56 protein-coding genes and 1 riboswitch (1 of these 57 running past the window's edge) are annotated in these 57,671 nt (G+C 41.4%); of the genes, 25 read left to right on the top strand and 31 right to left on the bottom strand.

Features of this window, described 5'->3' with window-relative positions:
- The 6 genes from ACSLUK_RS17660 to ACSLUK_RS17635 all read right to left on the bottom strand — a co-directional run.
- Positions 1–168 carry the beginning of an SDR family oxidoreductase gene (locus tag ACSLUK_RS17660; protein WP_448550115.1) on the bottom strand. 594 nt of this gene lie to the left of the window's left edge, so the window shows 168 of its 762 coding nt (coding positions 1–168); its start codon is at positions 166–168; its stop codon lies off the left edge, out of view.
- Positions 169–183: 15 nt separating this feature from the next.
- Positions 184–1,080, bottom strand: a complete 897-nt coding sequence (gene mmsB / locus ACSLUK_RS17655; protein WP_448550114.1) for a 3-hydroxyisobutyrate dehydrogenase — start codon at positions 1,078–1,080, stop codon at positions 184–186.
- Between the two features lie 19 nt (positions 1,081–1,099).
- Entirely contained in the window at positions 1,100–2,221 is a 1,122-nt protein-coding gene (locus ACSLUK_RS17650) for an enoyl-CoA hydratase/isomerase family protein (RefSeq protein ID WP_448550113.1), read from the bottom strand.
- Positions 2,222–2,244: 23 nt separating this feature from the next.
- Complete coding sequence (locus ACSLUK_RS17645; RefSeq protein ID WP_448550112.1) at positions 2,245–3,021, bottom strand: enoyl-CoA hydratase; 777 nt, start codon at positions 3,019–3,021, stop codon at positions 2,245–2,247.
- A gap of 9 nt (positions 3,022–3,030) precedes the next feature.
- The gene (locus ACSLUK_RS17640; protein WP_448550111.1) at positions 3,031–4,188 is read right to left on the bottom strand and encodes an acyl-CoA dehydrogenase family protein; all 1,158 of its coding nucleotides are present in this window, start codon (positions 4,186–4,188) and stop codon (positions 3,031–3,033) included.
- A gap of 82 nt (positions 4,189–4,270) precedes the next feature.
- Entirely contained in the window at positions 4,271–5,455 is a 1,185-nt protein-coding gene (locus ACSLUK_RS17635; RefSeq protein WP_448550110.1) for an acetyl-CoA C-acyltransferase, read from the bottom strand.
- Positions 5,456–5,813: 358 nt separating this feature from the next.
- Here ACSLUK_RS17635 and ACSLUK_RS17630 point away from each other — a divergent pair, with 358 nt between their 5' ends.
- The 11 genes from ACSLUK_RS17630 to ACSLUK_RS17580 all read left to right on the top strand — a co-directional run bounded on the left by ACSLUK_RS17630 (position 5,814) and on the right by ACSLUK_RS17580 (position 16,820).
- A complete protein-coding gene (locus tag ACSLUK_RS17630) occupies positions 5,814–6,215 on the top strand; it encodes a MerR family transcriptional regulator (protein ID WP_448550109.1) in 402 nt (133 codons plus the stop codon).
- A gap of 33 nt (positions 6,216–6,248) precedes the next feature.
- Positions 6,249–7,418, top strand: coding sequence for an isovaleryl-CoA dehydrogenase (locus ACSLUK_RS17625; RefSeq protein WP_448550108.1), 1,170 nt, complete (start codon positions 6,249–6,251; stop codon positions 7,416–7,418).
- Positions 7,419–7,521: 103 nt separating this feature from the next.
- Positions 7,522–9,129: a carboxyl transferase domain-containing protein gene (locus ACSLUK_RS17620; RefSeq protein WP_448550107.1), complete on the top strand. Its 1,608-nt coding sequence runs from the start codon at positions 7,522–7,524 to the stop codon at positions 9,127–9,129.
- A 9-nt stretch (positions 9,130–9,138) separates the two neighbouring features.
- Positions 9,139–9,948 carry an enoyl-CoA hydratase/isomerase family protein gene (locus ACSLUK_RS17615; protein WP_448550106.1) on the top strand — a complete coding sequence of 270 codons (810 nt, stop codon included), beginning with the start codon at positions 9,139–9,141 and terminating at the stop codon, positions 9,946–9,948.
- Positions 9,949–9,957: 9 nt separating this feature from the next.
- Complete coding sequence (locus ACSLUK_RS17610) at positions 9,958–11,967, top strand: acetyl/propionyl/methylcrotonyl-CoA carboxylase subunit alpha (protein ID WP_448550105.1); 2,010 nt, start codon at positions 9,958–9,960, stop codon at positions 11,965–11,967.
- Entirely contained in the window at positions 11,968–12,873 is a 906-nt protein-coding gene (locus ACSLUK_RS17605; protein ID WP_448550104.1) for a hydroxymethylglutaryl-CoA lyase, read from the top strand. It abuts the gene before it with no gap.
- A 50-nt stretch (positions 12,874–12,923) separates the two neighbouring features.
- On the top strand, positions 12,924–13,622 hold the full coding sequence (locus tag ACSLUK_RS17600) for a CoA transferase subunit A (protein WP_448550103.1): 699 nt from the start codon (positions 12,924–12,926) through the stop codon (positions 13,620–13,622).
- 11 nt (positions 13,623–13,633) lie between these two features.
- Positions 13,634–14,290: a 3-oxoacid CoA-transferase subunit B gene (locus ACSLUK_RS17595; RefSeq protein WP_448550102.1), complete on the top strand. Its 657-nt coding sequence runs from the start codon at positions 13,634–13,636 to the stop codon at positions 14,288–14,290.
- Positions 14,291–14,541: 251 nt separating this feature from the next.
- Positions 14,542–14,638: riboswitch (cyclic di-GMP riboswitch) on the top strand.
- Positions 14,639–14,700: 62 nt separating this feature from the next.
- Positions 14,701–15,060: a DUF3718 domain-containing protein gene (locus ACSLUK_RS17590; RefSeq protein ID WP_448550101.1), complete on the top strand. Its 360-nt coding sequence runs from the start codon at positions 14,701–14,703 to the stop codon at positions 15,058–15,060.
- Positions 15,061–15,235: 175 nt separating this feature from the next.
- The gene (locus tag ACSLUK_RS17585; RefSeq protein ID WP_448550100.1) at positions 15,236–16,387 is read left to right on the top strand and encodes a patatin-like phospholipase family protein; all 1,152 of its coding nucleotides are present in this window, start codon (positions 15,236–15,238) and stop codon (positions 16,385–16,387) included.
- 85 nt (positions 16,388–16,472) lie between these two features.
- Positions 16,473–16,820: a DUF1428 domain-containing protein gene (locus ACSLUK_RS17580; RefSeq protein WP_448550099.1), complete on the top strand. Its 348-nt coding sequence runs from the start codon at positions 16,473–16,475 to the stop codon at positions 16,818–16,820.
- 81 nt (positions 16,821–16,901) lie between these two features.
- On the opposite strand, the gene ACSLUK_RS17575 is transcribed toward ACSLUK_RS17580, so the two are convergent.
- Both ACSLUK_RS17575 and ACSLUK_RS17570 read right to left on the bottom strand, forming a co-directional pair.
- Positions 16,902–17,360 carry a RidA family protein gene (locus tag ACSLUK_RS17575; RefSeq protein WP_448550098.1) on the bottom strand — a complete coding sequence of 153 codons (459 nt, stop codon included), beginning with the start codon at positions 17,358–17,360 and terminating at the stop codon, positions 16,902–16,904.
- A 107-nt stretch (positions 17,361–17,467) separates the two neighbouring features.
- On the bottom strand, positions 17,468–18,232 hold the full coding sequence (locus ACSLUK_RS17570; RefSeq protein WP_448550097.1) for a substrate-binding periplasmic protein: 765 nt from the start codon (positions 18,230–18,232) through the stop codon (positions 17,468–17,470).
- A 264-nt stretch (positions 18,233–18,496) separates the two neighbouring features.
- On the opposite strand from ACSLUK_RS17570, the gene ACSLUK_RS17565 reads away from it, so the two are divergent.
- Positions 18,497–19,162 carry a substrate-binding periplasmic protein gene (locus tag ACSLUK_RS17565; RefSeq protein ID WP_448550096.1) on the top strand — a complete coding sequence of 222 codons (666 nt, stop codon included), beginning with the start codon at positions 18,497–18,499 and terminating at the stop codon, positions 19,160–19,162.
- Positions 19,163–19,199: 37 nt separating this feature from the next.
- On the opposite strand, the gene ACSLUK_RS17560 is transcribed toward ACSLUK_RS17565, so the two are convergent.
- Together ACSLUK_RS17560 and ACSLUK_RS17555 are read right to left on the bottom strand one after the other, a co-directional pair.
- Positions 19,200–19,358 (bottom strand): hypothetical protein, encoded by a 159-nt coding sequence (locus ACSLUK_RS17560; RefSeq protein WP_448550095.1) that lies wholly within the window; start codon positions 19,356–19,358, stop codon positions 19,200–19,202.
- 308 nt (positions 19,359–19,666) lie between these two features.
- Positions 19,667–21,634 (bottom strand): monovalent cation:proton antiporter family protein, encoded by a 1,968-nt coding sequence (locus ACSLUK_RS17555; protein ID WP_448550094.1) that lies wholly within the window; start codon positions 21,632–21,634, stop codon positions 19,667–19,669.
- Positions 21,635–21,888: 254 nt separating this feature from the next.
- Here ACSLUK_RS17555 and ACSLUK_RS17550 point away from each other — a divergent pair, with 254 nt between their 5' ends.
- The gene (locus tag ACSLUK_RS17550; RefSeq protein ID WP_448550093.1) at positions 21,889–22,779 is read left to right on the top strand and encodes a GGDEF domain-containing protein; all 891 of its coding nucleotides are present in this window, start codon (positions 21,889–21,891) and stop codon (positions 22,777–22,779) included.
- A 17-nt stretch (positions 22,780–22,796) separates the two neighbouring features.
- Here ACSLUK_RS17550 and ACSLUK_RS17545 read toward each other — a convergent pair whose 3' ends face one another.
- From ACSLUK_RS17545 to rnm, 14 genes are all read right to left on the bottom strand, one after another.
- Positions 22,797–23,441 (bottom strand): hypothetical protein, encoded by a 645-nt coding sequence (locus ACSLUK_RS17545; RefSeq protein ID WP_448550092.1) that lies wholly within the window; start codon positions 23,439–23,441, stop codon positions 22,797–22,799.
- A 47-nt stretch (positions 23,442–23,488) separates the two neighbouring features.
- A complete protein-coding gene (locus tag ACSLUK_RS17540) occupies positions 23,489–24,796 on the bottom strand; it encodes a DEAD/DEAH box helicase (RefSeq protein WP_448550091.1) in 1,308 nt (435 codons plus the stop codon).
- 110 nt (positions 24,797–24,906) lie between these two features.
- A complete protein-coding gene (locus tag ACSLUK_RS17535) occupies positions 24,907–26,310 on the bottom strand; it encodes an alanine/glycine:cation symporter family protein (protein WP_448550118.1) in 1,404 nt (467 codons plus the stop codon).
- 191 nt (positions 26,311–26,501) lie between these two features.
- Positions 26,502–27,917, bottom strand: coding sequence for a Re/Si-specific NAD(P)(+) transhydrogenase subunit beta (pntB, locus tag ACSLUK_RS17530; protein WP_448550090.1), 1,416 nt, complete (start codon positions 27,915–27,917; stop codon positions 26,502–26,504).
- Positions 27,918–27,925: 8 nt separating this feature from the next.
- On the bottom strand, positions 27,926–29,476 hold the full coding sequence (locus ACSLUK_RS17525) for a Re/Si-specific NAD(P)(+) transhydrogenase subunit alpha (RefSeq protein WP_448550089.1): 1,551 nt from the start codon (positions 29,474–29,476) through the stop codon (positions 27,926–27,928).
- A 214-nt stretch (positions 29,477–29,690) separates the two neighbouring features.
- Positions 29,691–30,203 (bottom strand): YcgN family cysteine cluster protein, encoded by a 513-nt coding sequence (locus tag ACSLUK_RS17520; protein ID WP_448550088.1) that lies wholly within the window; start codon positions 30,201–30,203, stop codon positions 29,691–29,693.
- A 13-nt stretch (positions 30,204–30,216) separates the two neighbouring features.
- A complete protein-coding gene (locus ACSLUK_RS17515; RefSeq protein ID WP_448550087.1) occupies positions 30,217–31,263 on the bottom strand; it encodes a lytic murein transglycosylase in 1,047 nt (348 codons plus the stop codon).
- A gap of 12 nt (positions 31,264–31,275) precedes the next feature.
- The gene (locus ACSLUK_RS17510; protein ID WP_448550086.1) at positions 31,276–31,566 is read right to left on the bottom strand and encodes a YcgL domain-containing protein; all 291 of its coding nucleotides are present in this window, start codon (positions 31,564–31,566) and stop codon (positions 31,276–31,278) included.
- 163 nt (positions 31,567–31,729) lie between these two features.
- Positions 31,730–32,887: a ribonuclease D gene (gene rnd / locus ACSLUK_RS17505; protein ID WP_448550085.1), complete on the bottom strand. Its 1,158-nt coding sequence runs from the start codon at positions 32,885–32,887 to the stop codon at positions 31,730–31,732.
- Between the two features lie 27 nt (positions 32,888–32,914).
- The gene (gene rluB / locus ACSLUK_RS17500) at positions 32,915–33,778 is read right to left on the bottom strand and encodes a 23S rRNA pseudouridine(2605) synthase RluB (RefSeq protein ID WP_448550084.1); all 864 of its coding nucleotides are present in this window, start codon (positions 33,776–33,778) and stop codon (positions 32,915–32,917) included.
- A 29-nt stretch (positions 33,779–33,807) separates the two neighbouring features.
- Positions 33,808–34,404, bottom strand: a complete 597-nt coding sequence (gene scpB, locus ACSLUK_RS17495; RefSeq protein WP_448550083.1) for an SMC-Scp complex subunit ScpB — start codon at positions 34,402–34,404, stop codon at positions 33,808–33,810.
- Positions 34,404–35,249, bottom strand: a complete 846-nt coding sequence (locus tag ACSLUK_RS17490; protein ID WP_448550082.1) for a segregation and condensation protein A — start codon at positions 35,247–35,249, stop codon at positions 34,404–34,406. Before ACSLUK_RS17490 ends, scpB begins: the two co-directional genes overlap by 1 nt.
- Before the next feature lie 11 nt (positions 35,250–35,260).
- Positions 35,261–35,881: an L-threonylcarbamoyladenylate synthase gene (locus ACSLUK_RS17485; RefSeq protein WP_448550081.1), complete on the bottom strand. Its 621-nt coding sequence runs from the start codon at positions 35,879–35,881 to the stop codon at positions 35,261–35,263.
- Between the two features lie 23 nt (positions 35,882–35,904).
- On the bottom strand, positions 35,905–36,777 hold the full coding sequence (gene rnm / locus ACSLUK_RS17480; RefSeq protein ID WP_448550080.1) for an RNase RNM: 873 nt from the start codon (positions 36,775–36,777) through the stop codon (positions 35,905–35,907).
- Positions 36,778–37,110: 333 nt separating this feature from the next.
- Between rnm and aroF the strand changes: the two genes are divergently transcribed.
- The 8 genes from aroF to ACSLUK_RS17440 all read left to right on the top strand — a co-directional run bounded on the left by aroF (position 37,111) and on the right by ACSLUK_RS17440 (position 47,168).
- A complete protein-coding gene (aroF, locus tag ACSLUK_RS17475) occupies positions 37,111–38,124 on the top strand; it encodes a 3-deoxy-7-phosphoheptulonate synthase (protein WP_448550079.1) in 1,014 nt (337 codons plus the stop codon).
- Positions 38,121–39,755 (top strand): anthranilate synthase component 1, encoded by a 1,635-nt coding sequence (locus ACSLUK_RS17470; RefSeq protein ID WP_448550078.1) that lies wholly within the window; start codon positions 38,121–38,123, stop codon positions 39,753–39,755. The genes aroF and ACSLUK_RS17470 overlap by 4 nt, the downstream gene beginning before the upstream one ends.
- Positions 39,755–40,423: an aminodeoxychorismate/anthranilate synthase component II gene (locus tag ACSLUK_RS17465; RefSeq protein WP_448550077.1), complete on the top strand. Its 669-nt coding sequence runs from the start codon at positions 39,755–39,757 to the stop codon at positions 40,421–40,423. Before ACSLUK_RS17470 ends, ACSLUK_RS17465 begins: the two co-directional genes overlap by 1 nt.
- The gene (trpD, locus tag ACSLUK_RS17460; RefSeq protein ID WP_448550076.1) at positions 40,423–41,439 is read left to right on the top strand and encodes an anthranilate phosphoribosyltransferase; all 1,017 of its coding nucleotides are present in this window, start codon (positions 40,423–40,425) and stop codon (positions 41,437–41,439) included. The genes ACSLUK_RS17465 and trpD overlap by 1 nt, the downstream gene beginning before the upstream one ends.
- A 1-nt stretch (position 41,440) precedes the next feature.
- Positions 41,441–42,835: a bifunctional indole-3-glycerol-phosphate synthase TrpC/phosphoribosylanthranilate isomerase TrpF gene (gene trpCF / locus ACSLUK_RS17455; RefSeq protein ID WP_448550075.1), complete on the top strand. Its 1,395-nt coding sequence runs from the start codon at positions 41,441–41,443 to the stop codon at positions 42,833–42,835.
- Positions 42,836–42,846: 11 nt separating this feature from the next.
- A complete protein-coding gene (gene trpB, locus ACSLUK_RS17450) occupies positions 42,847–44,067 on the top strand; it encodes a tryptophan synthase subunit beta (protein ID WP_448550074.1) in 1,221 nt (406 codons plus the stop codon).
- Entirely contained in the window at positions 44,067–44,891 is an 825-nt protein-coding gene (gene trpA, locus ACSLUK_RS17445) for a tryptophan synthase subunit alpha (RefSeq protein WP_448550073.1), read from the top strand. The genes trpB and trpA overlap by 1 nt, the downstream gene beginning before the upstream one ends.
- A 345-nt stretch (positions 44,892–45,236) precedes the next feature.
- Positions 45,237–47,168 carry an alpha/beta hydrolase family protein gene (locus ACSLUK_RS17440; RefSeq protein ID WP_448550072.1) on the top strand — a complete coding sequence of 644 codons (1,932 nt, stop codon included), beginning with the start codon at positions 45,237–45,239 and terminating at the stop codon, positions 47,166–47,168.
- An 86-nt stretch (positions 47,169–47,254) separates the two neighbouring features.
- On the opposite strand, the gene glnS is transcribed toward ACSLUK_RS17440, so the two are convergent.
- The 4 genes from glnS to ACSLUK_RS17420 all read right to left on the bottom strand — a co-directional run bounded on the left by glnS (position 47,255) and on the right by ACSLUK_RS17420 (position 50,483).
- Positions 47,255–48,925: a glutamine--tRNA ligase gene (gene glnS / locus ACSLUK_RS17435; protein ID WP_448550071.1), complete on the bottom strand. Its 1,671-nt coding sequence runs from the start codon at positions 48,923–48,925 to the stop codon at positions 47,255–47,257.
- Between the two features lie 199 nt (positions 48,926–49,124).
- Positions 49,125–49,346 (bottom strand): hypothetical protein, encoded by a 222-nt coding sequence (locus ACSLUK_RS17430; RefSeq protein WP_448550070.1) that lies wholly within the window; start codon positions 49,344–49,346, stop codon positions 49,125–49,127.
- An 86-nt stretch (positions 49,347–49,432) separates the two neighbouring features.
- Positions 49,433–49,906, bottom strand: coding sequence for a GNAT family N-acetyltransferase (locus ACSLUK_RS17425; RefSeq protein WP_448550069.1), 474 nt, complete (start codon positions 49,904–49,906; stop codon positions 49,433–49,435).
- 22 nt (positions 49,907–49,928) lie between these two features.
- The gene (locus tag ACSLUK_RS17420) at positions 49,929–50,483 is read right to left on the bottom strand and encodes a hypothetical protein (protein ID WP_448550068.1); all 555 of its coding nucleotides are present in this window, start codon (positions 50,481–50,483) and stop codon (positions 49,929–49,931) included.
- A gap of 153 nt (positions 50,484–50,636) precedes the next feature.
- On the opposite strand from ACSLUK_RS17420, the gene ribA reads away from it, so the two are divergent.
- Together ribA and ACSLUK_RS17410 are read left to right on the top strand one after the other, a co-directional pair.
- The gene (gene ribA / locus ACSLUK_RS17415; protein ID WP_448550067.1) at positions 50,637–51,674 is read left to right on the top strand and encodes a GTP cyclohydrolase II; all 1,038 of its coding nucleotides are present in this window, start codon (positions 50,637–50,639) and stop codon (positions 51,672–51,674) included.
- Between the two features lie 682 nt (positions 51,675–52,356).
- On the top strand, positions 52,357–52,884 hold the full coding sequence (locus tag ACSLUK_RS17410; RefSeq protein ID WP_448550066.1) for a uracil-DNA glycosylase family protein: 528 nt from the start codon (positions 52,357–52,359) through the stop codon (positions 52,882–52,884).
- A gap of 20 nt (positions 52,885–52,904) precedes the next feature.
- On the opposite strand, the gene ACSLUK_RS17405 is transcribed toward ACSLUK_RS17410, so the two are convergent.
- Complete coding sequence (locus ACSLUK_RS17405; RefSeq protein WP_448550065.1) at positions 52,905–53,663, bottom strand: substrate-binding periplasmic protein; 759 nt, start codon at positions 53,661–53,663, stop codon at positions 52,905–52,907.
- Between the two features lie 152 nt (positions 53,664–53,815).
- On the opposite strand from ACSLUK_RS17405, the gene ACSLUK_RS17400 reads away from it, so the two are divergent.
- The gene (locus tag ACSLUK_RS17400) at positions 53,816–54,571 is read left to right on the top strand and encodes a substrate-binding periplasmic protein (protein ID WP_448550064.1); all 756 of its coding nucleotides are present in this window, start codon (positions 53,816–53,818) and stop codon (positions 54,569–54,571) included.
- A gap of 123 nt (positions 54,572–54,694) precedes the next feature.
- Positions 54,695–55,492, top strand: coding sequence for a hypothetical protein (locus ACSLUK_RS17395; protein ID WP_448550117.1), 798 nt, complete (start codon positions 54,695–54,697; stop codon positions 55,490–55,492).
- Positions 55,493–55,610: 118 nt separating this feature from the next.
- Here the strand turns inward: ACSLUK_RS17395 and ACSLUK_RS17390 are convergent, their stop codons facing one another.
- Positions 55,611–55,841: a glutaredoxin family protein gene (locus ACSLUK_RS17390; RefSeq protein WP_448550063.1), complete on the bottom strand. Its 231-nt coding sequence runs from the start codon at positions 55,839–55,841 to the stop codon at positions 55,611–55,613.
- A gap of 250 nt (positions 55,842–56,091) precedes the next feature.
- On the bottom strand, positions 56,092–57,165 hold the full coding sequence (locus ACSLUK_RS17385) for a tetratricopeptide repeat protein (RefSeq protein WP_448550062.1): 1,074 nt from the start codon (positions 57,163–57,165) through the stop codon (positions 56,092–56,094).
- Positions 57,166–57,671 lie beyond the last annotated feature (506 nt).

The following is a 57,671-nucleotide window of genomic DNA, read 5'->3' as shown; positions in this document are numbered from 1 at the left end:
CGCTACAGATCCGGCTTCCTCTACCATTGACACAGTTTCTTGCAATAGTTCTTCGTTTAAATCAACGAGTGCTAGTTTGGCGCCATGCCCTGCTAAATTAACCGCCATCGCACGACCCAAACCTTGGCCGCCGCCTGTAATAACGATTATTTTGTCTTGTAAATTCATATTAAAACCAATTAATTAAGATTTTTTGAAAAGGTTATAGATACTTGAAAAGTCTTTGGCACCATTGCCTGCAGTAGAATGCATCGCATATAAGCTTCTTGCTAACGCCCCCATAGGCGTAGAAGATCGACTTGCAATAGCGGTATCCATAGCTAAACCTAAGTCTTTTGCCATTAAGTCAACCATGAAGCCACCTTCATAGTTATTTGATGATGGTACATTTTCCATCACATTCGGACATGGGTTATACACATCAAGTGTCCAGTTACTACCAGAACTCTTACTCATGATATCCGAAAGCACTTTTGGATCTAAGCCATTATCAACACCTAATTGCAGTGCTTCTGAAGTTCCCACCATTAATACCGAAAGCAGCATGTTATTACACACCTTTGCAATTTGACCTGCGCCATGGTTACCGGCATGAAATATGTTTTTGCCCATACATTCAAGAATCGGCTTGGCACGTTCAAAACTATTACTTGAACCGCCAACCATAAAACTCAGTGTGCCAGCTTTCGCACCACCTACACCACCTGATACAGGTGCGTCGATAAAGTCGATACCTTTTTCAGCAAGCTGTGATGCAACTTTTTGTGAAGTCGCTGCATCGATAGTTGAAGAATCTATCACCAATGAGCCTTCTACTATATGCTCAATCAATCCTTCACTACTCTCAGTACCCAGATATACGCTTTCAACATGCTTCCCAGCAGGTAACATCGATACAATAAACTCTGCATTGTTTACGCATGCTACTGCTGTATCGGCTTTTCGTCCGCCATGCTCAACAACACCTGCCACAGCTTCAGGCGATAAATCAAATACACAAACATCGTGTCCCGCCTTAACCAGGTTAATAGCCATTGGGCCACCCATGTTACCCAATCCAATAAACGCTATAGTTGCCATATTGTATTCCTTCTTATTATTAGTTTAAGTTCTTAAGCGGATGGTTGTCTGCAGTCCATAACGATTCAAAGAACCAATCAATTTCCTTTTCGGGTACATCATTTACATTTGAGTACTTCCATTTTGGCTGATTGTCTTTGTCAATGAGCAACGCACGAATCCCTTCAACGAATTCCCCATATTGACCACATTTAACTGACAATCCTAGTTCTAATCTAAAACAATCAGCCAAAGTCATCGCTTTAGTAGAATGTAGTTGTTTGAATACAATTTGTGCACTCACTGCTGAGCCATTTTTTAAAGACGCTTGTGCGCGATTAAACCATTTGTCGTCTACTTCAACACTAAGAATGTTATCAACAGTTGCCGATAAATCATCAGCTTCTACAACATTGTCTATCATCGCTTGATGCCCTTTAACATTCGAATGCGGCATCTTTGCAATTGAAAGTACTTCCTGTTCCTTGATGGCCATGGACAGTTTTTCATGGTTCAGGGCGTTTGTGTCTCCCCAGTTAACGTCTAACAATTTATCAACGAGTAACTGTTTCATGCTGTTTTCAACAAAATAATCCGCCATCTTCGTGTATTTAGCGTCGGCAGCATTTATTGATGCACCCGTTAGTCCTAAGAAAAGACCACAATTGTTAGGCATACGATTCAAAAACCACGTACCACCAACATCCGGATACAAGCCAATACTAATTTCTGGCATGGCGATTCTGGAAGTTTCAGTGACCACTCGATGACTTGCGCCAACCATCATGCCTAAGCCACCGCCCATCACAATTCCGTTGCCCCAGACCAATAAAGGCTTATTATAGGTATGAATTAAGTAATCTAAGCGGTATTCTTCAGTGAAATACTTTTCTACTTCAGGTGAGTATTCATTTGGATATGCAGACATTGCCTTATATAAGTTAACAATGTCACCACCTGCACAAAACGCTTTCTCTCCTGCTCCTTGCAGAATAACCAACGCGACATTTGAATCTTGCTGCCATTCCAATAATTGCGGATATAGTAATTCAATCATTTGCCCACTCAGGGCATTAAGAGATTTTTCAGAATTGAGTGTCGCAACGCCAATTTGTTTGCCATTGCCACACATTAATTTATCAAACAACACTACATCTGACATGTTTGTGTTCCTTATTTTTCTTTCTATTTATTCGACCAAGTAGGCTTACGTTTTTCTAAAAATGCATTTACGCCTTCTTTTTGATCTTGTGTAGAGAACAATGAAACGAATGATTCTCTCTCTTCACTCAATGCTTGCGAAATTGGCATATGACGATTTTTTTGAATCAACTTCTTACATGCTGCAACTGCCACGGGACTTTGGTTAGCCACTTTAGCAGCTAATGCGATAGCTGCATCGAGCCCTTCACCTTTACCAACCACTTCTTCAACAAGGCCGATTTCTAGTGCTTTGTCAGCAGTTAAACGCTCACCGCATAAAATCATGCGTTTAGCCCAACCTTCACCAACCAACAATGCTAAATTTTGCGTACCACCAGCACAAGGAAGCAGACCAACAGTAGCTTCAGGTAACGCCATTTGTGCATGTTCTTCTGCAATGCGAATATCACAAGCAAGTGCCACTTCAAGGCCGCCGCCCATTGAGTAACCATTAATAGCAGCGATTGAAACACCTCTAAACTCTGATAGCGTTTCAAATGCCTGACCAAAAATGTTGGCCATATCCCTCGCAACTTCAACTTTGCCCTCAGCAAACAGTTTCAAGTCAGCGCCTGCAGAAAAGAACTTTTCGCCGTCGCCAGTTAAAACTAGCGCATATACATTGTCGTCGCCATTAAGTTTAATAACTAAGTCGCGTAGATCCGCTAAGCTTTGTGCTGTCCACGTATGTGCAGGTGGATTGTTAAAGGTAACAATCGCTGTATGACCCTGAATTTCTAATTTTAAGTAATCTGACATAATCGTTTCCTACAGTAATTGACCCGCGCCTTCAGTTAATAGCCTGCGAGCAATAATTACCCGCATAATCTCATTTGTTCCTTCAAGGATTTGATGAACACGTACATCGCGGAAATGGCGTTCTAATGGATATTCTTTGATATAACCATAGCCACCGTGAATTTGCAGTGCTGCATCACAAACTTTGAAGCCCACATCTGTCGCGAACTGTTTTGCCATCGCACAATAAGCTGTTTTTTCAGGATCATTTTTATCCAATTTGTATGCGGCTAATCGCACCATTTGTCTTGCAGCAACAAGCTCTGTAGCCATATCAGCTAACTTGAACTGTAACCCTTGGAATGCAGCAATTGGTTTTCCAAACTGCTGGCGATCTTGCATATACTCCATCGCAGTATTCAATGCTTGTTGCGCAGTACCTATTGAACAGGTTGCGATGTTAATACGGCCACCGTCTAGCCCTTTCATCGCAATTTTAAAACCTTCACCTTCTTCACCTAATAAATTAGCAACAGGTACTCTAACGTCTTCGAAGGTTATTAGGCGGGTTGGTTGCGCATTCCAGCCAAGTTTTTCTTCAGCTTTACCGTAGATAACGCCGTCACTGTCAGCAGGGATAGCAAGTGCGGAAATACCTTTGGCTCCAGCTTCACCTGTTCTCACCATAACGACCAGTACATCAGTTTCACCAGCGCCAGATATGAACATTTTGGAGCCATTAACGATATAATGGTCGCCATCTTTCTTTGCCGTGGTTCTAAGTGAAGCAGCATCAGAGCCAGCACCTGGTTCAGTTAAACAGTAAGAAGCAAGCTTTTCGCCCATAACCAAAGACGGACACCACTCGTCTTTAACTGAGTCAGTTCCCCAAGTCGCTATCATCCAAGTTGCCATGTTATGGATAGTCATCATGGCAGTAGTTGCTGTACAACCCATCGCTAACTGTTCGAAAATAATAGAAGAGTCCAGTCGACTTAATCCTAAACCGCCTGCTTCTTCAGGTGAATACAGGCCACAGAAGCCAAGCTCACCAGCTTTAGCAATAACATCTTTTGGGAATATATGTTCTTGATCCCATTTAGCAGCATGGGGAGCAAATTCTGCATCAGCAAATTGCTTAGCTGTTTCAGCAAACATTTGCTGATCTTCATTCAGATCAAAATTCATTAATTTTGTTCCTTAACAAACAAGAGGCTGACCCATTTAAAATTATTATTGCAGGACAGCCTTGATACCTATTGAAAATTTATTAAATTAGTTCGAGTGCCATGGCAGTTGCTTCACCACCGCCAATACATAACGAGGCGACACCTTTGCTTAAACCACGATTTTTAAGTGCATGAATCAAAGTAACGATGATACGAGCACCACTTGCACCAATTGGATGACCTAGCGCACAAGCACCACCGTTCACGTTTACCTTGTTGCTGTCTAGAGACATTTCCTTAATCGCTAGCATTGTAACCATAGCGAATGCTTCGTTGATTTCGAATAAATCTACGTCAGTAACATCCCAACCTGCTTTGTCTAATAACTTACTCATTGCCCCTACCGGCGCAACAGTAAAATCTTCAGGCTTTTGAGCGTGTGTTGCATGCGCCACGATTTTGCATAAAGGCGTTAAACCACGCTTTTCTGCTTCTGATTGCTTCATCATGACTAGTGCAGCTGCACCGTCTGAAATTGAGCTTGAATTAGCGGCTGTAATCGTGCCGTCTTTTTTGAATGCTGCGCGAAGTGAAGGGATTTTGTCTGGTCTTGCGTTACCTGGTTGCTCATCAGTATCTACAACTACATCACCACGACGCGTTTTTACTGTTACTGGTGCAACTTCATTTACAAAAGCACCTGCTTCGATTGCCGTATTAGCACGCTCTAATGAAGTTAGTGCAAATTTATCCATATCTTCACGAGTAAAACCACTTGCATCTGCAGTATCTTGCGCAAAACATCCCATAGCTTTGCCATCATAAGCATTTTCAAGGCCGTCCATCATCATGTGGTCAAGCACTTGCCCATGACCCATACGCATCCCTTGACGTCCTTTAGGAAGCATATAAGGCGCATTGGTCATGCTTTCCATACCACCAGCAACAGCAACATCAATTGTACCAACCGCTAGTGAATCATGCGCCATCATGGCTGCTTTCATACCTGAACCACATACTTTATTAATCGTGGTACATACTGTTGACAGTGCCAAATCAGCACCCAAGGAAGCCTGACGCGCTGGCGCTTGTTTTAAGCCTGCAGGTAGTACACAACCCATGATAACTTCGTCGATTTGATCTTTTTCAAGATTAGCAGCTTGGACCGCAGCAGCTATTGCTGTAGCACCTAGCGTTGGTGAAGGCACATCAGAGAGGCTTCCCATAAAACCGCCCATTGGCGTACGCATTGCTGAAACAATGACGATCGGATCGTTTGCTGACATAATTTTTCTCCTGAAATTTGATATATTTTTTACCAAGTAATATAAGCAGATTACCCCAAATTGACGTTTACGCCAACGTAAACCTTCTTAGAATATAAATCACCTTTGGCAGAATTGTACGTAATTATTGCCAAGCCTTAACGATTCTATATACCCATATAACTTATTTTACTGTTGCATTTACTTTTACTTAGATAATGGTGAATTGCATTAATTCAAGGAATTTTGTAAGTAGCAGTACATTCAAACAAGTTAAAAGTGGCACAAATACGAACTTTGTAAAGCGATAAACACAACACTTTACGTTTACGTAAACTTACGTTATTGTTAGGAGAGTATATAAAGATGCGAGTAGTAAATGAAATCAGAAAAAAACATCACTTTCTCTATCGGTGACTTGGCGAAAGAATTCGATATTACCACACGTAGTATTCGATTCTATGAAGATCAGGGGCTCATATTCCCTACTCGAAATGGGCAAACACGAATTTATAACCAAAGAGACAGAGTTCGACTAAAGTTAATTCTACGAGGTAAACGCTTAGGCTTTTCCCTTGCAGAAACTGGACGGCTGTTCGAGCTATACGATGCTGATAATTCAAGCGCAACTCAACTTGAAACAATCATGACTTTAGTGACGCAAAAACGTGAAGATTTGCAACAACAGATGGAAGACATCAAAGCCGTCATGATTGAACTCGACAACCTTGAAGAAAACTGTCGAGATATTTTAACGAATTTACAAAAACAGAACGACTAACAAGCGTTATACGAACATTTAATAGGACACATTATGATTTCGCGTTTTTCATCATTAAACTTTAATTTAGGCGAAACGGTCGACATGATCAGAGATCAGGTTAACGCTTTCGCCAGAGACGAAATTGCACCTCGCGCAGAACAAATCGATATTGATAACGAATTTCCAAATGATCTATGGCGCAAATTTGGCGACATGGGTCTACTTGGTATGACAGTACCAGAAGAGTTTGGTGGTAGCGGCTTAGGCTATATGGAACACGTGATAGCAATGGAAGAGATCAGCCGTGCATCAGCTTCTGTTGGACTAAGCTATGGCGCGCACTCAAACTTATGTGTCAACCAAATTGCTCGAAATGGTAATCAAGCACAAAAAGAAAAATACTTACCGAAGCTTTGTTCAGGTGAACACATTGGCGCATTGGCAATGAGTGAACCAAATGCTGGTTCTGATGTTGTTAGTATGAAGATTCGTGCTGACAAGAAAGGTGACAAATACGTACTTAACGGTAACAAAATGTGGATCACCAATGGTCCTGACGCTAATACCTATGTGATCTACGCTAAAACAGACATCAATGCAGGTTCAAAAGGTATTACCGCATTTATCGTTGAACGCGACTTCCCGGGCTTTAGCCGCCATCAAAAATTAGACAAGTTAGGCATGCGTGGTTCTAACACCTGTGAATTGGTATTTGAAGATTGTGAAGTACCAGAAGAAAACGTGCTTGGTGAAGTCGGTCGCGGTGTTGCCGTATTAATGAGCGGCTTAGACTATGAACGAGTAGTACTTTCAGGTGGCCCTCTAGGTATTATGACGGCTTGTATGGACAATGTTGTACCGTATATCCACGATCGTAAGCAATTTGGTCAATCCATTGGTGAATTCCAACTAATCCAAGGTAAAGTAGCAGACATGTATACGCAAATGAACGCAGCACGTTCGTATGTATACAATGTTGCTCAAGCATGTGATCGTAAAGAAACAACACGTAAAGATGCAGCCGGTGTCATTCTTTATAGCGCAGAGCTTGCGACTAAAATGGCACTAGATGCAATTCAAATCTTAGGTGGCAATGGTTACATCAACGAATTCCCAACAGGCCGTTTATTAAGAGATGCGAAATTATATGAAATTGGCGCAGGTACGTCTGAAATCAGACGTATGCTAATTGGTCGTGAATTATTTAACGAATCTAAATAATCAACAGAACCAATCTACTCGCCTGACAAGTCCACCTTGTCAGGCGTTTATATAATAAAGCAATTAGTTTTTGTGAAGCACACATAATTATTAAGGTACTCCCGTGGCGAAAATAGTTTCAAAAATAAATACTCGCAGCCCAGAGTTTATAGAAAATGCAGCACACATGCAGAAACAAGTCGATGATTTAAATGAAAAGTTATTGACTATCAAACAAGGCGGCGGTGAAAAGAGCCGAGAGCGTCATTTATCCAGAGGCAAGTTACTCCCTCGTGACCGTGTTAATGCCCTACTAGACCCTGGCTCACCGTTTTTAGAACTATCACAACTCGCTGCATACGATGTTTACCCTGACGATGTACCAGCCGCAGGTATTATTACCGGTATTGGCCGCGTTGGTGGACAAGAGTGTGTCATTGTAGCTAACGATGCCACAGTAAAAGGTGGTACTTATTATCCACTAACGGTTAAAAAACATTTGCGTGCACAAACCATCGCACAAGAAAATAACTTGCCATGTGTTTATTTGGTTGATTCTGGCGGCGCAAACTTGCCAAACCAAGACGACGTTTTTCCCGACAAAGAACATTTTGGTCGTATTTTCTTTAATCAGGCGAACATGTCGGCTCGAAATATACCGCAAATTGCGGTTGTAATGGGCTCATGTACCGCGGGTGGTGCATACGTACCAGCGATGGCTGATGAGTCAATCATTGTTAAAGAGCAAGGAACCATTTTCTTAGCCGGACCTCCTCTAGTTAAAGCAGCAACTGGCGAAGTGGTAAGTGCTGAAGATTTGGGTGGTGCAGATGTACATTGCCGCACATCTGGCGTTGCTGACCATTATGCACAAAATGATCACCACGCGCTTGAAATTGCACGAAACGCTGTAAAAAATCTAAACCGTGTAAAACCAATCTCTGTCAGTATTGAACCTGTTGAAGCCCCAGCGTATGACACCAGAGAGATTTACGGTGTTATTCCAAAAGACGCACGTCAACCATTTGATATACGTGAAGTAATTGCTCGTATTGTTGACGGCAGTGAATTTGATGAATTTAAGGCACTTTACGGTACCACTCTCGTGTGTGGTTTCGCACGCATCTTTGGCTACCCAGTTGGCATTGTCGCCAATAACGGCATACTTTTCGGTGAGTCTGCGCAAAAAGGTGCACATTTTATCGAACTATGTGCTCAACGAAAGATCCCACTGGTATTTTTACAAAACATTACTGGCTTTATGGTTGGTCAGCAATATGAGGCTGGTGGTATCGCCAAGCACGGCGCCAAAATGGTAACAGCTGTAGCTACTGCTAATGTACCTAAATTTACCGTATTGATTGGCGGCAGTTTTGGTGCCGGTAACTATGGTATGTGTGGTCGCGCATACGACCCACGCTTTTTATTCATGTGGCCTAACGCACGTATTTCAGTCATGGGCGGAGAACAGGCAGCCGGTGTATTAGCACAAGTTAAAACCGATCAAATGGCTAAGCGCGGTGAGTCATGGACCGCAGAAGAAGAGCAAGCCTTTAAACAACCAATCATCGATACTTATGAGCATCAGGGTCATCCATATTATGCGTCTGCAAGATTATGGGATGACGGCGTTATTGATCCTGCCGAAACACGAACTGTGTTAGGCATGGCGATTTCTGCGTCGCTAAATAAGCCAATTGAAGATACCAAATTCGGCATATTCAGAATGTAAGGATTAATGATGAGCGAAAAGACTAATTCTGTATTATTTGACGTCAACGAGCGTGGCGTAGCAACAGTTACACTAAACAAACCTGAAAAACATAATGCGTTTGACGATCAGGTTATCGCCGAGTTAACACATATCTTTCACGAAATAGCGGAACGCCACGACATTAAAGTTATGGTGCTGGCTTCAAACGGCAAAAGCTTTTCAGCAGGCGCGGATCTCGGTTGGATGAAGCGAATGGCTGAATACAGCTACGAAGAAAATTTAAAAGATGCTAATGGTTTAGCACACATGTTAAAAGCCCTTAATTTTCTTCCTCAACCCACCATTGCTAAAGTTCAAGGTGCTGCTTTTGGTGGTGCTGTAGGTCTAGCGGCATGCTGCGACATAGTTATTGCGTCAAACAAAGCTTCGTTTTGTTTGAGTGAAGTTAAGCTTGGGCTTATCCCTGCGACAATTGGCCCATACGTTGTCAATGCAATCGGGCAAAAAGCAGCACGCCGTTACTTCATTACGGCTGAACGGTTTTTTGCAGAAAAAGCAGCCTCTCTTGGTTTAGTCGATGAAGTAGTAGAAATTGAGGCACTTGACGAACAAGTCGAGCAAATGATCGCTATTTTGTTAGCCAATGGACCAGAAGCGACTAAACAAGCGAAAAAACTCGCACTCGACGTTGCTTTTCAAGACGTAGATGAAGAACTAATAAGCATAACTAGTGAACGTATTGCATCAATTCGCGTTTCCGATGAGGGCCAAGAAGGTCTCACCGCATTTTTTGAAAAACGTCAGCCAGCTTGGCAACAAGCAACGAATAAAGAGTAGGATAAGAATATGTTTACAAAAATACTCATTGCAAACCGCGGCGAAATCGCTTGCCGTGTTATCAAAACTGCCCGAGAAATGGGCATTTCTACCGTTGCTGTTTATTCAGATGCAGACAAAGACTCCCTTCATGTACACATGGCTGATGAGGCGGTGTACATTGGCGCTTCCCCTTCAAAAGAAAGTTACCTTGTTATTGACAAAGTCATTCAAGCTGCAATAAAAACGGGTGCGCAGGCAATTCATCCAGGCTACGGTTTTCTTTCGGAAAATGCCGAATTTTGCCGTCGCTGTAAAGAAGAAAAAATTGTCTTTATTGGGCCTCCGGTTAACGCAATCGAAGCGATGGGCTCAAAGTCAGCTGCTAAGACAATCATGGAAAAAGCGAATGTACCGTTGGTACCCGGTTACCATGGTGACGATCAGCAAGAGTCAACGCTTAAAAAAGCGGCTGACGACATGGGCTATCCAGTGTTGTTAAAAGCCACCGCTGGCGGTGGTGGTAAAGGAATGCGTCAAGTATGGTCAAGTGAAGAATTTAGTGCTGAGCTAGCGGCGGCAAAGCGTGAAGCGCTTTCTTCATTCGGTGACGATACGATGCTGGTAGAGAAATACCTTACCCAACCTCGTCACGTAGAAATTCAAGTTTTTTGTGATAACCATCAAAATGCTGTTTACTTGTTTGAACGTGATTGTTCGGTTCAACGCCGCCATCAAAAAGTTATTGAAGAAGCCCCTGCTCCAGGTATGAGCGATGAATTGCGCGCCAAAATGGGTGAAGCTGCGATAAAATCTGCTCAGGCAATAGGCTACCAAGGCGCAGGTACCGTAGAGTTCCTACTTGATGTTGACGGTTCCTTCTACTTCATGGAAATGAATACACGCCTACAAGTAGAACACCCGGTAACGGAATTAATCAGTGGACAAGATCTCGTTGAATGGCAGTTACGCGTTGCCGCTGGCGAAAAGCTCCCAAAACGCCAAGACGAATTGAAGATTAATGGTCACGCGTTTGAAGCACGCATCTATGCGGAAGACACCGCGAATGACTTTTTACCAGCAACTGGCAAACTCGCGTTTCTTCAACCACCACTTGAAAGTGAGCATGTTCGTGTAGATACAGGTGTTCGACAAGGTGATGAAGTCAGTGTTTTCTATGATCCAATGATTGCCAAACTTATCGTTTGGGATGAAAACCGTGAACGTGCGTTAAAACGACTTGCTAAAGCATTAACGGAATATCGTATTAATGGCGTAACGACTAACATCGACTTTCTGTACAACCTAGCCACTGCGCAACCTTTTGTAGAAGCTGACTTAGATACAGGTTTTATCGAAAAACATCGTGACTTGATTTTCCATGAAAACGACATTGCGCTAAAAGATGAGTTGCCAATGGCCGCGCTCTATTTAGTATTAGCACTTGAGCGAAAATCACAAGAAAATGCCGCTTTATGCAGTGACCCCTATTCGCCATGGCACTCAACCAACGCTTGGCGTTTAAATGAACCACACGTACAAATTCTGAATTTGTCACACAATGATGAAGTGCATCAGGTAAGTGTTGAACAAAAACGTCAGGGAACAGATAGCTTTTACATGATTAAAGTTAATGGTGAGCGTGTTGACTGCCAAGGCCGAATTGATGGCGAAACACTCTATTTCAATATTAATGGTTACCGCAGTAGTGCGACTATTGTACAAAACGGTCAACAAATTAGTTTGTACCGTGCAAATGGCGTGTTTAACTTTACTCATATTTTGCCTGATTTTGGTGATTCTGACGACCAAGGGCACGACAATGGCCTAGTGGCGCCAATGAACGGCACTATGGTGAGTGTATTAGTAAGCAAAGGCAATACAGTCACTAAAGATCAACCCTTGGTTATCATGGAAGCAATGAAGATGGAACATACCATCAAGGCCCCTGCTGACGGTGTGATTGAAGAAGTATTCTACCAAGCGGGTGACATGGTTGATGGCGGTAGCGAATTACTTTCGTTTACGGAGAGCGAATAAATGGCATTACCAGACAAAGTAAAAATCGTTGAAGTGGGTCCACGTGACGGCTTACAAAACGAAAAAACACCGTTAACCATTGAAGAGAAAATAGAGCTAATCAATCGCTTGTCTTCTACAGGTTTAAACTACATTGAATCAGGTAGTTTTGTATCGCCTAAGTGGGTGCCACAAATGGCAAGCTCTGGCGAAGTGTTTGAAGGTATAGATCGCAAGGCCGGAATCACATACGCGGCACTGACGCCAAATATGAAAGGATTTGAAGGTGCAATTGCTGCCAACGTTAGTGAGGTAGCTATTTTCGGTGCAGCTTCAGAAGCCTTTTCTCAGAAAAACATTAACTGTTCTATCGATGAAAGCATAGCAAGGTTCGCACCGATAATGGATGCCGCAAAATCTGCTGGTGTCAAAGTGAGGGGGTATGTCTCATGCGTTGTCGGTTGCCCTTATGACGGTGATATCGCGCCTGAGAAAGTTGCTGAAGTCGCTGAAAAACTCTTCGCGATGGGTTGTTACGAAATTTCTCTGGGTGACACAATTGGCGTTGGTACAGTTGCTAGCGTAAACAAGATGTTACATGCAGTGAGCGCACGTGTTCCTAAAGAAAATCTCGCCGTACATTTTCACGATACCTACGGGCAGGCGTTAACGAACATTTACAGTGCTCTTCAACACGGGATTTCTGTGATCGACAGTGCCGTTGCTGGTTTAGGCGGATGCCCTTATGCTAAGGGCGCCTCTGGTAACGTAGCAACAGAAGATGTTGTCTATTTATTAAATGGTTTAGGCATTCATACGGGCGTTGATCTAGACAAACTGCTAGACGCAGGTTGGTTTATAAGCGACAAACTCAATCGCGCACCAGTATCAAAAGTGTCGAATGCATTTCGAGCAAAATTATCATAAGAAGGCAGTAAGAATAGCCTTATAAACATTGAAGAATGTAGGAGAATAAAATGGCTGGATTCGACAAAGTTGTATCGAGTTATGAAGAAGCAATGGCCGGTTTGGAAGATAACATGACAGTTATTTCAGGCGGGTTTGGTTTGTGTGGTATTCCAGAGAACCTCATTGCAGAGATAAAGCGCAAACAAACTAAAGGATTAACCGTTGTATCAAACAACTGTGGTGTAGATGATTTTGGATTGGGTATTTTACTGCCTGATCGTCAAATCAAAAAGATCATTGCTTCTTATGTCGGTGAAAACGCTGAATTTGAGCGTCAAATGATGAGCGGTGAATTGGAAGTTGAATTAACACCTCAAGGCACACTGGCCGAAAAAATGCGCGCTGGTGGTGCAGGTATTCCAGCATTCTTTACAGCAACGGGATACGGAACTTTAGTTGCCGAAGGCAAAGAAGAACGTGAGTTTGACGGTCGTAAATATATTCTAGAACCATCAATTACTGGCGATTTTGCTATTGTAAAAGCGTGGAAAGCCGACCGTTTTGGTAACCTCGTTTATCGTAAAACCGCACGTAACTTCAATCCGATGGCTGCCACTGCTGGTAAAATTACGGTAGTTGAAGTAGAAGAAATCGTTGAACCAGGAGAACTAGATCCTGATCAAATTCATACGCCAGGTATTTACGTTGATCGTCTTATCCAAGGCACTTTCGAAAAACGCATAGAACAAAGAACAATTCGTTCGTAAGGAGGTTACCAATGGCTTTATCAAGAGAACAACTTGCGCAGCGTGTAGCACAAGAGCTACAAGACGGATATTACGTCAACTTAGGCATTGGCATTCCGACGTTAGTAGCTAACTATGTGCCACAAGGTATGGAAGTTATGCTGCAGTCTGAAAATGGCCTATTAGGTATGGGAGAATTCCCAACAGAAGAGACCATAGACGCAGATCTTATTAACGCTGGTAAACAAACAGTTACTATGGCCACAGGCGCTTCTATTTTTGATTCCGCGGAATCATTTGCCATGATCAGAGGCGGACACGTCGACTTAACAGTACTTGGTGCTTTTGAAGTAGACGTTCATGGTAATATCGCTTCCTATATGATTCCGGGAAAGCTTATCAAAGGTATGGGCGGCGCCATGGACCTAGTTGCTGGTGCAGACAATATTATTGTGACAATGACGCATGCGTCTAAACATGGCGAATCAAAGTTGCTCAGCAATTGTACTTTACCACTTACAGGAAAAGGTTGTATTAAGAAAGTACTGACTGACCTAGCCTTTATCGAAATTAAAGACGGTAAATTCCATTTACTAGAGCGTGCTCCTGGCGTTTCAGTGGAAGAAATAGTTAAGCTTACTGAAGGTGAGCTTGTTGTGCCTGATGTTGTACCAGAAATGCAATTTTAGTGAATAATCTTCTGTCATTAGCAAAAATGCTAATGACAGAAATCAGTTAAAATTACAAAGTATTGACAAATCAGTTAGTTAATATTGATAAGTTAACAACAATTCCTCGCTAATTTCTGCAATTTAATATTTTACCCACCTACCATACTCTGTTGATATTTAAGTAAAATAAAATAACCTGCCTTCATAGAAAATAGATAAAATGTCCATACCCTTGCATTTAACATGGTAATTTCGCATACTAGAGTTCGACAAAGAAAAGGCAAAGTACGCGAAAACGTACGACGCAAAACCACCGGTCTAAGGTTTAAACATATTATGTTGGACTATGACAGCGGAGTTACCGAGTTAATAGGTACGTCCTGTGGTTTTTTCTTTTTTTAACTAATTTAAGATTTAAGGTTATTAAAATGAAAAAATTATTATTAGCATCTACCCTTACAGTTTTGACATTGACGTCATCCGTTTATACACCGAAAGCAGAAGCAAGTAACATTGCGCAAAGCGTATGTGAATATGTAGCTGCCGACGATAAAAAACGTATGCGTACATTTTTGAAAACGAATAAACTGAAAATTCGTAAGATTTTTAAGAGTATTCAATGTAATGGGCAGAACTTACTGGAGTTTGCATCAGCAAGAGGTTCAAACGAAACGGGTACTTTAATCATAGGTAAATTACCTAAGAAAGTAGTTTCAGAAAATCTTGCGCTAATCCAGTCTGGATCGCAACCTTTGATAGAAGCTGCCAACGCACGCGTGAGTAGCTAAACATTATTAACAGGTAGACGTTAATATTAATGTTTTACAAGTTAATAATTCTTCTGTCTTTAAAAAACCAGCATTTATGCTGGTTTTTTTTTGCCACAAAATCACAAGTAGTGAAACTTACATTTTTTGATTACAATGTAACTAAGTATAAAATCTAATAAAAACCCACCAGTGAATGACAAGAAAACGTAATAACACTCATGCAAGCAATGCACTAGTACTTACTGGAGGGGGCGCACGTGCCGCTTATCAAGTTGGGGTATTATCGGCGATAGCTAAATTTATGCCTCGCCATCATGCTACACCGTTTCCTATCATCTGCGGTACATCGGCTGGTGCCATCAATAGTACTGCCTTGGCATGTTATGCATCGTGTTTTCATTTAGGCGTTAAAAAGCTAGAGTGGGTGTGGAAAAACCTTAAAACCCATCATGTATATCATAGCGACACTATGCGAGTTTTCGGTCACATTGGCCGTGGTATGTTGGCAAGTTTTCAGGCAGATTACGCGAATAGAAAATCGAGAAGTCTCCTAAACAACGAGCCATTACGACGACTACTTAATGACGTCATAGATTACAATCGAATTGACAACAATATTATTAAAGGCTATTTAGACGCTGTTTCAGTTACCGCATCAAGTTATAGTAGCGGGAATTCCATTAGCTTTTATCAGTCCAAAAGCTCGATCTCTCCGTGGTTTCGCGCAAAAAGACGCGGCCAGCCTAGCCAACTGACAAATGAACACCTGTTAGCATCGGCAGCTATTCCGCTCGTGTTTCCTTCCGTAAAAATCCAACGGGAACATTTAGGTGATGGTTCTATCCACCAGCTGTCGCCATTAAGTCCGGCTATTCATCTTGGTGGTAGAAAGCTATTCATCGTGGGTGTCGAACAACCAAAAGAGCCATTACATGCGCGAGAAAACAACCCTCACCCTCCGACGGCTTCAACAGTAGCTGGTCACTTACTTGATGGTATATTTTCTGATACTTTACAAAGTGATTTAGAACGGATGCATCGCATTAACCAAACGTTAGAGCAGCTGCCTACCGATTATAAGAAAAGCCATGAAGGGCTCAAAAGGATAGATTCATTCTTGATTAACCCTAGCCATGATTTCAATGCAATGGCGGTAGAATACTTTAATGACCTTCCCATACCGATTAAAGTCTTACTTCGTACTTTCGGAATAACAAACGATTCCGAAAGTAGTATTATTAGCTACCTACTATTTGAAAAAAACTATTGTAAACAGCTCATTAAGCTCGGGTTTGAAGATGCAATGGCAAGAGAATCAGCAATTAGAAAGTTTATCGAGCTTTAAGAAGAGTTATTACCAAACTTACCTCAATTACACTCGTTTTGGTTTTGGGCTATGATTAAATGAACTTAAACACAAGGGGAAATATATGGAATTTATAGAAGGATTTGTACTTGCAGTGCCAACAGCCAATAAATCTGAATACATTCAACATGCAAAAGATTCAGCGCAAGTGTTTAAGGATCATGGCGCATTAAGATTAATAGAATGCTGGGGCGAAGATGTCCCCGAAGGTAAAGTCACTTCGTTTCCTATGGCCGTAAAATGCAAAGATGATGAGACTGTTGTGTTTTCTTGGATAGTCTGGCCTAGTCGTGACATTCGTGATGCTGGTATGCAGAAAGTGATGGAGGATCCTAGACTCACTGATGTTCCTATGCCGTTTGATGGTAGTCGTATGATTTTCGGCGGCTTTCAGATGGTCGTTGATGAATAGACGGCAATTAATCATTTATTGAGCTTCTTGAAATTAAAATACTGCGTTTAATTTTAGTAAAGTTCAACTGGGCGAGTTCGATTACGCCGAACTCGCAATACACTCCACTTCAACTTTAGCACCTAGCGCTAACCCATTCGCACCAAACGCACTTCTCGCGGGGTAAGGTTGTTCAAAATAACTAATATAAACTTCATTAAACGCCTGCCACTCGCTAATATCTGCAAGCATAACGGTGCACTTTACCAGATATCCCATTGACATACCGTGCGCGGCGAGTGTTGATTTAATGTTATTCATCGTTTGCTTTGCTTCCGCTCGAATACCACCCGTGACCAATTTCCCTGTAGTCTTATCCACACCAATTTCTCCAGACAAGAAAACAAGTTCCCCTACTCTCACAGCTTGAGAAAATGGCAGATTACTACTTTTGTGGTGATTATCATTCAAGAATTCAACGTGTTTATCTTGGTAAGCACTGCAAGGCCAAGATGACATGTTAAACGCTATGATGAAGTAAACGAACTGAACAAACCTCATAATGTACTCCCTGTTTTGTTAATTTTATTGCTTTAGTTAATTAATAACACAAAGTGTGCTGCACTTTATATTCATGACGCCTATATGTTCATGACGTCTTTTTGTCCTTAATTGCTGTTATGGGAATTTGCACGGCCAAGTTTCATCAATATGTCATAACTATACCCGTATTTCTGATAAATTGACTCCATGGTTCCATCCAAGATCATTTGCTTTATTGTCGTATCATACTGCTCAAGTACGGCCGATTTACTCTCATGAAAGACTAAAAAAGTGTATGTTGCATCGACGGAAGGGGTCAGCATTTTAAGGTTGACACCTAGCTTTTGGGCGATAATTGGTGTACTAAAAATATCACCCAAAATGTAATCGTATCGATTTAAGAGTAACTTGCTTATCATTTGTTCATCTGTCGTTGCAAAGTCCCTTATCCAACCGTCAAATTGCAAGACTCTTTCGGTATAATCGTAACCTCGAACCATTCCCACTCTTTTGCCCGTTATGTTTTGCCAACTAAACCGACTTGCCTCATAGTGTTCACGGACAAACATGACCAATGGATATACGCCGGTAGGATACTTTCCGAAGATGAATGGATTTAGAGCAGCATTATCAATCATCGCATCAAACTGCGTCCCTTGCTTCACCGCGGCCTTGCATCGCTCCCAAGGTAATACTTTAGCAGTAAACTTTAATCCCATGCGCTCAAAAGCTTCTTGGTAAACGTCGAAAGAAATGCCCCTAACGATAGTATCCTGCTTAGCAAAAGTAAAAGGCGGCCACTCTACGCCGCAAAACTTCAGTTCATCTGCAGCCAAACATGAAGAAATCAAAACAATGACCAGTATTATACTAAAGTAGCTTCTTTGCATTAGCACTCCTTTATTACACTAATCATCAGTATATACAAAATCGAACACGATAAATTCTGATATGCACAAGACTTTTGCGAATGTTCCTAGCAAAGTGCATTGACCAGACAAATGATCTTCAATAAATTTTCGCGCCATTTATTATGTTCACTTATAATTTCTAGTAAAGTCTAACGGGTCTCACTATTGATTAAGAATATTCCGCTTTGCCTTTTAGTATTGTTATTGTTTTCAGTAAATGTCCGAGCAAACACGCCGATAAATATGGCAGTCTACATAGAGCCACCATACGCTGATGTGTCAAATGGCCAATATGTTGGTGTAAACATTGAAATTGTAACGCTCATTGCGCAAAGGCTTAACAGACAGGTTAATTTTACAGAGTGTCCTTTCATTCGCTGCATGTCCTTAATGCGCACTGGTACGGTAGACCTAATTGTTGGTATTAAAAAAGACAAGGAACGCGCAAAATATGTAAGTTATTTGGACGAACCATACAATGTCCAATATTTCCCGTTAAATTTTTATTTACTTAAAGACTCGAATCACAACATCAAACAATATGACGATTTAAAGAATTTACGCATAGGAACAATACGTGGCGCTTTGTATTTTGAGCGATTTGACCGTGATAACGAGTTACTAAAAACAACGGTAACTACATATGAGCAATTAATTAAACTATTAATGAGAAAACGCATAGACACGTTTATCGAGCGAGAAGAATCTATTACTCCCTGGGTAAAAAGTGACGTTTACAACCAACGGTTTAAAAAAGCAGAATACCAGTACAGTAAAGCCGTCGGCTCATATATAGCGGTTTCAAAGAAGTCGCCGCTTATTAAAAAGATCGCTCAAATCAACGAGATCCAAAATCAGCTAATTCAAACAGGTGCAATAAACCAGATATTTTTGCATTGGTCCAATTAGCGCTAGCTGAAATTCGGTTCTCTGTTGTTAATTGATGCTAAATTGTACTTGATTCACACATTTTTTTATTACGAAGTCCCGTCATTAACAACGGTCGTTCTAAATCAACCGCTTTAACTTTTGAAACAACATCACCCGTCTCAACTTCCTGAATCCATATCGATATCGTATTTTTATCAATCTTTCTGTTCAACATATAACTTTTATCAGGCAGGAGATTTATGTCAAATTTCACATATGCTTCTTTAGTACCATTTTTAACGGAGGTTTTATTAGTGAGGGCTTTGACCCAAAGAACGTGTTCACCGGCAAAATATTGTCTAGGTTCAAACCAGTCGGTAGGCTTCTTGCGATAACATAACAGGTAGACGTATTCTCGATCTATTCCCTTGTCTCGCTTAAAATTTTCGAACCTAAAATGACCTTCCTTAATCTCACTTTTGAAGGGAAGTAGACTACAGCTAACAAGTAATGCAGCGTTAAGTGCAACAAAAAGACGCGTTATTAATCTCCTTCGTGTATATAACGCTCTGCTCTTTCTACACGACGAGGCTTACCACGCAAAATTAGCGTATCTTGAGCACGCAAAATAGTATTTTCATCCGGTTCTTCATGTTCTTCCCCATTACGCTTAATACTCACGATAGAGACACGACGATTGCCTAATTGCAACGATCGAATAGAACGTCCTGTAGCAAATGAATCATCCGTTAGTAAAATAGCATGTGCAAACTCTATTCGCTCTATAGCTTCAGGCCCCATATCGGTATGCTCGCCCTGAAAAAAACCATGCAAATGACTGTAGTGACTTTTTCTTTCCTTTTGCACCCTTCTATATATGCGTGAAAAAGGTACACCAGTTAATGACAATACTTGAGACACAAGCATTAAACTTCCTTCTAAGCTTTCGGGTACAACCTGGTCAGCCCCCGCTTTTTGTAACGCTGCAAGTTGGTCATCGTTACGAGTCCTTACTAGAATAGGCACATCAGGCGACATCGAACGCACTTTCTGAATAACTTCTATCGATTGTTTATCTTCACCAAACGCAATAACAACTAAACGCGCTTTATTGATATGAGCGGCATGCAAAAGTTCTGCTTGCCGAGATGAGCCAAATAGTACATTTTCGCCCGCTTCTCTCGCTTTTGAAGCCCTTAAAGGATCAATATCTATCGCAATGTAATCAATTGCTTCTTGTTTAAGAAATCTACTAACTGTTTGACCAATACGTCCGAAACCACAAATAATGACATGGTTTTCAAACGACCGCTCCTGGGGTAATTGTTCAAGTGATGAGGTATCAATTACCTGGTCTTTGCTCAATGCAAGGCCCCAATCTCTAGCTCTATCAACCATAAATGGTGTAACAGCCATACTTAAAACCCCAGCGCCTAGGATCATCGAGGCCACGTCAGATGGCAAGATGTTAGATTGTGACGCCAAAGCGATTAATACGAAACCAAACTCCCCCATTTGCGCTAACATGAAGCCAGAGGCCCAAGCATCTTTCTTGCGTTCACCTGCTCTAACGGCCAACATTTGGATCAACAGAACTTTGACCGCCATAAAGCTAATCAATAGGAGCAACATTTTAAATGGCGAACTTAACAATACGCCCACATCCATTTTCATGCCAACAGTGACAAAAAATAACCCCAGTAAAATATCACGATAAGGTCTAATATCAGCCTCGAGTTGATGCTTATACTGACTTTCTCCAAGCATCATTCCCGCAAGAAAAGCGCCCAACGCCATTGAAAGACCAAAAGACTGAGTTAACGCAGACGCGACCAATGTCACAAGCAATGTTGTAAGAACAAACAATTCATCTGTTCTCACCTGTGCTACTAAGTTGAATAATCTGGGCAATAGCCATTTGCCAAAAGACAGCAGTAAGCCAACAACAAGAACACCTTTTACCAAGGCGATGAGTAACGCTGTCGCCATTGAAGTTTCTGAATCTTGCGCCAGCATAGGGATTACAATCAGTAAAGGAACAACGGCGACATCTTGAAACAGCAGAATCGCAACGGATATCTGGCCCGATTTTCGTTTCATCGCACCACTTTCGCTTAGCTGCCTTATTACAATAGCAGTCGATGACAACGCTAAAATTCCGCCAATAACAATAGCCGCCTGCAATGTCTGCCCCAATAGCAATGCAATACCAGAAAAAACCACCATTGACAGCACCACTTGCAAGCAACCAACGGCAAACACCAAGTGCCGCATTGCTAGCAACTTAGGCAGTGAAAATTCTAATCCAAGCGTGAAAAGTAAGAAAACAATACCGAGTTCAGCAAAATGCTCGTAATCAACATGTTCTTGAGCAAGCGCGAGCCCATGTTCGCCAACAAACATGCCGGCAACTAAGTAGGCAAGAATTGCCGGAAGGTTTAGTTTTCTAAATAGCCAAACAATGATTACCGCACTCGATAATATGGCCAATACTTCAATATGCGCAGTCACTTTATCCCTAATACATTAATTATCTTGATAAAAATATCACACTAATAACTATGCCTGCTAATCCCACTCTTGTCTAAAATATTCATGAAGAATTATGAATTTCTTTGCCTGTCATTTTTTTGGCTACGCCCGCATTTATCGGGCATAGCCAAGTATTTAACCAAATCAAATAGTTATCTACAGCCTTTATAAAACACAAATTTCGGCACAGCTATTGCATCAATAGCTCCGAGCCAAGCAAGACAGGTATACATATGCAGACACTTAATTTAATCGAAACTCCTTCAAGCGAATTTAACGCATTTCGTTTGTATGAAAAAAGTACGACGCAAGTTGAGCAACGTAAGTTATCGCTTATGGAGCGCTTGCAATCATGCCTAACGCTAGAAAGCATTTTGGATACTTTTGCAACGGAGATTGCTGATTTAATTGACGTGTCAGGCATTACATTTAAAAAAGGGACAATAATTACCTCTTCAAGCCATTTCAAATCAGGCCGAAAAGAACGCCTTTTTGAACTTAAGCTTAACAATCGTTTTTTAGGTACCCTAACATACAGCTTGAACAAGCCGATGAGCTTAAAAAGTCATGCGGTATTACAATCACTGCACGACTACTTGCTTCACCCTATCAATAACGCCTTGCGCTACCAAGAGGCATTAACATTAGCGCTACAGGACGGGTTAACTGAACTGGGTAATCGCAGATCATTTGATCAACAAATCAAGCGTGCTATTCATTCAGCAAATCGTCACTTAACTAAAGTTGGCCTAATGGTATGCGATTTAGATAGATTCAAAGAGATTAACGATACCTACGGACATAAGATTGGCGACTTAGTGCTAACGCATTTCGCCCTAGCATTGCAGTCAAGTATTCGTGATTCCGACAGTTGTTTTCGCTTTGGTGGTGATGAATTTGCTATCATCGTTGAAAATGCCAGCGAAAATAGCCTGGTTATTATTGAAAACCGTTTAAAATTAGCAATTGCACAAGATCCATTACTAGCAAAATATAATGTATCTTCGAGTATTGGTGCTACGTTCATGAAAAGAGATGATTCGGAACATACATTATTTGACCGAGCAGATACGGTACTTTACCAAAGAAAGCTAGAGCGTAACCGACAGCTTAGTATTGTTTAGAGCGTGTTGGACAATATTCAACTTTCTTGCTTTAACGCTTTGAGCGCCAACGTGCGCTCATCTGGCGTAGCATCTATCAATAAACGGCAAAACCTGACCGCTTGTGAAAACTTTTCGGCGCCAATGGTTGCCACTGTTTGCCGTAAGAAATGCTTTGAAAGATAAAACGCATTTGCATAATGCTCAATAGCGTCATTAATCGTTGGATAAACGACACCATCAAATACGAAGTTGGGCATGGTGTCTGGCGGTGACAAGGTGATCCCTGCAATAACAACTGACCAACCGCGAAAGTTTACTCTATCTCGAGCAACTTCGTACATGAACCACGCACTACGCTGAAATGATTCAAAATTCCCGCCTTCGAATTGACTATTTGCCAATTCTTCAGGCGTCCAATTGACGCCAATAGCTAAATCCTTGCGATACACTCTGAGCAATTGCTGTTTAACATATTGCGCCACACCCCAGATATCATCAGCTTCTGCTTTATATGCAAACGTATGACATTCTCGACAACTAGGTACGGCAAGCTCGCCGTGAACGCATTGGACAATTAAATGTTGGTCATGAGGCATACAAAATTCTGTAGACTTTGGTTCGCCGCAAAACCAACAAAGATTGCGATAGTTAAATGGGCTTTCAATTAACTGGTAAGCCACTAGCTACAATTTCCTTAGTATTTAAAAGTAATTGTTCCATCACGCATCTATTTACGCTTTCCTTTTGCTTTTACTTTTTTGGTCTTTTTAACTTGCCCCGATTTCGCGCTGCTAGACTTATTACCAGCAGCTCGCTTCTTCGCTAAAGCTTGATTTTTCTCTTGTATAGTTCGATAACGATTCTTGGATGTTTTTGTTGTTTCGGCATTCTGTTTGGCATCCGCCTGCGGATCAAACTCATACCCAGGCACAGTAACATAATCAAAACGTCGACCAATCAATGCTTCAATATTACCTAAGAACTTTTCATCTTTAGGGCTAACTAAAGACACTGCGGTACCAGATTTACCAGCACGCCCCGTTCTCCCGATACGGTGCACGTAATCTTCGGCTAAAAAAGGTAAATGGAAATTTACAACGTATTGCAAATCTTCAATATCTAAACCTCGTGCCGCTACATCAGTGGCTACCAGGACACGCACTTTACCTTCAGCAAAATCAGCTAACGCTTTATTTCTAGCACCTTGTGATTTATCACCGTGACAAAGTGCCGCTTTTATACCATCTAATTTTAATTCCTTAGCGAGAATATTAGCGCTCTCTTTGGTGCCTGCAAAAACCAACACTTGCTGCCAATTATTTACGCCTATAAGCTCTGACAAAAGTTCACGTTTGCGTGATTCACTTACACGATAGACAAGCTGTTTTACCTTCCCAGAGGTCGCGTTTTGTTTTGCAACTTCAACTGTTCTAGGGGTATGCAATACTTGTTTGGCCAATCCTTTCACTTTGTTTGAATATGTCGCCGAAAACATCAGGGTTTGGTGTTGGTGTTTAATCGTAGAAAAAATACGTTCAATATCATTGAGAAAGCCCATATCCAACATACGATCAGCTTCATCTAACACCACAGTTCTTACTTGAGAAAGGTTCACATGTTGTAACGTCATATGCTCTAACAACCTACCAGGGGTAGCAACTAGAATATTGACGCCTTGGCGCAACATTTTAGTTTGGCCTGGCATATTCACACCACCGTAAATAACCCCGCTTGTTAATGACGTAAACTGAGTAAATTGTGTTATGTTTTCTGCAACTTGCTGCGCCAGCTCACGGGTGGGAGTTAAAATTAACGTACTAAATAGATTGCTATCATTTTTTCTCAGTAACTTATCAATTAAAGGCAACATGAACGCAGCAGTTTTCCCCGTCCCTGTTTGTGCGCTTGCAAGTAGGTCTTCCCCTTTCTTAATGATTGGCATTGCTCGCTGCTGGATAGGCGTCAGCTGCTTGTAGCCCATCGATTTTACTGCTTCTAATAGTGGCTGAGATAATCCTGCCGCATCTACACTCATGTTGAGACCCTTTAATTTATTTGGGCGCGATTATAGCGAGAATTACATTCGCACTAAATCAAAATTTAGCGATATGAGCGAACAAACACACAAAATAACGCTTTTTTTGACTATTTATCCCAAATACCTGGGGTTAATCCCAATTTTTCTCGCTCAACGTTACTCACGCTATACTCCGGAATTTTTCCAGCGACTTGCTGAGTTTGATAGTCTCGCGCAATGTTGACAACGACCTTGCTGAGCAAAAACAACGCTGTGACATTCACGACTGTCATTAATCCTGTCGACAGATCTGCTAATGCAATAACTTGAGGCAAAGTCGCCACTGAACCAAACAGTAAGGCCACTAAAAAGCCTACACGTAAAAACAAATGCCCAGCCTTTCCATCTAAATTCAGATATTTTAGGTTCGTGTCTGCATAAGCAAAATTGGCAACAATTGACGTGAAAGCAAATAACATGATCGCCAATGAAACGAAAATACTTCCCCAATCCCCCACTTGTGCAACCATCGCTTGTTGCGTCAGTTGAATCCCTTGAATTTCGCCCGTTAATTGTGGAGAAAGCAGTATTAAGAATGCTGTACAAGAACAAATGACAATAGTATCGAAAAATACCGCTATCATCTGAATAAATCCCTGTGATGCTGGGTGATTTGGATTTGGTGTTGCCGCAGCTGCAACATTTGGCGCACTTCCCATGCCAGCTTCATTAGAATACAGTCCCCGCTTAACGCCTTGTACAATCGCTGCACCGACTACGCCTCCTGCAGCCTCTTTAAGGCCTAGCGCTGAAAATACGATATCTTGAACGATCGCGGGAATCGCCTGAATATTCATAGCAATAACAATTAGACAAACAACGAAATACGAGATCCCCATAAAAGGAACGGTAAGTTCGGCAAAGCGTGCAATTTTGCGCAGTCCGCCAAAAATAATGATACCTGCCAGTATAGTAATAATCACCCCCGTGTATATCGGCGCAATACCAAATGAGCCATGAAACGCGTCGGTGATAGAATTAGCCTGAACAGAACTAAAGACAAAGCCATAACCAAAGAACAAACAAAGCGAGAATGTAACCGCGAGAAACTTACTGTTCAGCCCTTTACGCATATAATAAGCGGGCCCGCCTCTAAACTGCCCTTGCTCATCTCGCTCTTTGTATAACTGCCCTAGCGCACTTTCCGCAAAAGCTGTCGCCATACCAACAAAAGCAATTACCCACATCCAAAATACCGCACCGGCTCCACCTAGCGAGATGGCTACTGCAACCCCCATCAGGTTTCCAGTTCCTACCCTTGCTGCTAGCGATGTACATAGCGCCTGAAATGATGAAATGCCTTGGCTACTTTCTTGGCGACTATTTCGGAGCAAAGCAAACATATGCCCAAATTTAAATAGTTGAAGCGCTCTTAAACGAAAGGTAAACCAGATACCACATCCCGTAAGCAAGTAAATGAGTATATCGCCCCATAAATAGCCGTTAATTAGGCCAACCCATTGTTCTATCAACATACACCTCTAAGGAATTTAAAATCTGAAACGCTTTACGAAATACTAACCTATTGATTACTCAATATGAAAATAACCAATTACTCACATACTGAGCAATTGGTTATTAATATAGATAACACTAACTAGTTAACACCAACTAGTTAACACCAACTAGTTAACACCAACTAGTTAACACCAACTAGTTAACGCTATTCATCGTGCACTAATTCAACTAGCACTGCTTCAATTGAAGATTTTGCATCACCAAATAGCATGCAACTATTGTCTTTGAAAAATAGAGGATTTTGCACACCAGCATAGCCAGTGCTCATCGAACGTTTGAATACAACAACCTGTTTGGCATTCCAAACTTCAAGCACAGGCATGCCTGCAATTGGACTCTTAGGGTCTTCGCTTGCTGCTGGGTTTACCGTGTCATTTGCACCGATAACTAACACAACATCAGTGTCTGAGAAATCATCGTTGATTTCTTCCATCCCCAATACAATGTCATATGGCACTTTTGCTTCGGCAAGCAGCACGTTCATATGCCCAGGCAAACGCCCGGCTACAGGGTGAATACCAAAACGTACATTAACGCCCAGTGATTTTAACTTCTCGGTTAATTCTCGAACAGGATACTGAGCCTGCGCGACAGCCATACCATAACCCGGTGTTATAATGACGTTCTTAGCGTTTTTCAACATGTCAGCCACGTCAGCAGCATGTACCTCTACATGTGTTCCGTAGTCCTTATCGTTATCTACTTCGACCTCTGTACCAAAGCCGCCAGCTATAACACTGATGAATGAACGATTCATCGCTTTACACATGATATAAGATAAAATCGCACCAGATGAGCCAACCAATGCGCCTGTGATAATCAACAAATCATTACTCAACATAAAACCCGCCGCAGCCGCAGCCCAACCTGAATATGAGTTAAGCATAGAAACCACCACCGGCATATCAGCACCACCGATAGAGGCCACTAAATGCCAGCCAAATAGTAATGCTAGTACAGTCATAATCACGATGGCAAACATCACACCGTTAGATTGCACAAAATAGATCATTAACAAAATTGAAATCAGGCACACACTGGCATTGAGTTGATGACGGTGGGGCAGCATTAATGCTGCGGAATTTAGCTTTCCACTTAATTTACCAAATGCAACGACAGACCCCGTAAACGTGACGGCGCCGATAAATACGCCAAGAAAGATCTCTGTCAAATGAATAGCTACAAGCGTATCACTAACGGGATGAAATCCACCGAGAGAATGGGCATTCATTTCAAGTAAACTATTGTAACCGACGAAAACCGCGGCCAAGCCAACAAAGCTGTGCAAAATAGCAACAAGTTCTGGCATTTGCGTCATTTCAACGCGCTTGGCCAATCGGATGCCAACAAAACCACCTATGACCATCATCGCCATTATCAATGGAACGTTTGCAATTCTATGATCGAGCAAAGTGGCAACCAGTGCGATCGTCATACCTATAATGCCAAACCAGTTTCCTCGCTGTGCACTTTCTTGCTTACTTAACCCAGACAAACTGAAAACGAATAATAATGCAGCAACTAAATAAGCGCCGTTTAACACGCCAGAATAAGTTTCCATAGACGCTCCTACTTCCTAAACATTGTTAACATACGTTTAGTGACATAAAAGCCACCAAATATATTAATCGACGCAATTAAAATCGCGATAGCCGCAAACAACTGCACAACAAAACTACCATTACCCACTTGCAATAATGCGCCAACGATGATGATGCCCGAAATGGCATTCGTCACACTCATGAGTGGCGTATGCAAAGAATGTGATACGTTCCAAACCACGTGATAGCCCACCACACATGCAAGCACGAATACCGTAATGTGTTCGAAAAATTCTTCTGGCGCGACACTGGCCAGCCAAAAGTAAAACACCGCTGCTAGGGCCCACAACAAATTTTTCAAATTAAAAATCGGTGAAGATTCCACTTTTGGAGTTTCTATTTCTTCGTGTGCTTTAACGTTTGGTGCAGGTTGAGCTGGTGCCTGCGCAGACACCGTGATAGGAGGTGGTGGAAAAACGATGTCCGCTTTGTCGACCACGGTCATGTGGCGAATTACGTCATCGTCAAGATCTAGCACTATCTCACCATTTTTCTCGGGACAAATTAGCTTGAATAAGTTAGCTAAGTTGTTGCCATACAGTTGAGAAGACTGATTTGGCAAACGAGACACTAAATCGGTATAACCAATGATTGTTACTCCCTGATGCTGGTGGCTCTTACCCGCCACCGTAAGTTCGCAATTTCCTCCACCAGCAGCGGCTAAATCGACAATGACACTACCAGGTTTCATCGCTTCTACCATTTCGGCAGTAATTAACTTAGGTGCTGGTTTGCCCGGGATCATCGCGGTTGTAACAATAATATCGACATCCTTTGCTTGCTCAAGAAATAGCGCCATTTCTGCATCAATAAATGCCTGACTCATTTCTTTCGCATAACCATCGTTTGATGCCTGGTTTTCAGGCTCCTGATAATCTAGCACCAAAAATTCAGCGCCCATGCTCTCAATTTGTTCCTGAACTTCGGGCCTAGTATCAAATGCCCTGACAATCGCCCCCATGCTACTTGCAGTGCCGATAGCCGAGAGACCAGCTACACCTGCACCAATTATTAAGACTTTAGCGGGAGGCACGTTACCTGCTGCCGTCATCTGCCCAGTAAAGAAACGACCAAACACATTTGACGCCTCTACTACTGCTCGATAGCCCGCAATATTTGCCATTGAACTTAGTGCATCAAGCGATTGAGAGCGCGTCATACGCGGAACCATATCCATCGCCAGCGTGGTAATCGATTTATCTTTGAGTAAGTTTAATAACACTTCATTTTGTGCTGGCGCGATAAAAGAAATCAAATACGCGCCTTCGCTCATTTGCTCTATTTCTGCTTCAGTAGGCGCATTAACCTTAATGACTATATCGCTCGCTAGGCACTTTTTCTTGGTGACAATACTAGCTCCTGCTTTTTGATAAGCTTCGTCATGAAAGCTGGCACTTTCGCCCGCGCCTTTTTGAATTTGAATTTCAAACCCTAAAGAAATGAGTTGTTTAACAGATGATGGTGAACAAGCGACACGACGTTCGCTGCGTAAGGATTCTTTCGGTATGCCAATTATCATTTAACCCCCTGTAATGTAAAAACGACACAGCAAATGGACTTCCCATGAAATATAGGGAGCCATAGCTAATTATCGTTTTTGCGCTACCTCAAGGTGAGTACATCAGCACAAATTATTGTTATAGAGATACTTTTATCACAAAGTAGCAGACAAGCAAACCAGCAAAATTCAGGAATTGCTTATTTAGAAGGGTAATCGAGCTTATTTAGCAGGGTTAATCGATATCATCAAGTGGCCAAACAACGATATAGTCTTCGAAAAACTCTAAGTCCACTTCATTATCTTTAACTACTTTACCACGGACTGACATGCCAGCGCGGTGCATCGCTGATTTCTTGCCTTTGTGGAGCAATGGATGCCAAGATGGTAGCCCTCTGCCTTCTCTTAGCCGACGATATGTGCAGCTAGGAGGCATAAAAAATACGTCATCAAGGTTATCTTGTGTTAACTGTACGCAATCTGGTACCAACTTGGTGCGTTGACTGTATTGCGTACAGGCACAGGTTTTATCGTTGAGCAGATGACAGGCAATATTAGAATACACCATTTGCTCGCCATCATGCATAACATCAGTAGGTTTTAGCTCGTCCTCATCTGACACCTGTTCATCGTCGATAAACTTGTGTAAGCAACATTTGGCGCATCCATCGCACAATGACTCCCATTCACTGCGAGTCATTTGTTCAAGTGTTTTTGATTGCCAAAAAGGTTGGGCTTGTTCAACCATGGTACTGCTTTGCCTATTTTACTGCCGGATACTTAATTCTATCAGACAAGTGTCCAACAGAGCTAACAAAGTAATACGACAAATTCCAATGCATTAAGCTTTTGTAGTTATTGTAAGCTAAGTAAACCCTACCATTGGCGTCATCCGGAAATACTAATGCTGCTTTTATATCTACACTTGGCAAATCGCGACCATCCATACGCCTAATACCGAGTTCTTGCCACTCAGCCAAGGACTTTTCAGTTTTTTCCCAAGCTTTCAACCAATTAGACCGACCACCAGTATTTTTAGGGATAGCAAGAGATGTATCAAACCCTTCTGGCAGCTTCACCTGACGGCCCCATGTTAGTGCATCGTTCCAACCTTCTTTTTTCAGATAATTAGCCATAGATGCGAATACATCAGCTTGATCTGTCCAGATATCCTTTTTACCATCATTGTTACCATCTACGGCATAACTAAGGAATGAGGTTGGCATAAATTGATTTTGTCCCATAGCGCCAGCCCATGACCCTTTCATGTCTTCAATAGCAATATGGCCTTCGTCAAGAATTTGTAACGCAGCCCAAAGTTGCTTCTTAAAGAATGCTTCACGACGCCCTTCATAAGCCAATGTGGTTAATGCAGAAATCACATTATAATTGCCCATGATTTTACCGAAATTGGTTTCTAATCCCCACAATGCAACGATGAATCTTGGCTGCACGCCATACGCTTCGCCCACTTGGTTTAATAATTCAAAATGTTCTTTGTACATAGCCCTTGCACGTTTCACCTTCCACTCAGGAACGCGTTTAGGTAGATATGTATCAAGGGTTTCGACAAACTCAGGTTGATTGCGATCTGCTTTTACTGCGCGTTTGTGAAAAGTGACGTTCTTGAAGCTATTCTCAATAAATGTCTGCTCATAGCCTTTCTCAGCCGCTTCACTCTTAAGTGTTGCCACATACTCTTCAAAGGTGGGTTTTTCTACGTGTTTACTTGGAGATTCCGCCCATGCTGCACTTGTTAACAATGAAGCCGATAATAAACAGACAATACTACGTTTGATATTCAACATACGACTTATCACCTAATCACTTAATTCGTTATTATTTGCTAGTTGTGTTCTGTGAGTTTTGAGTAAATCTTCTTTTGGTGGTGGCAACTGCAAGTAAAAGCCCTCGTCACTCAAACTTGCTTTCACTTTTTCTAAATCTGCCATTCCAAGCTTAGTCTTGTTGGCAAGATTAATGATCGTCACCAAAATCGGTGTACCAAACATCTTGAGTAATGCTTCAGGTACTTGTGAAAAATCATCACGTTTATTAATAAAAAGGTAAGTGTCGGCTTTTCGACTACTTTTATATACGGAACATAGCATAATGGAGACCTATGAAATTAGAAGAATAAGTTCTGCCAACAATATAACACGACCATTTGAAATTGTTGACCACCTTTTGTTATGCAAATTCGTAACGTTTTGTAAGTGACAACTTAGGATGGCTGTGGGTCGTAACGGATGAAACGCTACGACCTCACTAAGGCTAGAGTGTTGAAAAATTATTTTGCGCTGAAAGCAGCAATCGCTCCCCTACAAGCTCGAAGCGCCAATCTCTTAGCAAATCAATCTGTTCTTGATTATCAGTTTGACCGTTAAGTTTATAGTGCCAAGTCAAAAACTGATTAATTTGCTTTTTAGACGCCATATTTTCAGGCAGCAAGTCATGTTGTTTTGCCGCTTTCTGAACGAAACTTTTTATCCGTTTAAATACTTGCTTGTATCCAGGATATTCATCCAAACGCGTTATACGGCTTGGATATTCTTCCTCAGGCACTTTACTGGCCTTTTGCAGTACCGACAACATTATCTTGCCTTTATGCTTAATGTCTAGTTGTTCAGCACCTTCTATAGAAAACATCGCAGCCATGTTCGTAGGTAAACGTTGTGCAACACCAATTAAGGTATTATCTTTGGCAATAAATCCAATTGGGAGATTTTTTTTCTTCGCTTGCTCATAGCGCCATATGGCCAAATGTTTCAACGCATTAAGTTGTTTGGGATTTAAACGCCAACTCATTTTCACGTTGTAATATAAGGTTGATTCATCAAGTGGAGTAAACTTTTTCTCGATCATCAAAGCGGACTCTTGCTTTACTGCTTGCAACCAAGGCGTTTGTTCAATTTCAGCCAGTAATTTCGGATAAATTTGAATAAGGTGAATGACATCAGCTTGTGCATATATTAGCTGGCTGTCAGTCAGTGGGCGCTTTGTCCAATCTGTTCTAGAGTCTGATTTATCGAGATCAATATCCAAAAAGTGTTTGACCATCGCTGCATAGCCTACAGATAAACCATGCCCTAAAAACGCCATCATAATTTGGCTATCGATTAGATTTTGCGGTCGGCAATTAGCGACCGTTAAAAATACTTCGAGATCTTCAGAACACGCATGCAAGACTTTGACAATAGAAGGATCTTCAATTAATCGCCAAAATGGTGATAAATCAAGCAACGCCAACGGGTCAATTAATATCACATGCTGACCATCACAAACCTGTATCAAGCCAAGTTTGGGATACAAAGTTCTGGTTCGCACAAATTCAGTGTCAACAGCGATGACCTCCGCTTGCGACAACTTTGCACATATATCCTTTAGTGCTTCATAGTCTTGAATATAAATAAACTGCAATGGTACTCCCATGGGAACTGCTTGATAACTGGGTGCTCTCTACGAGCGTCTTCTACGTGTAGTTTGCTTCTGGCGATGCTGATGTTTTTTTACGGACCGTCTGATACGTCGGCTCTTGGCATTATCAATTGCCTTCTCATCAACTTTCACCTTACTGTTCGTTTCAGGCTTAAGCTCTACTAATTTACGATAGTAGTTTACATCTTTCAAACCTAACTCAACCCAGCCACCTACAGGCAACTGGCGTTTTAGCTCTAAATCACCATAACGAACACGGATCAAACGGCTAACCTGTACTTCCTGACTTTCCCAAAGTCGACGTACTTCTCGGTTTCGCCCTTCGGAAAGCACCACATGGAACCAATGGTTACGCCCTTCTCCACCACGATACATGATCTTCTGGAACTTTGCAGGCCCATCTTCAAGCTTTACACCATGACGCAAACGTTGAAGCATTGCTTCATCAACTTCACCAAAAACACGTACCGCATATTCACGTTCCACTTTACGTGATGGATGCATCAATCTATTCGCCAACTCACCATCTGTTGTGAACAGCAACATACCAGAGGTATTAATGTCTAGTCGACCTACTGCAATCCAACGGCCAGATTCGAGCTTTGGCAAGCGATCAAATACCGTTGGTCGTCCTTCTGGGTCTTTTCGCGTACACATTTCGCCTTCAGGCTTGTTGTACATCAGCACACGACAAACTTCATCCGCTTGTGATTGCAGCGACACTATATGACCGTCAATTCGAATTTGCTCAGTACCTTCAACACGATCGCCTAAGTAGGCCGTTTTGCCGTCAACACTCACTCTTCCTTCACTTATTACCGCTTCCATTTCGCGGCGTGAGCCTTTGCCTGCTCGGGCAAGGACTTTTTGTAATTTTTCAGACATAGGTCTTAAACTCTCTTACGTCAGTAACATCACGCATTAACATCGCTAGTCTCTGTCTCATTTTGTTGAGTTATGTCTTCATTTTCGGATGAAGACTCAATAATAGGCAACAGTTCTGGTAACTGTGCCAGTGACTTTAAAGAAAAGTAATCTAAAAAAGCCGTAGTCGTCGCATACATAGCCGGACGACCGGGCACTTCCTTGTGACCTACAACGTGAATCCAATCACGTTCTAATAGTGTTTTCGTTATATGGCTGCTAACCGCAACGCCACGAATATCTTCTATTTCACCACGTGTTATCGGTTGGCGATAGGCGATTAACGCTAACGTTTCTAACAGCGCTCTAGAGTATCTCGGTGCTTTTTCTTCAAACATCATAGCAATGTCTTCAGCAAACGCACTAATCGCCTGAAAGCGAAAGCCAGAACCTACCTGCATCAGATTAACACCACGCGGTTTGTATTCTTCAACCAACTCATCAAGCGCTTGATTAATCACTCGATAATTCACACGGTAATTAGCCAATACTGTAGATTTCAATCGAGCAACTGACATCGGCTTGCCCGCGGTAAAAATAGCCGCTTCCAACAGTTGTTTTAATTGTTCATAAGGCAAAGTTTTCATTACAGTGATGCGTCTTTGGCCAAACGTACGTGTATTCTACCAAAAACTTCGGCTTGCACGACTTCTATTATTGATTCTTTTAACAATTCTAAAATGGCTAAAAATGACACCACCACACCTTGCTTGCCCTCATCGACACTAAACAGAGACTCAAACGAGCTAAAATTTTCATCATTTCGCCCAGACAAATACGTGATAATCTGTGACATTCGCTCACGAGTAGACAACACCTCTCGCGCAATATGGTGGTGTTCATACGCCTGCGCCCGTTTTAGTACCGCCTGAAAGGCGGTAACTAACTCAACTAAATCAACTTGCGTATCAATTACCCGCGCTTGAAAATTCTCAGGTAACTCAGCACTAGCCAAATATATATCTCGCTCCATGCGCGGCAATTCATCTAATCCTTCTGCCGCCGCTTTTATTATTTCATATTCCTGAAGGCGCTTCACAAGCTCGGCGCGCGGATCTTCTTCGTCCTCTTCCACCGTTTGTTTAGGTAATAACAAACGCGATTTTATCTCTGCTAAAATTGCCGCCATTACTAAATACTCAGTGGCTAGATCTAATTTAGATTCCTTCATTAATTCTACGTATGTCATGTATTGCTCAGTGATCGGCGCAATCGGCAGATTGAGAATATCGAACTTTTGTTTACGAATTAAATACAGCAGTAAATCGAGAGGTCCTTCGAACGATTCAAGTATGACTTCAAGTGCGTCTGGCGGAATAAATAAGTCTTGAGGTTTTTCAACAACAGCTTCGCCATGGATAAAAGCAAGCGGTAGGGGTTGCTGTTGCATTTCCCCTTGCATGACATTTGCACTTTTAATACTTTTATCCATCAAATTTGGTCTTATTCAAATGGTGTTGGATCGCCTTGCCCAATGCGAATAATACTGGCTTCACCATCAGAATAGTCAACTACAGTGGTTGGCTTCTCGCCTAAGTGACCACCATGAATAATTAAGTCGACCTGATGCTCCAAAATGTCTCGAATGTGTTCTGGGTCGTATTCGGCGTGTTCTTCGCCCGGCATAATCAAGGTTGTAGACATAAGCGGCTCTTCAATCGCTTCCAACAAAGCCTGCGCAATCGTATTTTCAGGAATACGAATGCCTATGGTACGCTTTTTCGCATTTAGCAGACGCTTGGGCACTTCTTTTGTCCCTTTAAAAATAAAGGTGTATGGCCCTGGTGTGTTGTTTTTGATTGCACGAAAGGCCGTATTGTCGACACTGGCATAAACAGACAGCTCAGATAGATCTCTGCATACTAAAGTGAAATTATGATCTTTGTCGATATTACGAATACCACATATTCGCTCTAGCGCCTTTTTGTCACCAATATGGCAACCTAAAGCATAGCCAGATTCAGTTGGATAAACGATAACGCCCCCTTGATGCACCATTTCAGCGGCTTGCTTCATCAATCGTCCCTGAGGGTTATCTGGGTGAACGTAAAAAAACTGACTCATTGAGTATTCCTAAATATTTGAAATTAATGCCAAGCAGACCAAATTGGTTCACAATTGTTGGGCAGTTTTAAATTTCTGCCAAGATCACTCCACTTGCTGGGATAATGAAAGTCTGAACCAAGTGATGCTAATAATTGATACTCTTGACAATAGTTTAGCATGCGTTGACGTTGTTCGTTGTTCATTTGTGGTAATACTATTTCCAAGCCATCGCCTGAGGCTTCGCTAAAATCGACAATCAGCCGTCTTAGCCATTTAGCGGACAAATCGTAACGAATAGGGTGCGCCAGTACCGCGACACCTCCCGCTTTATGAATAGTTGATACAGCATCCGCTATCGAACACCACTTAGGTTTGACATAAGCGCGTTTTCCTTTGCCAATATATTTGTCGAATGCTGCTTGCATTTTGCTAACATGACCTTGTTCAACCATAACTTTGGCAAAATGCGCACGTGTGACTGATCCTTCTCCAGCCCGCAATAACGCTTGCTCGTAGACACCGCTTAATCCACATTTTTCCAGTTTAATGCCGATTTCTTTTGCACGTTCATCACGTGAGTTCTGTTGACTTGCTATCAGTTCACTAAGCGCCTGATTTTTGCTATCAATATTTAATCCAACAACATGAATCTCAAAATTCTGCCAGAGTGTAGAAATCTCAATTCCCGGTACTAAGGTAAGCGGTAACTGATTGTCATCTATATAACTTTGTGCAATATCTAATGCAGAAACTGTATCGTGATCGGTAATTGCTAATACATCAAGTTGAAAGTTCACCGCCCTGTCGACCAAGGTTTCAGGCGATAAGCCGCCGTCAGAGCAATTTGTATGACTGTGCAGATCAACGCGCTTTTCTAAAAGGTTGTCTAAATTAGCGGTTGACATCCGAGGCATAATAAGGTCTTCTATACGAGTTTAAAGCAAACTAATTTTACTTTGGTAACAGACAGAATGATACAAGTAATTACAACTAATTCATTAATTTGGTGGTGGCATAACTCTACGTAAGTGGGTTGTGATGGTTTGCTATAGCTGCAAAAAATTTCGAGAAAACCCGCTTATTTCAAGCGGGTTTTTGCGTTTTGTGGCTGTTATTTTTTCATAAGAACTTAATTGTAAAGAGATAAACGATGCTAACAACAAGAGTGAAAAGTTGGTTCATCTGGTGGCTTCAGCCAATTTATGCCGGATGACAATCAATAACCGAACAAATTTAGGATAACGACAATGATCATAGTACTGAAACCACAGGCGTCAGAGCAGGACGCACAAGAAATACTAAACAAAATTGCAGAACTTGGCCTAAAACCGCTGTACATGCCAGGTATCGAGCGCACCGTAATTGGCGCATTAGGCGATGAACGTGTGCTTCGAAAACTCCATCTCGACAGCTACCCCATGGTAGATAATGTCAAACCCATTCTTAGCCCATACAAATTAGTTAGCCGAGAGCTACAATCTCACGACACTATCGTGTCTATAGATGGAGTAAAAGTTGGCGGAAACAAATTTACCGTTATTGCTGGTCCTTGCTCTGTTGAATCACAGGAGCAGCTTTTTGGCGTGTCAAAAATGCTGTCAGAGCACAACGTCCCGCTTCTTCGTGGTGGCGCATTCAAACCACGTACTTCACCATATAGCTTTCAAGGACTCGGCGAAGAAGGATTGGCTTTACTTAAAGCGGCTAAACAAGAATTCAAAATGCCTGTTGTTTCAGAAATCATCGATCCTAGTGATGCGCAGCTGATGTATGATTATATCGACTGTTATCAAATTGGCGCGCGCAATATGCAAAACTTTCGTTTGCTTGAAGCTGTAGGTGCTCAAGATAAGCCCGTATTACTAAAGCGCGGCATGAGCGCAACAATTGAAGAGTTATTGCTTGCCGCTGAATATATTATCAACGCAGGCAACCCCAACGTCATTTTATGTGAACGTGGTATTAGAACCTTTGAAACAGCAACGCGTAATACGCTTGATCTGAACGCTGTCGCACTGCTCAAGCAAAAGACTCACTTACCTGTGCTTGTTGACCCTTCTCACGGTACAGGCGTTAAATCGTTGATTAACCCATTATCAAGAGCAGCGGCTGCTGTAGGTGCCGATGGTATTATTGTTGAATCACACTTGAATCCTAAAGAAGCATTATCAGACGGTCACCAAGCATTAACTGAAGAAGATTTCACTCAATTAATGGCCGATATCACGCCATTTGTTAAGGCAGCAGGAAAAACGCTATGAAATCAATGTTTGCCCAAAGTAATTTGACGCCTGGTGCGGTGAACACGCTATCAGGAAGCGCCAAATATCAAAGTGATCCACTGGCTGTATTCCAACACTTAACCAAAGGACAAGCTAATGCTCTTTTGCTAGAGTCTGCGGAAATCGACAAAAAGCATGAACTCAAGAGTCTGCTACTTGTTGATGCCGCCGCGCGCATCGAATGTAATGGGAACAAAGTTACTTTTGAACCTTTGACCACAAACGGTGAAGCTGCACTTGAATTTGTGAAAGATAAAATAACGCAGCACGCTGAAATTACGATTTTGCAAAAAGGATTTACTGCGACATTTCATCCTGTGAACAATGAACTGGACGAACGTTCACGTTTGTTAGCTACTAATCAATTTTCGGCACTGCGCACTTTTTTACAACTTCAAAATGACGACCAGCATGACTTTGGTATATTCCTAGGTGGCACTTTTGCGTTTGACATGATGTCAATGAGTGAAGTCCTACCTGCTGTTAGCAATGGCGAAAACACCTGTCCTGACTATGTCTATTACCTCGCCGAAACCTTAGTAATTATCGATCATGAAAAGCGCTCATCCGAGATCGTTGGTAACGTATTTAGCGGCTCAGAACAACAAAAGTGTTACTTTGAAATTAGTCGTCGATTGTCGGAGATTAAAACGTTCATGGCAAACTTTTCAGCTGACGTAGACAAAAACTCAGCTGACGCTTTAATCAATGCCAAACACAATCATGATAATTTAACCGTGTCGGTGGATGTGAGTGACGAAGACTTTTGCCAAACAGTAGAACAATTAAAAGAGCACATCAAAGCCGGTGACATTTTTCAAGTCGTGCCCTCTCGCACGTTTTCGTTACCCTGCACAGATACGTTCGCGGCCTATGCGGCATTAAAACGCAGCAACCCTAGTCCGTATATGTTCTATTTACAAGATCGTGAATTCTGTATGTTTGGAGCATCACCAGAATCTGCACTTAAATTCCAGCACACTAATCGTCAGGTAGAAGTGTATCCTATCGCAGGCACTCGCCCACGTGGCTTTACCGCAAATGGCGAGTTTTCACCAGATTTAGACAGCCGTTTAGAGCTAGACTTGCGACAAGATCAAAAAGAGCTCGCTGAACATATTATGTTAGTGGATCTCGCACGGAATGATATTGCACGGGTATCAAAAGCAGGAACTCGACATGTGGCAGACTTACTTAAGGTCGACCGCTATTCCCATGTCATGCATTTAGTATCACGCGTCTGCGGTACGTTGGCAGATGAATTGGATGCCCTGCACGCCTATCAAGCGTGTATGAATATGGGCACATTGTCCGGAGCGCCCAAAGTAAGAGCGACTGAGCTAATTCGTCAGTTCGAAGGTAAACGCCGTGGAAGCTATGGTGGTGCAGTGGGATACTTAACCGGTTCAGGAGATATGGATACTTGTATCGTAATTCGCTCTGCGTTTGTTAAAAATCGAACTGCATTTATTCAGGCTGGCGCTGGGGTTGTATATGACTCGAATCCACAGGCTGAGGCCAATGAGACCAGACAAAAAGCGCAAGCGGTTATCAGCGCCATTCAATTGTCTGAATCAATAATTGCTGAGAAACGAGAAGGAGCAAAGTGATGAACTCCACATCAAATATGCCCAGTTCGGCAGCTAAACCCAAAATTTACATGATTGATAATCTGGATTCGTTTACCTATAACTTAGTTGATGAGTTTCAAGTCCTTGGCTATGAGTTAGTGATTTATCGAAATACGTTATCTGCTGACTTTATCATGTCACAAATTGAGTCATGTGACACACCAGTACTTATAGTACTTTCACCGGGTCCAGGAACGCCGCAAAGCGCTGGTAGTTTAATGGAAGTTATCGCCAGAGCGGCAGGCAAATATCCAATATTAGGCATTTGTTTAGGCCATCAGGCGCTTATTGCGCATTACGGCGGCACCATCGGTCGTGCGCCCGAGATCGTTCATGGTAAAGCATCTAATATTACCCATTGCCAAACAGGAGCATTTGAAGGCATTGCCAATCCATTACCCATTGCTCGATACCATTCGTTGGTTGCTACAATGGTGCCAGATGATATCAATGTTATCGCTGCATATGAAATTGACGAGCACACCACACTTCCGATGGCGGTAGTGCATAATCGGGATAACATTCTCGGGTTTCAATTTCACCCTGAATCAATTTTAACGACTTATGGCAGTAATTTATTAGCGCAAAGCGTTAAGTATTTAGCAGCACATGAAAATGCACAGCAACAGACCAAGGAGATGATCTAATGAGCACAATTCTTTCTCAGCTAGTTGAAGGTCAAAGTCTGGCACAGTCCCAGTCAGAAGCATTTTTTACGGACATGATCAAAGGCAATGTCGAACCTGTACTTTTATCATCCGTTTTGACCGCATTGAAAATTAAAGGCGAGTCACCTGAAGAAATCGCTGGTGCCGCTATTGCAATACGAAACTATTCAACATCGTTCCCTACTTTGCCATTTGAAGTAACTGACTGTGTTGGCACAGGTGGTGACGGCGCCAATACAATTAATATTTCAACCACCGCTGCAATTCTAGCCGCAGCCTGTGGCCTTAAAATGGCCAAACATGGTAATCGCAGCGTTTCGAGTATGTCTGGTTCAGCCGATCTACTTGAAGCACTAGGCGTCAACTTAACGATGTCACCAGAAACAGCAGCTCATTGTTTAACAAAGTCTAATTTATGTTTCCTGTATGCCCCTGCCTATCATCCGGGATTTAAACATGCAGCCCCAGTGCGCAAAGCCATGGGTATTCGAACCTTGTTTAACATTCTTGGTCCACTGGTAAATCCAGCAAAACCTAGCACGATGTTATTGGGTGTTTACACGCCAACATTAATCCCAGTATTGGCCCAAAGCTTAATGCTTACAGGTGTCACACGCGCTTGGGTGGTTCATGGTAGTGGCTTAGATGAAATTGCCTTACATGGTGCCACGACTGTTACCGAAATTAATGGCGACGACATGTTTGAACATTCGATATCACCTGAAGATTTTGGTTTATCGCGATATTCTTTAGATGATATTAAAGGCGGCACACCAGAGGAAAACGCCAATATCATCAAGGCCATTTTGGCTGGCAAGGGAAAACCTGCACATAACGCTGCAGTCATTATTAACTGCGCAGCGCTGCTATATTTGCACAAACGTGCTGAAAGTTTAACCGCTGCCGCCCAGCTTGCTGCAGAAGTGTTGGCCTCAGGTAAAGGAATAGAAACATTGCAATTAATGGCGTCTTTATCAAATGAAGGAGCAAACTAACATGACCAATGTACTCGCCAAAATTGTTGAAGACAAAAGAGTCGAAGTTGCAGCACTTAAAAAGGCCTTCCCTTTAGCGGAATTTAGAGATGAATTGACGCCTTCGACTAAGGATATGTACGCCGCGCTAACACGTACAATTGACAAGCCTTACGCTGGATTTATTTTAGAATGTAAAAAGGCATCACCCTCAAAAGGTTTGATACGTGAAGATTTTGATCCTGTCGCAATTTGTCAGATCTATAACCAGTATGCCGCGGCTATTTCGGTGCTTACTGACGAAAAGTACTTTCAGGGCACTTATGAATATCTTCAGCAAGTCACCAGTGAAGTTGACTGCCCCGTGTTAAATAAGGATTTCTTTATCGATCCTTATCAGGTGTATTTAGCCAGATATTACGGTGCAGATGCTATTTTGTTGATGTTAAGTGTACTGACTGACAATGAATATCTAGCATTGGCTGAAATAGCTGAATCACTTAATTTGGCTATACTCACAGAAATTTCAAATGAAGAAGAAAAAGCACGCGCCGTTAAATTAGGCGCCAAAATGATCGGCATTAACAACCGTAATTTACGTGACCTTTCAACCGACATATCCCGCACATTAGATTTTGCTCCAAGCTTACCTGATGATGTGATTATAATTTCGGAATCGGGTATTTATACCAACGAACAAGTACGTGAATTAGCACCTGCTGTAGACGGCTTTTTGGTAGGTAGTTCGATAATGGCACAAAAGGACATTGATCTTGCCTGCCGTAGCTTAATTTTCGGTCATAACAAAGTATGCGGCTTAACATCAGCCCAAGCAGCACTAGATGCCAAAAACGCTGGCGCTGTATATGGTGGATTGATATTCGCCGAAAAATCACCACGATATGTGACTTTAGAGAAAGCACAAGAAATAATTTCAACACAAGCCCTCAACTTCGTTGGTGTTTTTGTGAACGCGCCTATTAGTCAAGTGGTCGAATATTTAAACACACTTAACTTATACGCAGTGCAATTACATGGTGAAGAAAGTGAGGATTACCTCAAAGAACTTAAGTCAACATTAGAAAACACCAACAGTGAATGCCAAATTTGGAAAGCGCAAGCGGTCGTTAACCAAGTGCCTGAATTAATGCCAACTGCTGAGCACATCGTATTAGACGGTAAAAATGCGGGTAGCGGTGAAACCTTCGGCTGGCGAGCGTTAGCCGAGAGCGAGCAAGACTTAAGCCGTTGTTTTTTAGCTGGCGGCCTGAATTCAGACAATATTGAATCTGCATTATTGCTGGTGTCTGAACAACAGCTTTTTGGACTTGATCTAAACTCTGGCGTTGAATCTCAGCCAGGCGTTAAGTGTCGCGAAAAACTTAATACCGTTTTCGCACAAATCAGAAATTATTAGTAGGAATTATCATGAGTAATCCGAATACAAACACATCACTACCCGCCTACTTCGGTGAATTTGGCGGCATGTTCGTTGGCGAATTATTAGTACCAGCGCTCGAACAACTTGAACAGGCATACATTGATTCACAAAGCGATCCTGAATTTATCGCTGAATTTAACCGTTTGTTAGAAGAGTATGCTGGGCGCCCGACACCACTCACTTTATGTAGAAACATAGTTAAAAATCCACATGCCAAAATCTATTTGAAACGTGAAGACTTATTGCACGGTGGTGCCCATAAAACTAATCAGGTATTGGGTCAGGCATTGTTAGCAAAGCGCATGGGCAAAACTGAAATCATCGCTGAAACAGGCGCAGGCCAACATGGTGTTGCAACGGCTATTGCCTGTTCGTTATTAGGCCTCAAATGTCGCGTATACATGGGGGCAGTTGACTGTGCGCGTCAACAACCTAATGTGTTTCGAATGAAGTTGATGGGCGCTGAAGTTATTCCAGTTACGGCTGGTAGCGGCACGTTGAAAGACGCGGTAAATGAGGCTTTAAGAGATTGGTCTGCCAATTATGAAAATGCCCACTACTTGTTGGGTACGGCTGCGGGTCCTCACCCATTCCCGACAATTGTCCGCGATTTTCAAAAAATGATCGGCGAAGAAGCCAAAGCGCAAATCCTTAAACAAGAAGGCAAACTACCTGATTACGTTATTGCGTGTGTCGGTGGCGGTTCAAACGCTATCGGTATGTTCCACGATTTCATAAAAGAAGAAGGTGTTAAGCTCATTGGCGTAGAGGCTGGCGGCAAAGGTATTGAAACACATCAACACGGCGCTACGTTGGCAGCTGGAACTAAAGGCATGCTACACGGCAATTATACCTACATCATGCAAGACAGTTATGGCCAAATCGAAGAATCTTACTCAGTATCCGCAGGTTTGGACTACCCTGCGGTTGGTCCTCAACATGCATTTCTTAAAGAAACAGGTCGCGCTGAGTATGTGCCAATTAACGATGACGAAGCACTCGAAGCGTTTCAAGCGCTATCGCGCAACGAAGGTATCATCCCTGCACTTGAATCATCACACGCACTAGCACAAGCATTGAAAATGGCAGAAAGCGTAACAGAAGACACCGTTTTTCTAGTGAATTTGTCAGGCCGAGGCGACAAAGATCTTGCCCATGTTCACACCGTATTGCATCCAGAAGCACAATCAATGCAGGAGTCAAAATAATGAGTGAATTACAGACTAATCGTTATCAACGTGCTTTTGCTCAGCTTGCTGAGTCAAATCAAGGAGCGTTTATTCCCTTTGTAACAATTGGCGACCCTAACCCTGCCTTGTCACTAAAAATAATCAAAACATTAATTGATGCGGGTGCCGACGCATTAGAGTTAGGTATTCCGTTCTCTGATCCAAGTGCTGATGGCATCACTATTCAAAAAGCAGGCATTCGTGCACTTGAAGCTAATGTGAATACAGATACCTGCATTGAAATTCTAAGCGAAATACGCGCCTATGCGCCTGATATCCCAATTGGATTGTTACTGTACGGTAATCTGGTATTTGCGCGTGGCATTGACAAATTCTATCAAGATGTTGCGGCCGCTGGCGTTGATTCAGTGTTAATCGCAGATTTGCCGATAAGAGAATGTGAGCCTTTTAGAAATTCTGCAAAAGCACATGGTGTATGCCCTATTTTCATTGCACCACCTAATGCTAGCGATGAAACGTTGAAAAAAGTGGCGCAATATAGCAGTGGTTATAGTTATGTACTTAGCCGCGCCGGCGTAACAGGTACTGACACGCAAGCACAAGTGCCAGCACATGCGCTATTGGAAAAATTAAATAGCTTTCAGGCACCGCCACCGGTAATTGGGTTTGGAATTTCAACGCCTGAACATGTCAAAGCAGCACTATCTTCGGGCGCTGCGGGGGCAATTAGCGGCTCTGCCGTGGTTAAGATAATTGAGGAGAACTTAGCATCACCTGACAACATGTTGGCGAAGCTATCAGAATTTGTTACTTCAATGAAAGCTGCAACGAAAAACGGCTAATCACGCTTCGATACGTCGTACCTCCTACTCAGCGCGAACGATTAATTTATTGTGTCTGTGCTGAGTACGAGCAATTGCCCCTCAATGCGAACGTGTAAATTTAACACGCTCGCATTGAGAATTCCCTCTAAGAAAGCTAACCCACTTCTATAAAGATAGCTTTTCAAATACACCATTTCTTTACGCTATCAAAGCTTTACAAAGTCTATCAAAACCCGAAGATGTGTATCTATTATGTTTCAAAGCCGAAACATAAATTAACACATTTTTGACACTTTGAAACAAATTCGCCTATCATGTCGGAGATTAACTATAAGATTTTCAAGCCGAATGGAAAATGAAAGAATGATAAGATTCAGTATATTGTTGACATTAATTGTCACATTTTCACTACATGCAAATAAGTGGGATCATTTATTTGATCATGCACAATATCAAGACGTTAAAATATCACCCGATGGTAAACACCTAGCAATAGCAGTGATCAGTCAAGGTAAACGCAGTCTTGCATTTATGGAAACCGACACCATGAAACTAGTTGGTGGCGCAATTATGAATGGTAAAGATGAAGCAGGCACATACGAGTGGATAAATAATGAGAGAGTAGTAATAAGAATTAACCGTCGCAAGCCTGGATTTGCACAGCCAATATCCTATGGTGAACTTTACGCTGTTAACTACGACGGTAGTGATCCTAAAGTTATTTATGGTGCTCGTGCCGGTAAAGCAGTACAAGGAGGCCGTATCAAAAGAGCCACGGCTACTTATGCAGTGGGAAGCATCATCGATACACTACCAGAGGATAACAAACACATTCTAATCAAGTCGACTCCATGGAGTGACAACGGCGACAAGCTATCTGAAGTTTATAAACTAAATGTGTACACAGGTAGAACTTCACGAAAAATATCGACAGCGCCAGTTCCCTATGCGAATTTTATTACAGACACTAAAGGTAATTTAGCGCTAGCAACAGGAACCGACAGCGACAATCGAACCCAAGTCTTTTTGAAACAAGAATCAGGTTGGAAGAAAATAGCATCTGAAAAATTTGGTCGCCAATTCATCCCGCTTACTATAGACGAAACAGGACAATATCTATTTGCACTAGACAACTATAATCAGGACAAGCTTGGCTTATTCAAGTTTAATTTATCGAACACAAGTTACGAACACGTATTTTCTGATAAAGTTCGCGATATTAGTGGTGTTGAAAGAACAACCGATCAACGCAGTATTTATGCGGTAAGAGTAGATGAAGGTAAGCCTGTTTATTATCTGATTAATAAAGACAACGAAGAAGCACAAATTTTTCGATCGTTAATCGCGACATTTCCGAATTACGCAATAAGCATCAGAAATCACTCTGAAGATGGCAGTAAATATGTACTACAAGTTTCTTCAGATGCAGATGCGGGAACGTTCTATTTATTTGATAAATCACAAAATAGTATACGTGCACTGTTTAAGTTTTTCCCAAACATTGATAGCAACCAACTAGCAAGGCAAGTACCGATCCAATTTACTGCAAGTGATGGCCTTACAATTAACGGATATTTTACTGAAGCTAAATCCAAACAAGCCGATGAACCAGCACCACTAATTGTATTAGTTCATGGTGGCCCTCATGCCAGAGACAATTGGGAGTACTACCCAGAAAGATTATTCTTGGCAGAAAATGGCTACTCAGTGTTACAAGTCAACTTTAGAGGATCAACAGGTTATGGATTGGCTTATCAAGAAGCTGGTTTTGAAAACTGGGGGACCGCTATCCAACAGGATATCTACGATGGAGTACAGTGGGCGATAAACAACAAATTAGCGAGTGCTGACAAATTATGTATCATGGGCACAAGTTTTGGTGCTTACTCTGCGTTGCAGAGCATTATTAAATATCCTGACACTTATAAATGTTCTATAGCCAATGCCGGTGTTTATGATTTACCTTTACTATTTGAAGAAGGTGATATCCCTAAGAACTCATGGGGTGAAAGTTATTTAGAAATGACGCTTGGTACAAATACTGACGCACTAATTGCCAACTCGCCTAATTATCATGCAGATAAAATTAATACGCCACTATTCTTGGCGCACGGAAAAAAGGACGAACGCGCGCCATTCACGCACGCTGAGCGACTGCGTGAAGCACTTGATAAGGCAAATAAAAAATATGAGTGGTATGCAGTCAGAAACGAAGCTCACGGTTTCTTTGACCCTAAGAATCAAAAAGAATACATGAATAAAGTACTCGACTTTTTAGAAACGCACCTTAACTAGAAAGTCTTAGTTATAAAAAAAACCAATGACATTTGTCATTGGTTTTTTTTACTTTTCGCAGTATTTGCTACAGTTGTTTAACGAGACTAATCGCCGATTTTTGCCCAAGTATCACGTAATCCTACGGTACGGTTAAATACCAAATGATCTTGAGTGGCATCTTTATTATCTAAACAGAAGTAACCTTGACGTTCAAACTGGTAGGCCTGTTCAGGCTTCGCGTTAGCAAGCGCCGGCTCTACTTTGGCGTTTTCAATAATAACCAAAGAGTCTGGATTAATGACCGAATGGAAATCATCAGCGGCTGCAGGATTTGGCACCGTAAACAAACGATCGTATAAACGAACCGTTGCACTTAATGCTTGCTCTGCAGAAACCCAATGAATTACACCTTTTGGCTTTGTACCGTCAGCAGGATTCTTACCAAGCGTATCAGCATCATATGTACAATAGACGGTAGTTACTTTACCGTTTTCGTCTTTATCGCAGCGTGTTGCCGTAACAACATAAGCACCACGTAAACGAACCGCTTTATCCAACACTAAACGCTTATATTTTTTGTTTGCTTCTTCTCTGAAGTCTTCAGCTTCGATATAAAGCTCTTTACTAAATGGCACAATTCGCGAGCCTTGGCTTTCATCACTTGGGTGATTCTTTACCGTTAACTCTTCTACTTGCCCTTCAGGGTAGTTTTCTATGACCAATTTAATTGGATCAAGCACAGCCATTGCACGAGGTGCGTTATCGTTTAAATCTTCGCGAATACAAGCTTCTAATACGCCCATTTCAACGGTGTTATCCATTTTAGTCACACCGATACGCTTAGCAAATTCTCGAATAGACGCTGGGGTATAGCCACGTCGTCTAAATGCCGCAATTGTAGGCATACGAGGATCGTCCCAACCAGTAACGAGCTTTTCTTCTACTAACGCATTTAATTTACGTTTGCTCATTACCGTGTATTCAAGATTTAGACGAGAAAACTCATACTGACGTGGTTGAGATTTAATTGAGATATTGTCAATTACCCAATCATATAATCGACGATTATCTTGAAATTCTAATGTACAAAGCGAGTGAGTAATATTTTCAATGGCATCCGAAATACAATGGGTAAAATCGTACATTGGATAAATACACCACTTATCACCCGTTTGGTGGTGATGTGCAAATTTAACGCGGTAAATTACCGGATCACGCATACACATGAAGCTAGAGCTCATGTCAATTTTTAAGCGTAATGAACACTCGCCTTCTTTAAACTCGCCATTCTTCATTTTCTGAAATAGCGCTAAATTTTCTTCAACTGGCGTATCACGATAAGGGCTGTTTTTACCTGGCTCTTTCAACGTTCCGCGGTATTCGCGCATTTGTTCGGCATTAAGAAAACAAACATACGCCAAGCCTTTCTCGATCAATTCAACTGCATAACCAAATAGCTGTTCAAAATAATCTGACGAATAGCGAATGTCTCCTGCCCATTGATAACCTAACCATTGCACGTCTTTTTGAATTGAGTGCACATAATCGATATCTTCCTTTTCAGGGTTAGTATCATCAAATCTTAAATTACACAGGCCTTTATAATCCTGTGCTAAGCCAAAATTAAGGCAGATGGATTTGGCATGACCAATGTGTAAATAGCCATTTGGTTCAGGCGGAAATCGCGTCTGTACACTGCTATGTTTACCGCTATCTAAATCTGCATCGATAATTTGACGAATAAAATTAGTTGGACGGTTTTCAGCTTCCGACATGGAGAGTCTTTCCTCGAGAGTTTGGTTCTTAAAATCTTCGGTATTATGACAAAAGATTAGTTTAACATACAGCGGTATATTCGGTTGCAGAACAAATTTTTACTTTGCTCCTCCACAAACAAATGCGGTGAAAATGACAAGTAAAAGATATGTGCAATTTTTACAAGGCTAAAATTTGAATAATACCGCGTCTATACGTTTATTTTTTATTTGAATTGCGCGGCTTAGGAAGGTTTAGTTCCGGCTGGTCCTTCTCTTTGTTAGTATAAATTGTCGTGGTATGCGTTTCTTTTTCTTCATAGTTACCGGTTTCAGGGTCAACTTTCCACTTTCGTTCAACCACAGTTTCTGGTGGCGTATAAGAGCAGCCAACAATAGCTAAAGTAAGGCCAGTAATAATGGACGCTGTTGTTTTTTTCATTGAAATATCCTTAAATTCTAAACAAATGACACATTAAATTTAATTAACGGCCATTTTAACACGCAAATTCGCAAGAGTTTATTATTCTATATCGTAAGTTGCATTTCTATTAGTGAAGATTTGAACCCTGCTTTTTCGTAAGCTTTAATCGCAGCAGAATTTTCTGCATAAACATCAAGGTAGAAATCACGAATGTTTCGTTCCTTTGCCCAATCAATAAGCTTATCCAAGATCTTTTTATTAATGCCTTGCCCTCTAAATTCAGGCTCTACATACATAAAGCCTAAATAACCGTGCTTTGCATGCTTTAACGATGACTTGGATTGTCTAATATCAACATAGCCAGTTGCAACAATCTGGGATTGGCATTCACCAACCAGTAACAAAGAGCTTACATTGGCAATTAACTCAGAGAGATCGTAATACGTTACACCACTCTCACTAATCTGCTGATTGAACGGTCTCTCTGCTTCAACCACTTTTTGCTCTAACCCCAACAAAGCTTCAATATCGCTAGGCGTTGCCTCTCGATACATAACGTTTTGAGTTTTGTTCATCATATCTCGCTCACCAGCATTTGGCTTATTGTAAAAAATCTTGTTCTGTGTTCAAAGCGCACTGTTCAATCGGCTTTGGCGGTGACTTTCGTTCTTTGAGCCAACACTCTTCATACACAGAGCAGTAACACACAGAAATGTTTATAGGATGTAAAATTTCCATTACTTCACCGCTCATTTTTGATGAACCATTACGGATTTCCAATGCTATTATTTTTTTGTCAGCAGGTAACACGATTTGTGAGATACTGTTAGTTGAAACATTAATGGACTCTCGCTTTAGCTTAGTAACAGCGATCAATTCTTCCCATGTCTTAAGGTGCTTACCGTTCAATTCAAATTGTACGCTTTTAACAATGGCAGGGCCAATACCAGAATTGCTCATGTTTATACTAAAGGCTGAACCATCATCATTATTGGATAAATGAAAGTTCAATTCGATTCTAGGCCAAACAGAAGCTCTGGCGTACGTTCTATCTGTGTAAGCAGAGTACACGCCAACGATTACTGCCACTAAGCTAACGACTAGCGCGCTAAGCCCAATTACCATTTCGGGCGACATCCATGATTTTTTGTTCAAAGTAACCTCTTAAAAATTAATACGATAGTGAAAATTCTCTCGAATGTGTCAGTTTAATCAGCTGTGGCTAATCAAACAAGCACTAACTACATTGGACAACAGACTAATAAACTCTACACTTAATGAAGAGTCTACTGGACATAGGACAAGGACATGAACAAAGATGTGTTGTTTTACGAACCCAACGATAAATATGGCTACCTTTCAAATTTTGCTCCTTACCCCATTTCATTTGAGAACAGCCATTGGTTAACCACAGAACATTGCTATCAAGCGAGCAAATATAAAGATCCAAAAATCATTGAAGAAATCAGAAACGCCGCAAGCCCTGAACTAGCTTTCGCGATTAGCCGAAAATATGCGGCACAAGAACGCCCTGACTGGAAAGATATTCGATACGATAGAATGTTTGAGATAGTCAAAGCAAAATTCGAGCAACACAAAACACTCGCTTACTATTTAGTATCCACTAAAGACTGTGTGATCAAAGAGCATTCGCATAAAGATAGCTACTGGGGTGACGGTGGTGATGGTAATGGCCAAAATATGCTAGGTAAAATCCTAATGACTATTAGAGAGTCATTACTTCAAACCGTGCCATTTACCGACTTGCAGTACGTTGAATCAACTAAATTGCCAACCCAATATGGTGAATTTGTCATGCACGGGTTTATTGAGCCTCAAAGCGGACAAGAACATGTTGCATTAACATTGGGAAAATGGGAACGAAACGAGCCAGTACTTTTGAGGTTACATTCAGAGTGTTTAACAGGAGATGCATTTGGCAGCCTACGCTGTGACTGCGGCCCTCAACTAAGCCAGGCACTAGAGAATATAGCCAACAACGGTTCTGGCGTTTTGTTTTACTTACGTCAGGAAGGTCGCGGAATCGGGTTGCTGAACAAAATAAAAGCGTATCACCTTCAAGACTGTGGTGCCGACACCGTAGAAGCCAATACTATGCTAGGATTCGCTCCAGACCAACGTCGGTACTCATTTTGCCGAGGAATCTTCGAGTTTCTAAATATTTCTCGTGTTGAACTGATGACCAATAACCCGGCGAAAATATCAGCAGTGCAAGATTTAGGCATAGAAGTAGTCAACAGGATACAAATTGAGTTAGGCCAGAACGAACATAACCACGCGTATTTGGCGACAAAACAGAAGAAAATGGGACATATGTTCCGCTAGCATAAGTGTAAGTGTTATTTTACTTATCACAATTAGGCATGGTTTTAGTTCAATCAAGGGCGGGCAACCGCTCTTTTGCTGTGATTATCTCTTAGGTTATTCAATGATAATCAAAAACAGCCTCTTAATTGAAGTGGCGGCAATTTGACGGTATTTTTACGTCACCGACACTACAAATCTAACGATAGACTCTTAGTTTATTTATCCGAGTAGAAAGTGGCCATCGAGTAGGGTTTGCTTCTTTAAGAGCTTTAGCTAAGTTCTTTAAAATGGATGTAGATCAACTTGAACAGGAGCTCTATTCAATGGACAAAATCATCTCTGAATACAAAGATTACCCATTGTGGCTGCGACTATACATCGGCAGTGGTTGGTTTTCAGCGACGCGACAAGAACTATTACGCAAAATGTAGAATCTAAGCGTAGATATTTCAAAGAGAAGCCGCTAGTTAGCGGTTTACCTAGAGACGAAGAAAAAAAACTACTTGCTCAGACATTCTAATTTAAGGCAGACGTAAAGTTTGTTGCGCTTTACGTCGCATATTCTTATTCGCTAACGAGAGCTATTCCTAGTGCGATCAGATACAATCCCCAGAGCTGTTAAAAAATATTGTTCATTTGACTCCTTATGGAATTGCTCGATCGAATAAGAAAATGTCAGTTATGTAAGACAAGTTTGCCTATGGCGCCACGCCCTATTCTGCAAGCCTCCTTTCATAGCAAGATACTCATCGCAGGCCAGGCTCCCGGCATAGTGACCCACGAAAAAGGTATCCCTTTTGATGATAAGAGCGGCGAACGTTTACGAGGCTGGTTGGGCGTCGATAGAAATCAATTCTATGATGCTGAACTATTCGCCATAGTCCCTATGGCCTTCTGTTATCCGGGTAAAGGAAATTCCGGCGATCTGCCACCACCCGCAATTTGCGCGCAAACTTGGCGGAAAAAGTTACTCGCACAACTCCCTAATATTGAACTGACATTAATTCTAGGAAAATACGCCGCCAACTGGCACCTACACACAAATTCATCAATATCAGCATTAGCAAGCAACTGGAAACAGAATTTAGCCGGCAATTATATGGTATTGCCACACCCAAGCCCAAGAAACAACCGTTGGCTTAAGAATAATATCTGGTTTGAACAAGAGGCTGTGCCGTCATTGCAAAAGACAATATCGAAAATCATTGAATCAAGCGACCTAAAATAAACAACGACAATATTGCAACTTCAATTGTAGGGTTCAATCGACGTTGGGCATTGCACGCATTTTCTAAATACATTTGAAATATACTCAATAAATCCCCTATCACTTTCTTTGTTCGCCGCTATATAGAAATCAAAAGATAGTTCTTCAAAATAATAGACATACTTAAATTTCGATGAAGGATAACCAGTACTTTCTAGCGATGGCTTCAATCCAGCAGCAGATATTGGATAAAAATCGACCCTGCCAATATCAAGCAAGCGCAGTGCCTGCTCTGTATCATTTACAAAAATAATATTCTTATCGGGTATTAATCCCAAATCCAAAAAATAGTCCAGACTTGCTTCAGCCCTTTTCAACGCAATCACATAGTTTATTAGCTCACTAGGGTGGCTAATAATATCGTTGTTTTCACTCAAACCGAGTAATTTAGTATTCACTCGGCCTAGGCGCGCAATCCAATAAAAGTGTTTCTCTCTGTCTGGAGTACGAGAAATCGAATATATCAATGCATTTGGCTTTAATCTAATCAGGTTTAGCGCCCTTGCCCAGCGCATTGGCTGGATATCGTACGCTATTTTGGCTTCGTCAAAGGCAGCTTTAACTTGATCTGTTGCAGGACCTGTTAATTGCCCCTGCTCGTTTCTAACTTGAAACGGTGGCCAAATTTCAGAGTAAATTTGTACTGGTAGGTAATGCTCAAAAAGTACTTTCTCAGCAGAAACATGCCTTATAGTAAGGAATAAAAAAAATAAACCAACAACACAATATCGATTTTTCATACGTAGTGAATTAAGTGATCACACCAACTTAACTATAATCTACTAAGCACTATTTTTCTCGGTTAGCGCTATATTATCTATTGAGAAAACTTTGATATCCTTTCATAAAATTGAACTATAATCATATAGTTGCAGTAATAGAGATTACTACCTTGATTAAATTTTTCTTTGCCATGCTAAGTTGTTATTTGTTCAGCGCCTCGTTGATTGCTGCTACCGATAACGAATTACGTATAGTGACAGAGCATTTTCCACCGCTTCAAATCTCAGACAAAAAGAACAATAAACTCGAAGGAATGGCAGTAGATGTCATGCGAGAATTATTAACACACACGCAATATAGCCCTGAAATAGAAGTGATTCCTTGGGCGCGCGCCTACGAGTTAGCATTAGTCCGCCCAAACACTTTGATATTCACTATCATCCGCACTGAAGAACGAGATCCTCATTTTAAATGGGTTGGTTCTATCTCTCCTATTGGTGTCAATTACATTTGGACGCTAAAATCGCGCACAGACATACACATTGAGAATTGGCAAGATGCCATAAAGTACAATGCAGTAGCCCAACGTTACGGTGCGCAATCAATTAAACTAAAGAATCACGGCTTCCAAGAACAAAAGAATCTGTATCTCACGACAACATACGGGCAAGGCATTAAGATGGTGCTAAATCAAAGAGCAGACTTCTTTTTAGGTAGTGACTTCCTTGCGGGGCTCTTCCTTCGAGATTTGAAAATCGATAAAAGTCAATTCAATAAACTCATGCCACATAGTCAAGACAATTCGTTAAATATAGCGTTTAACAAACAAACGCCTGACAGTGTAGTTAATGAATTTAGGCAAGCTTTAGAACAAATGAAACAAAATGGCAGCTTAGAAAAAATCGTAGAAAAATGGACTAAGTAATTGCGTCTATTAAACGAACATAAAGCAGATACGTCAGTTAAAATTGTTTTCAGTAACGCATATAAAATGTTACTTTAGCTAGCAACAAAGCCGTGCGATTAATAAGACTAGATTCGATTTATGCTGTTATCTCTATTCAAACAACAACCCTGCCTAGATGACTCAACTACTCTTTGGGTTTTAGATGCGTATGAATGGGCGTTGAGCAATTTTGATTGTGAAACATTTAAACAAGACACGCAGCTTATTTTACCAACGAGCGAATTTTATCCTGGTAAAGTCTCAAGTATTGAAGAAATGGCACAAAATGTTTTTGATAAGACATTACACTATGCCGGTATGGGAAATTGGCCGATTAAATTAGTGCCACCTGCTGCCTACCATCAAAACCCACAATTTCATAATATGCCAAAACTACAATTTAGCGGCGCTCTTCGCGGTGAGAGTGTGGAAGTTTACAGTGCAGACTATAGTCACACTGCTAGCAACACGATTTATGTCAGCTACAACCCCAATCAAATAAACCAACCACAAGATTTAGTAGCATCTTTTGCGCAAGCATTTGCTGCTATCTTAATTGCACAGCGTGGAATACTACCTCCTGGTGGTGAACAGTTTATGCCACAAGCTATCGATTTAGTCGCAAGCTTTATGGGCTTTGGTGTGATGTTCGCCAATACAGCCTATCAATTTAAGGGCGGTTGCGGCAGTTGCTATAACAAATACGCGAATCGCGAAGCGGCATTACCAGAAAATGAAATGGTTTACTGTTTGGCTATGTTTAGTATATTAAAAAACATCCCCGTCAAACAGGTAACACTACACTTAAAGTCACACTTACGCAGTGGCTTTAAAAAAGCCTATAGGGAACTAGAAAATAAGCGAAAGGCACAAGAGTTGCCGTTACTTGCTTTAGTTTAGCTTACCGACCAGTGGAACGACTATTGAGACTGTTGATAGCCTTTTGATTATCTGAATTAAAATCAACGCTGTTTTAATGTAAACCTGGCCCCATTTAATCACTATTTAATCAACTTATCTAATTGTTGCCGTAGAGTTTTTTAAAGTTTTTCAGGTTCCAACCGATCATAACATCGTTACCAATTTTCAGTACCGGAACCGAACGCGCACCGATTGCATCCAGCTCTTTTCGACCACGCTGCATTTTGGCATTAGTTAATCGATATTGAATGCCATTATCATCTAAGTACTTTTTCGCTTCTCGACAGTGAGAGCATTTATCTGAAATATATAAAACAACACGTTTCATGATTGGCCTATCAAAAGTTGTAAGGGTAGTTATTTTACTGAAATCACTTGGACAACAGAAGTATATTGATAAACATGTAGTATTTTCTGCTGTTACTTTGCATTAGAACACATTAATTTGGGTTAGATGCTGTTGAAATAGCCCAAGCATTAACAATCCAAGAGTAATTTTTATCAAATTAGGGGTTATTAGAAAGCAGCAGTGAGGGTATTTAATATCACCGTCTGCTTTTATTCACATAGCTAATCGTTTAATAAATAGTGAAGCTAGCACCTGCTTCTTTTAACGCTTGGTAAAAATCTTCAATCTGGCACTCTTCTTCTAATTGGCAAATTACGCGGTATTTTTCAATCGCTGGCTGGTGGCCTTGCTTTGCTGCTTCAAATAGCCAATATACTGCTGTTTGAATATCTTTGTGTCCTTCAATCCCTGATAAATACAGTTCAGCTAAATTCGTTTGTCCAGGTGCATAACCTAACTTTGCAGAGCGCTTTAATAAGGCAAACGCTTTATCAAACCGTTCTTCCAAGTACGTTGCTTTCAAAAAAGCCAAGGCTTGTGTATTTTCCCGTTTACCTGGTACAAATTGCCACTTTTCCTTAACGACTTCGAGCTGACTGACCACATTACCATCAATCATATAAGCAGACATATTCTGGCCGATGTAACCGTGCTCAGGCCTAACAACGCGATAAATAAAACCTTGTTGAAACAGCTTATCTAATTCTGCATAAGAGAAGTTGTGCCGTTTTTTCTCAAAATAGTCATCACGTGTTGTGTGACTCATGCTAACACCAGTGTTTAACGAAGACTTTAGCGGATAGAAATAGTTTCCATAGACAAGAGAAATCGTGCCCCCAGTTATATCAACTATTTTCGCCACACGATATTTGTGATCTGGACGAATCCCCCCCACTGATTTTTGATAATCTAGATAATAAAAATCGTAAACCTTAGGCTCGCTAATATGCGAGTGGCTTTGACGGTGCAGTTGTTGCTCTTCTGAAAAATAAAAACTTAAAAATACAACAATCAAAAAACTACCGGTAAAGGTACTTAATAAACGTAACTTATCAAACAGCGCTAGAACAAAATTTGAAAAAATTAGCTTTAAATCAGAGGATTTACGAGAGACATCAGTCACATTTTGGCATTGTAAACAATGGACTTGCGTATTACGTTTAACGGGAAATATGGGTAAGTACTCAAGAAAATAATAACCGTAAGTGATTATCGAGTTAACATTGTGAATATGACCACCGCAACAGGCACACTGCAATTTATCTGTTGTCCCTAAACATAATGTCGATTCTCGGTAATCCATATGCCAACCTGTTATTAACTCCACTTGGCTTATTTTTATAGCATTTGTTTATAATTCAAACAAGTACAAATACTAACCCCTTCGTAAATAATACTATTTTCTTGAGATATTAATCTTTAACAAATTTTAGATTCAAGGTGGGACAATAAGCAAAAAGTTAAAAAAGTCGATGACAAATAAACCTCCAAAAGAACGTAACACGTTAAAACCTTTGAGGACTCCTTATTGATAATTTACCTTTTTATATAGCGAAAAAAGGCAGTCAAGCAAGAGGCGAAATAGGCCACCCATAACGTGCAGAATTAGGCCACCCAGGCGAAATAGGCCACCCATAACGTGCAGAATTAGGCCGCAGAATTAGGCCACCCATAATTCATACTGTAGTGGTCAAGTAAAATTGGCCACGGTTTTATAGTTTTCCCAGTATCTTTTTTCAGATTCGTTTGGAGTTAAGCCTCCGTTGTATTGATGCGGTCGCAATTGATTATAGTAACCCACAATATATC

The organism is Thalassotalea fusca (genome assembly GCF_053485835.1).
Note: the sequence above shows the minus strand (reverse complement) of the source record. Positions and strands in the feature narration are given on the sequence as shown.

Excerpts from the sequence above, each read along its gene's own strand:
- ACSLUK_RS17515 (WP_448550087.1), bottom strand. The coding sequence starts at position 31,263 with ATGTTGAATATCAAACGTAGTATTGTCTGTTTATTATCGGCTTCATTG.
- ACSLUK_RS17575 (WP_448550098.1), bottom strand. The coding sequence starts at position 17,360 with ATGAGGTTTGTTCAGTTCGTTTACTTCATCATAGCGTTTAACATGTCA.
- mmsB (WP_448550114.1), bottom strand. The coding sequence starts at position 1,080 with ATGGCAACTATAGCGTTTATTGGATTGGGTAACATGGGTGGCCCAATG.
- ACSLUK_RS17490 (WP_448550082.1), bottom strand. The coding sequence starts at position 35,249 with ATGGATAAAAGTATTAAAAGTGCAAATGTCATGCAAGGGGAAATGCAA.
- ACSLUK_RS17600 (WP_448550103.1), top strand. The coding sequence starts at position 12,924 with ATGGCTGGATTCGACAAAGTTGTATCGAGTTATGAAGAAGCAATGGCC.
- ACSLUK_RS17390 (WP_448550063.1), bottom strand. The coding sequence starts at position 55,841 with ATGAAACGTGTTGTTTTATATATTTCAGATAAATGCTCTCACTGTCGA.
- ACSLUK_RS17385 (WP_448550062.1), bottom strand. The coding sequence starts at position 57,165 with ATGGATTACCGAGAATCGACATTATGTTTAGGGACAACAGATAAATTG.
- ACSLUK_RS17565 (WP_448550096.1), top strand. The coding sequence starts at position 18,497 with ATGGCAGTCTACATAGAGCCACCATACGCTGATGTGTCAAATGGCCAA.
- ACSLUK_RS17440 (WP_448550072.1), top strand. The coding sequence starts at position 45,237 with ATGATAAGATTCAGTATATTGTTGACATTAATTGTCACATTTTCACTA.
- ACSLUK_RS17630 (WP_448550109.1), top strand. The coding sequence starts at position 5,814 with ATGAAATCAGAAAAAAACATCACTTTCTCTATCGGTGACTTGGCGAAA.
- ACSLUK_RS17550 (WP_448550093.1), top strand. The coding sequence starts at position 21,889 with ATGCAGACACTTAATTTAATCGAAACTCCTTCAAGCGAATTTAACGCA.
- ACSLUK_RS17525 (WP_448550089.1), bottom strand. The coding sequence starts at position 29,476 with ATGATAATTGGCATACCGAAAGAATCCTTACGCAGCGAACGTCGTGTC.
- ACSLUK_RS17570 (WP_448550097.1), bottom strand. The coding sequence starts at position 18,232 with ATGCAAAGAAGCTACTTTAGTATAATACTGGTCATTGTTTTGATTTCT.
- ACSLUK_RS17540 (WP_448550091.1), bottom strand. The coding sequence starts at position 24,796 with ATGAGTGTAGATGCGGCAGGATTATCTCAGCCACTATTAGAAGCAGTA.
- ACSLUK_RS17590 (WP_448550101.1), top strand. The coding sequence starts at position 14,701 with ATGAAAAAATTATTATTAGCATCTACCCTTACAGTTTTGACATTGACG.
- ACSLUK_RS17485 (WP_448550081.1), bottom strand. The coding sequence starts at position 35,881 with ATGAGTCAGTTTTTTTACGTTCACCCAGATAACCCTCAGGGACGATTG.
- ACSLUK_RS17610 (WP_448550105.1), top strand. The coding sequence starts at position 9,958 with ATGTTTACAAAAATACTCATTGCAAACCGCGGCGAAATCGCTTGCCGT.
- ACSLUK_RS17410 (WP_448550066.1), top strand. The coding sequence starts at position 52,357 with ATGGCGCCACGCCCTATTCTGCAAGCCTCCTTTCATAGCAAGATACTC.
- trpCF (WP_448550075.1), top strand. The coding sequence starts at position 41,441 with ATGACCAATGTACTCGCCAAAATTGTTGAAGACAAAAGAGTCGAAGTT.
- trpD (WP_448550076.1), top strand. The coding sequence starts at position 40,423 with ATGAGCACAATTCTTTCTCAGCTAGTTGAAGGTCAAAGTCTGGCACAG.
- ACSLUK_RS17470 (WP_448550078.1), top strand. The coding sequence starts at position 38,121 with ATGAAATCAATGTTTGCCCAAAGTAATTTGACGCCTGGTGCGGTGAAC.
- ACSLUK_RS17430 (WP_448550070.1), bottom strand. The coding sequence starts at position 49,346 with ATGAAAAAAACAACAGCGTCCATTATTACTGGCCTTACTTTAGCTATT.
- ACSLUK_RS17605 (WP_448550104.1), top strand. The coding sequence starts at position 11,968 with ATGGCATTACCAGACAAAGTAAAAATCGTTGAAGTGGGTCCACGTGAC.
- glnS (WP_448550071.1), bottom strand. The coding sequence starts at position 48,925 with ATGTCGGAAGCTGAAAACCGTCCAACTAATTTTATTCGTCAAATTATC.
- rnm (WP_448550080.1), bottom strand. The coding sequence starts at position 36,777 with ATGCCTCGGATGTCAACCGCTAATTTAGACAACCTTTTAGAAAAGCGC.
- rnd (WP_448550085.1), bottom strand. The coding sequence starts at position 32,887 with ATGGGAGTACCATTGCAGTTTATTTATATTCAAGACTATGAAGCACTA.
- ACSLUK_RS17510 (WP_448550086.1), bottom strand. The coding sequence starts at position 31,566 with ATGCTATGTTCCGTATATAAAAGTAGTCGAAAAGCCGACACTTACCTT.
- ACSLUK_RS17560 (WP_448550095.1), bottom strand. The coding sequence starts at position 19,358 with ATGTTGAACAGAAAGATTGATAAAAATACGATATCGATATGGATTCAG.
- ACSLUK_RS17645 (WP_448550112.1), bottom strand. The coding sequence starts at position 3,021 with ATGTCAGATTACTTAAAATTAGAAATTCAGGGTCATACAGCGATTGTT.
- ribA (WP_448550067.1), top strand. The coding sequence starts at position 50,637 with ATGAACAAAGATGTGTTGTTTTACGAACCCAACGATAAATATGGCTAC.
- ACSLUK_RS17625 (WP_448550108.1), top strand. The coding sequence starts at position 6,249 with ATGATTTCGCGTTTTTCATCATTAAACTTTAATTTAGGCGAAACGGTC.
- pntB (WP_448550090.1), bottom strand. The coding sequence starts at position 27,917 with ATGGAAACTTATTCTGGCGTGTTAAACGGCGCTTATTTAGTTGCTGCA.
- aroF (WP_448550079.1), top strand. The coding sequence starts at position 37,111 with ATGATCATAGTACTGAAACCACAGGCGTCAGAGCAGGACGCACAAGAA.
- rluB (WP_448550084.1), bottom strand. The coding sequence starts at position 33,778 with ATGTCTGAAAAATTACAAAAAGTCCTTGCCCGAGCAGGCAAAGGCTCA.
- trpA (WP_448550073.1), top strand. The coding sequence starts at position 44,067 with ATGAGTGAATTACAGACTAATCGTTATCAACGTGCTTTTGCTCAGCTT.
- ACSLUK_RS17635 (WP_448550110.1), bottom strand. The coding sequence starts at position 5,455 with ATGTCAGCAAACGATCCGATCGTCATTGTTTCAGCAATGCGTACGCCA.
- ACSLUK_RS17520 (WP_448550088.1), bottom strand. The coding sequence starts at position 30,203 with ATGGTTGAACAAGCCCAACCTTTTTGGCAATCAAAAACACTTGAACAA.
- ACSLUK_RS17405 (WP_448550065.1), bottom strand. The coding sequence starts at position 53,663 with ATGAAAAATCGATATTGTGTTGTTGGTTTATTTTTTTTATTCCTTACT.
- ACSLUK_RS17615 (WP_448550106.1), top strand. The coding sequence starts at position 9,139 with ATGAGCGAAAAGACTAATTCTGTATTATTTGACGTCAACGAGCGTGGC.
- ACSLUK_RS17640 (WP_448550111.1), bottom strand. The coding sequence starts at position 4,188 with ATGAATTTTGATCTGAATGAAGATCAGCAAATGTTTGCTGAAACAGCT.
- ACSLUK_RS17585 (WP_448550100.1), top strand. The coding sequence starts at position 15,236 with ATGACAAGAAAACGTAATAACACTCATGCAAGCAATGCACTAGTACTT.
- ACSLUK_RS17580 (WP_448550099.1), top strand. The coding sequence starts at position 16,473 with ATGGAATTTATAGAAGGATTTGTACTTGCAGTGCCAACAGCCAATAAA.
- ACSLUK_RS17465 (WP_448550077.1), top strand. The coding sequence starts at position 39,755 with ATGAACTCCACATCAAATATGCCCAGTTCGGCAGCTAAACCCAAAATT.
- trpB (WP_448550074.1), top strand. The coding sequence starts at position 42,847 with ATGAGTAATCCGAATACAAACACATCACTACCCGCCTACTTCGGTGAA.
- scpB (WP_448550083.1), bottom strand. The coding sequence starts at position 34,404 with ATGAAAACTTTGCCTTATGAACAATTAAAACAACTGTTGGAAGCGGCT.
- ACSLUK_RS17595 (WP_448550102.1), top strand. The coding sequence starts at position 13,634 with ATGGCTTTATCAAGAGAACAACTTGCGCAGCGTGTAGCACAAGAGCTA.
- ACSLUK_RS17425 (WP_448550069.1), bottom strand. The coding sequence starts at position 49,906 with ATGATGAACAAAACTCAAAACGTTATGTATCGAGAGGCAACGCCTAGC.
- ACSLUK_RS17650 (WP_448550113.1), bottom strand. The coding sequence starts at position 2,221 with ATGTCAGATGTAGTGTTGTTTGATAAATTAATGTGTGGCAATGGCAAA.